General features: G+C 64.4%; 57 protein-coding genes and 1 pseudogene (1 of these 58 running past the window's edge). 26 read left to right on the forward strand and 32 right to left on the reverse strand.

Annotation, left to right across the window (positions count from 1 at the left end; all coding sequences use genetic code 11):
• Nucleotides 1–43 precede the first annotated feature (43 nt).
• From DBR47_RS21660 to DBR47_RS21675, 4 genes are read right to left on the reverse strand one after another with little or no spacing between them, the layout of a single operon-like run.
• Nucleotides 44–472, reverse strand: coding sequence for a biopolymer transporter ExbD (locus DBR47_RS21660; RefSeq protein ID WP_124454025.1), 429 nt, complete (start codon nt 470–472; stop codon nt 44–46).
• A gap of 4 nt (nt 473–476) precedes the next feature.
• A complete protein-coding gene (locus tag DBR47_RS21665; protein WP_124454027.1) occupies nt 477–1,127 on the reverse strand; it encodes a MotA/TolQ/ExbB proton channel family protein in 651 nt (216 codons plus the stop codon).
• Nucleotides 1,124–1,939: a 4-hydroxy-tetrahydrodipicolinate reductase gene (gene dapB, locus DBR47_RS21670; protein WP_255420802.1), complete on the reverse strand. Its 816-nt coding sequence runs from the start codon at nt 1,937–1,939 to the stop codon at nt 1,124–1,126. Before dapB ends, DBR47_RS21665 begins: the two co-directional genes overlap by 4 nt.
• The gene (locus DBR47_RS21675; RefSeq protein ID WP_231512443.1) at nt 1,936–2,424 is read right to left on the reverse strand and encodes an outer membrane protein assembly factor BamE; all 489 of its coding nucleotides are present in this window, start codon (nt 2,422–2,424) and stop codon (nt 1,936–1,938) included. Before DBR47_RS21675 ends, dapB begins: the two co-directional genes overlap by 4 nt.
• A gap of 169 nt (nt 2,425–2,593) precedes the next feature.
• Here DBR47_RS21675 and fur point away from each other — a divergent pair, with 169 nt between their 5' ends.
• On the forward strand, nt 2,594–3,022 hold the full coding sequence (fur, locus tag DBR47_RS21680; RefSeq protein WP_124454031.1) for a ferric iron uptake transcriptional regulator: 429 nt from the start codon (nt 2,594–2,596) through the stop codon (nt 3,020–3,022).
• 54 nt (nt 3,023–3,076) lie between these two features.
• On the opposite strand, the gene hprK is transcribed toward fur, so the two are convergent.
• The 3 genes from hprK to hpf all read right to left on the reverse strand — a co-directional run bounded on the left by hprK (nt 3,077) and on the right by hpf (nt 5,157).
• A complete protein-coding gene (hprK, locus tag DBR47_RS21685; protein WP_124454033.1) occupies nt 3,077–4,039 on the reverse strand; it encodes an HPr(Ser) kinase/phosphatase in 963 nt (320 codons plus the stop codon).
• A 46-nt stretch (nt 4,040–4,085) separates the two neighbouring features.
• A complete protein-coding gene (gene ptsN / locus DBR47_RS21690; protein WP_124454035.1) occupies nt 4,086–4,556 on the reverse strand; it encodes a PTS IIA-like nitrogen regulatory protein PtsN in 471 nt (156 codons plus the stop codon).
• A 259-nt stretch (nt 4,557–4,815) separates the two neighbouring features.
• Complete coding sequence (hpf, locus tag DBR47_RS21695) at nt 4,816–5,157, reverse strand: ribosome hibernation-promoting factor, HPF/YfiA family (RefSeq protein WP_124454037.1); 342 nt, start codon at nt 5,155–5,157, stop codon at nt 4,816–4,818.
• 438 nt (nt 5,158–5,595) lie between these two features.
• On the opposite strand from hpf, the gene corA reads away from it, so the two are divergent.
• Complete coding sequence (gene corA, locus DBR47_RS21700) at nt 5,596–6,570, forward strand: magnesium/cobalt transporter CorA (protein WP_124454039.1); 975 nt, start codon at nt 5,596–5,598, stop codon at nt 6,568–6,570.
• Between the two features lie 10 nt (nt 6,571–6,580).
• On the opposite strand, the gene DBR47_RS21705 is transcribed toward corA, so the two are convergent.
• The 10 genes from DBR47_RS21705 to DBR47_RS21750 form a co-directional block, all read right to left on the reverse strand.
• The gene (locus DBR47_RS21705; protein WP_124454041.1) at nt 6,581–8,080 is read right to left on the reverse strand and encodes a glycosyltransferase family 39 protein; all 1,500 of its coding nucleotides are present in this window, start codon (nt 8,078–8,080) and stop codon (nt 6,581–6,583) included.
• A 58-nt stretch (nt 8,081–8,138) separates the two neighbouring features.
• A complete protein-coding gene (locus tag DBR47_RS21710) occupies nt 8,139–8,585 on the reverse strand; it encodes a nuclear transport factor 2 family protein (RefSeq protein ID WP_124454043.1) in 447 nt (148 codons plus the stop codon).
• Nucleotides 8,582–9,367: an SDR family oxidoreductase gene (locus DBR47_RS21715; RefSeq protein WP_124454045.1), complete on the reverse strand. Its 786-nt coding sequence runs from the start codon at nt 9,365–9,367 to the stop codon at nt 8,582–8,584. The genes DBR47_RS21710 and DBR47_RS21715 overlap by 4 nt, the downstream gene beginning before the upstream one ends.
• Nucleotides 9,364–9,915 carry a DUF3833 domain-containing protein gene (locus tag DBR47_RS21720; RefSeq protein WP_124454047.1) on the reverse strand — a complete coding sequence of 184 codons (552 nt, stop codon included), beginning with the start codon at nt 9,913–9,915 and terminating at the stop codon, nt 9,364–9,366. The genes DBR47_RS21715 and DBR47_RS21720 overlap by 4 nt, the downstream gene beginning before the upstream one ends.
• A gap of 2 nt (nt 9,916–9,917) precedes the next feature.
• Nucleotides 9,918–11,192, reverse strand: a complete 1,275-nt coding sequence (locus DBR47_RS21725; protein WP_124454049.1) for an MFS transporter — start codon at nt 11,190–11,192, stop codon at nt 9,918–9,920.
• The gene (locus DBR47_RS21730; RefSeq protein ID WP_124454051.1) at nt 11,179–11,715 is read right to left on the reverse strand and encodes a chalcone isomerase family protein; all 537 of its coding nucleotides are present in this window, start codon (nt 11,713–11,715) and stop codon (nt 11,179–11,181) included. The genes DBR47_RS21725 and DBR47_RS21730 overlap by 14 nt, the downstream gene beginning before the upstream one ends.
• 7 nt (nt 11,716–11,722) lie before the next feature.
• Nucleotides 11,723–12,946: a cyclopropane-fatty-acyl-phospholipid synthase family protein gene (locus tag DBR47_RS21735; RefSeq protein ID WP_124454053.1), complete on the reverse strand. Its 1,224-nt coding sequence runs from the start codon at nt 12,944–12,946 to the stop codon at nt 11,723–11,725.
• Nucleotides 12,943–13,773 (reverse strand): DUF1365 domain-containing protein, encoded by an 831-nt coding sequence (locus DBR47_RS21740; RefSeq protein WP_124454055.1) that lies wholly within the window; start codon nt 13,771–13,773, stop codon nt 12,943–12,945. The genes DBR47_RS21735 and DBR47_RS21740 overlap by 4 nt, the downstream gene beginning before the upstream one ends.
• Nucleotides 13,770–15,107 (reverse strand): NAD(P)/FAD-dependent oxidoreductase, encoded by a 1,338-nt coding sequence (locus tag DBR47_RS21745; protein WP_231512454.1) that lies wholly within the window; start codon nt 15,105–15,107, stop codon nt 13,770–13,772. Before DBR47_RS21745 ends, DBR47_RS21740 begins: the two co-directional genes overlap by 4 nt.
• A 474-nt stretch (nt 15,108–15,581) precedes the next feature.
• The gene (locus DBR47_RS21750) at nt 15,582–16,196 is read right to left on the reverse strand and encodes a glutathione peroxidase (RefSeq protein ID WP_124454059.1); all 615 of its coding nucleotides are present in this window, start codon (nt 16,194–16,196) and stop codon (nt 15,582–15,584) included.
• A 142-nt stretch (nt 16,197–16,338) separates the two neighbouring features.
• On the opposite strand from DBR47_RS21750, the gene DBR47_RS21755 reads away from it, so the two are divergent.
• The 3 genes from DBR47_RS21755 to DBR47_RS21765 all read left to right on the forward strand — a co-directional run bounded on the left by DBR47_RS21755 (nt 16,339) and on the right by DBR47_RS21765 (nt 18,312).
• The gene (locus tag DBR47_RS21755) at nt 16,339–17,307 is read left to right on the forward strand and encodes a MerR family transcriptional regulator (RefSeq protein WP_124454061.1); all 969 of its coding nucleotides are present in this window, start codon (nt 16,339–16,341) and stop codon (nt 17,305–17,307) included.
• Nucleotides 17,308–17,470: 163 nt separating this feature from the next.
• On the forward strand, nt 17,471–17,971 hold the full coding sequence (locus DBR47_RS21760; RefSeq protein WP_124454063.1) for a hypothetical protein: 501 nt from the start codon (nt 17,471–17,473) through the stop codon (nt 17,969–17,971).
• A gap of 107 nt (nt 17,972–18,078) precedes the next feature.
• The gene (locus DBR47_RS21765; RefSeq protein ID WP_231512444.1) at nt 18,079–18,312 is read left to right on the forward strand and encodes a hypothetical protein; all 234 of its coding nucleotides are present in this window, start codon (nt 18,079–18,081) and stop codon (nt 18,310–18,312) included.
• 29 nt (nt 18,313–18,341) lie between these two features.
• On the opposite strand, the gene DBR47_RS21770 is transcribed toward DBR47_RS21765, so the two are convergent.
• The 6 genes from DBR47_RS21770 to DBR47_RS21795 form a co-directional block, all read right to left on the reverse strand.
• Entirely contained in the window at nt 18,342–19,244 is a 903-nt protein-coding gene (locus DBR47_RS21770; protein WP_124454067.1) for a hypothetical protein, read from the reverse strand.
• Between the two features lie 34 nt (nt 19,245–19,278).
• Nucleotides 19,279–20,187 (reverse strand): ABC transporter ATP-binding protein, encoded by a 909-nt coding sequence (locus DBR47_RS21775; protein WP_197047216.1) that lies wholly within the window; start codon nt 20,185–20,187, stop codon nt 19,279–19,281.
• Entirely contained in the window at nt 20,184–20,537 is a 354-nt protein-coding gene (locus DBR47_RS21780) for a GntR family transcriptional regulator (RefSeq protein ID WP_124454071.1), read from the reverse strand. Before DBR47_RS21780 ends, DBR47_RS21775 begins: the two co-directional genes overlap by 4 nt.
• A 132-nt stretch (nt 20,538–20,669) precedes the next feature.
• Nucleotides 20,670–21,140 carry an SAM-dependent methyltransferase gene (locus DBR47_RS21785; protein WP_124454073.1) on the reverse strand — a complete coding sequence of 157 codons (471 nt, stop codon included), beginning with the start codon at nt 21,138–21,140 and terminating at the stop codon, nt 20,670–20,672.
• Nucleotides 21,141–21,289: 149 nt separating this feature from the next.
• Complete coding sequence (locus DBR47_RS21790; RefSeq protein ID WP_124454075.1) at nt 21,290–22,399, reverse strand: low specificity L-threonine aldolase; 1,110 nt, start codon at nt 22,397–22,399, stop codon at nt 21,290–21,292.
• A gap of 67 nt (nt 22,400–22,466) precedes the next feature.
• A complete protein-coding gene (locus DBR47_RS21795) occupies nt 22,467–23,132 on the reverse strand; it encodes a glutathione S-transferase (RefSeq protein ID WP_124454077.1) in 666 nt (221 codons plus the stop codon).
• Nucleotides 23,133–23,506: 374 nt separating this feature from the next.
• On the opposite strand from DBR47_RS21795, the gene soxC reads away from it, so the two are divergent.
• From soxC to DBR47_RS21855, 12 genes are all read left to right on the forward strand, one after another.
• Nucleotides 23,507–24,886, forward strand: coding sequence for a sulfite dehydrogenase (gene soxC / locus DBR47_RS21800; protein WP_124454079.1), 1,380 nt, complete (start codon nt 23,507–23,509; stop codon nt 24,884–24,886).
• Nucleotides 24,870–25,958 (forward strand): c-type cytochrome, encoded by a 1,089-nt coding sequence (locus DBR47_RS21805; RefSeq protein WP_124454081.1) that lies wholly within the window; start codon nt 24,870–24,872, stop codon nt 25,956–25,958. The genes soxC and DBR47_RS21805 overlap by 17 nt, the downstream gene beginning before the upstream one ends.
• A gap of 68 nt (nt 25,959–26,026) precedes the next feature.
• Complete coding sequence (gene soxY, locus DBR47_RS21810) at nt 26,027–26,485, forward strand: thiosulfate oxidation carrier protein SoxY (RefSeq protein WP_124454083.1); 459 nt, start codon at nt 26,027–26,029, stop codon at nt 26,483–26,485.
• Nucleotides 26,486–26,544: 59 nt separating this feature from the next.
• Nucleotides 26,545–26,856, forward strand: coding sequence for a thiosulfate oxidation carrier complex protein SoxZ (gene soxZ / locus DBR47_RS21815; protein WP_197047217.1), 312 nt, complete (start codon nt 26,545–26,547; stop codon nt 26,854–26,856).
• A gap of 48 nt (nt 26,857–26,904) precedes the next feature.
• Nucleotides 26,905–27,708, forward strand: a complete 804-nt coding sequence (gene soxA / locus DBR47_RS21820; protein ID WP_124454085.1) for a sulfur oxidation c-type cytochrome SoxA — start codon at nt 26,905–26,907, stop codon at nt 27,706–27,708.
• Nucleotides 27,709–27,729: 21 nt separating this feature from the next.
• Entirely contained in the window at nt 27,730–28,380 is a 651-nt protein-coding gene (gene soxX, locus DBR47_RS21825; RefSeq protein ID WP_197047218.1) for a sulfur oxidation c-type cytochrome SoxX, read from the forward strand.
• 27 nt (nt 28,381–28,407) lie between these two features.
• Nucleotides 28,408–30,141: a thiosulfohydrolase SoxB gene (gene soxB / locus DBR47_RS21830; protein WP_124454089.1), complete on the forward strand. Its 1,734-nt coding sequence runs from the start codon at nt 28,408–28,410 to the stop codon at nt 30,139–30,141.
• Nucleotides 30,142–30,161: 20 nt separating this feature from the next.
• Nucleotides 30,162–30,668 (forward strand): heme-binding protein, encoded by a 507-nt coding sequence (locus DBR47_RS21835; RefSeq protein WP_124454091.1) that lies wholly within the window; start codon nt 30,162–30,164, stop codon nt 30,666–30,668.
• Between the two features lie 42 nt (nt 30,669–30,710).
• Nucleotides 30,711–31,124 (forward strand): DsrE family protein, encoded by a 414-nt coding sequence (locus DBR47_RS21840; RefSeq protein ID WP_124454093.1) that lies wholly within the window; start codon nt 30,711–30,713, stop codon nt 31,122–31,124.
• A 38-nt stretch (nt 31,125–31,162) separates the two neighbouring features.
• Nucleotides 31,163–32,275 (forward strand): YeeE/YedE family protein, encoded by a 1,113-nt coding sequence (locus DBR47_RS21845; RefSeq protein ID WP_124454095.1) that lies wholly within the window; start codon nt 31,163–31,165, stop codon nt 32,273–32,275.
• 80 nt (nt 32,276–32,355) lie between these two features.
• Entirely contained in the window at nt 32,356–33,234 is an 879-nt protein-coding gene (locus tag DBR47_RS21850) for an MBL fold metallo-hydrolase (protein ID WP_231512445.1), read from the forward strand.
• Nucleotides 33,231–33,728, forward strand: coding sequence for a TlpA disulfide reductase family protein (locus DBR47_RS21855; RefSeq protein ID WP_124454099.1), 498 nt, complete (start codon nt 33,231–33,233; stop codon nt 33,726–33,728). Before DBR47_RS21850 ends, DBR47_RS21855 begins: the two co-directional genes overlap by 4 nt.
• A 7-nt stretch (nt 33,729–33,735) precedes the next feature.
• On the opposite strand, the gene DBR47_RS21860 is transcribed toward DBR47_RS21855, so the two are convergent.
• Nucleotides 33,736–34,848, reverse strand: a complete 1,113-nt coding sequence (locus DBR47_RS21860) for a YeeE/YedE family protein (protein WP_124454299.1) — start codon at nt 34,846–34,848, stop codon at nt 33,736–33,738.
• 161 nt (nt 34,849–35,009) lie between these two features.
• Between DBR47_RS21860 and DBR47_RS21865 the strand changes: the two genes are divergently transcribed.
• Both DBR47_RS21865 and DBR47_RS21870 read left to right on the forward strand, forming a co-directional pair.
• Entirely contained in the window at nt 35,010–35,357 is a 348-nt protein-coding gene (locus DBR47_RS21865) for a hypothetical protein (RefSeq protein WP_231512446.1), read from the forward strand.
• Between the two features lie 66 nt (nt 35,358–35,423).
• Nucleotides 35,424–35,795 carry an ArsR/SmtB family transcription factor gene (locus DBR47_RS21870; protein ID WP_370454942.1) on the forward strand — a complete coding sequence of 124 codons (372 nt, stop codon included), beginning with the start codon at nt 35,424–35,426 and terminating at the stop codon, nt 35,793–35,795.
• A 121-nt stretch (nt 35,796–35,916) separates the two neighbouring features.
• On the opposite strand, the pseudogene DBR47_RS21875 reads toward DBR47_RS21870, so the two are convergent.
• Both DBR47_RS21875 and DBR47_RS21880 read right to left on the reverse strand, forming a co-directional pair.
• Nucleotides 35,917–36,328: pseudogene (locus DBR47_RS21875) on the reverse strand (glutathione S-transferase); the annotation flags it as partial.
• Between the two features lie 87 nt (nt 36,329–36,415).
• Nucleotides 36,416–37,237: an ABC transporter substrate-binding protein gene (locus DBR47_RS21880; RefSeq protein ID WP_197047219.1), complete on the reverse strand. Its 822-nt coding sequence runs from the start codon at nt 37,235–37,237 to the stop codon at nt 36,416–36,418.
• A gap of 232 nt (nt 37,238–37,469) precedes the next feature.
• Here DBR47_RS21880 and DBR47_RS21885 point away from each other — a divergent pair, with 232 nt between their 5' ends.
• Complete coding sequence (locus tag DBR47_RS21885) at nt 37,470–38,228, forward strand: Crp/Fnr family transcriptional regulator (protein ID WP_124454105.1); 759 nt, start codon at nt 37,470–37,472, stop codon at nt 38,226–38,228.
• 10 nt (nt 38,229–38,238) lie between these two features.
• Here DBR47_RS21885 and DBR47_RS21890 read toward each other — a convergent pair whose 3' ends face one another.
• The 4 genes from DBR47_RS21890 to glnE all read right to left on the reverse strand — a co-directional run bounded on the left by DBR47_RS21890 (nt 38,239) and on the right by glnE (nt 43,888).
• Nucleotides 38,239–39,444 (reverse strand): PEP-CTERM sorting domain-containing protein, encoded by a 1,206-nt coding sequence (locus DBR47_RS21890; protein WP_124454107.1) that lies wholly within the window; start codon nt 39,442–39,444, stop codon nt 38,239–38,241.
• A 150-nt stretch (nt 39,445–39,594) separates the two neighbouring features.
• Nucleotides 39,595–40,500: a DMT family transporter gene (locus DBR47_RS21895; RefSeq protein WP_124454109.1), complete on the reverse strand. Its 906-nt coding sequence runs from the start codon at nt 40,498–40,500 to the stop codon at nt 39,595–39,597.
• Nucleotides 40,497–41,084: a rhombosortase gene (gene rrtA / locus DBR47_RS21900; RefSeq protein WP_124454111.1), complete on the reverse strand. Its 588-nt coding sequence runs from the start codon at nt 41,082–41,084 to the stop codon at nt 40,497–40,499. The genes DBR47_RS21895 and rrtA overlap by 4 nt, the downstream gene beginning before the upstream one ends.
• Nucleotides 41,081–43,888 carry a bifunctional [glutamate--ammonia ligase]-adenylyl-L-tyrosine phosphorylase/[glutamate--ammonia-ligase] adenylyltransferase gene (gene glnE, locus DBR47_RS21905; RefSeq protein WP_124454113.1) on the reverse strand — a complete coding sequence of 936 codons (2,808 nt, stop codon included), beginning with the start codon at nt 43,886–43,888 and terminating at the stop codon, nt 41,081–41,083. The genes rrtA and glnE overlap by 4 nt, the downstream gene beginning before the upstream one ends.
• Nucleotides 43,889–44,141: 253 nt before the next feature.
• Here glnE and DBR47_RS21910 point away from each other — a divergent pair, with 253 nt between their 5' ends.
• The 5 genes from DBR47_RS21910 to DBR47_RS21930 all read left to right on the forward strand — a co-directional run bounded on the left by DBR47_RS21910 (nt 44,142) and on the right by DBR47_RS21930 (nt 51,399).
• The gene (locus DBR47_RS21910) at nt 44,142–48,320 is read left to right on the forward strand and encodes a YhdP family protein (RefSeq protein ID WP_124454115.1); all 4,179 of its coding nucleotides are present in this window, start codon (nt 44,142–44,144) and stop codon (nt 48,318–48,320) included.
• Between the two features lie 37 nt (nt 48,321–48,357).
• Nucleotides 48,358–49,203, forward strand: coding sequence for a carbon-nitrogen hydrolase family protein (locus DBR47_RS21915; RefSeq protein ID WP_124454117.1), 846 nt, complete (start codon nt 48,358–48,360; stop codon nt 49,201–49,203).
• A 34-nt stretch (nt 49,204–49,237) separates the two neighbouring features.
• Nucleotides 49,238–49,822 carry a hypothetical protein gene (locus tag DBR47_RS21920; protein ID WP_124454120.1) on the forward strand — a complete coding sequence of 195 codons (585 nt, stop codon included), beginning with the start codon at nt 49,238–49,240 and terminating at the stop codon, nt 49,820–49,822.
• 77 nt (nt 49,823–49,899) lie between these two features.
• Nucleotides 49,900–50,880, forward strand: coding sequence for a hypothetical protein (locus tag DBR47_RS21925; protein ID WP_124454122.1), 981 nt, complete (start codon nt 49,900–49,902; stop codon nt 50,878–50,880).
• 30 nt (nt 50,881–50,910) lie between these two features.
• The gene (locus DBR47_RS21930) at nt 50,911–51,399 is read left to right on the forward strand and encodes a DUF4124 domain-containing protein (protein WP_124454124.1); all 489 of its coding nucleotides are present in this window, start codon (nt 50,911–50,913) and stop codon (nt 51,397–51,399) included.
• Nucleotides 51,400–51,419: 20 nt separating this feature from the next.
• On the opposite strand, the gene DBR47_RS21935 is transcribed toward DBR47_RS21930, so the two are convergent.
• Nucleotides 51,420–52,706, reverse strand: a complete 1,287-nt coding sequence (locus DBR47_RS21935) for a 2-octaprenyl-6-methoxyphenyl hydroxylase (RefSeq protein ID WP_124454126.1) — start codon at nt 52,704–52,706, stop codon at nt 51,420–51,422.
• Between the two features lie 90 nt (nt 52,707–52,796).
• Nucleotides 52,797–54,308: a hypothetical protein gene (locus tag DBR47_RS21940; RefSeq protein WP_156089057.1), complete on the reverse strand. Its 1,512-nt coding sequence runs from the start codon at nt 54,306–54,308 to the stop codon at nt 52,797–52,799.
• A 291-nt stretch (nt 54,309–54,599) separates the two neighbouring features.
• Between DBR47_RS21940 and DBR47_RS21950 the strand changes: the two genes are divergently transcribed.
• Nucleotides 54,600–54,721 carry the start of an aldo/keto reductase gene (locus tag DBR47_RS21950; protein WP_124454132.1) on the forward strand. Its footprint extends 862 nt past the window's final position, so the window shows 122 of its 984 coding nt (coding positions 1–122); its start codon is at nt 54,600–54,602; its stop codon lies beyond the right edge, outside the window.

The following is a 54,721-nucleotide window of genomic DNA, read 5'->3' on the forward strand; positions in this document are numbered from 1 at the left end:
CGATACAAGCGGCTGGGCTGCCCCCGCTCTCGCGTCCGCCGATTCAGGGGGCCGTGGCGGCTGGGGTCTCGGCCACAAAAGCGATGCGGCTCAAACCCGCGCTCTGGCACCAGCCGATCAGCTCGGCCACCTGGCCGTAGGGCACGCTTTGGTCAGCGCGCAACTGCACTTCCAATTCGGGGTTGGCCTTGCCCAGCTCAAGCAAGCGTTGTTGCAACTGCTGTTTGTTCAGCTTGAGCTCGCCCAGAAACAGGCCACCATCGGGCTGCAGGCCAATGGCGATGAATTTGGGTGCGTCCGAGGGGCGGGCGGCCTCGCTCTTGGGCAGGTCCAGATGCAGGGACGAGGTCATTAGCGGCGCGGCGATCATGAAGATCACCAAGAGCACCAACATGACGTCGATCAGCGGCGTCATATTGATCTCGCCCATGGGCTTGGGGCGTTCGCTGCGTTCGAGGCGACCGAAAGCCATGGTCTCAGGCTTCTTTGGGGTCCAGCATCTCGCGCAGATCGTGGGCAAAGCCTTCCAGCTCGGCCTCACAAGCACCCAAGCGCTTGCCGAAGACGTTATAGGCCAGCACGGCGGGAATGGCCACGGCCAAACCTGCAGCCGTCATGATCAAGGCCTCGCCCACCGGGCCCGCGATCTTCTCGATCGTGATGCTGCCGCCGGCACTCAGATTGACCAGGGCGTGATAGATGCCCCAGACGGTGCCGAACAGGCCCACAAAGGGGGCGATGCTGCCGATGGAGGCCAGCAAGACCTGACCCTGTTGCAGGTATTGCAGGACCTGATGCAAGGCGTCACGCAGGCGGCGGGTCAGGCGCGACTCTTGTCGGCCCGAGGCTTCCAAGGTGTTGGCCGTGGTGCTGGCCGTGGCCGCATCCAGCAGGGGCAGCAAGACCTGCTCCTGGTCGAAGTTTTGCAGGGCAGCGCGGCCCTCGTCCAGATTGGCGGCGGCCCAGAAGGCGGGCAGGGCACGTTGGATGCTGCGGCGGGCGCGGTGCAGCACCCAGCCCTTCCAAAGAATCACCACCCAGGCGCTCACAGACATCAGCAGTAGCAGGCACGCGACGCCGCGTGTGACCACGTCGCCAAGCGCCCATAGCTCTGCGAAGCCTGTCATCGGCTGAGGCCCAGCACGTCGTTCATATCGTAGAGACCTGGCGCGTGGGTGGCCAGGAAGCGGGCGGCGCGCAAGCTGCCTTGGGCGTAGGTGACGCGGCTGCTGGACTTGTGGCTGATCTCGATGCGCTCGCCAATGCCAGCGAATAGCACCGTGTGATCGCCCACGATATCGCCACCGCGCACGGTGGCGAAGCCGATGGTGGAGGGATCGCGCTCACCGGTGACGCCTTCACGGCCATACACCGCGCATTCCTTCAGATCGCGGCCCAAGGCCTGGGCGACGACCTCACCCATCTGCAAGGCCGTGCCGCTGGGGGCGTCGACCTTGTGGCGGTGGTGGGCCTCGACGATCTCGATGTCATAGCCTTCGTTGAGCGCGCGGGCGGCTTGCGCCAGCAGGCCCAGCACGACGTTGACACCGACGCTCATATTGGGCGCCATCATGATGCCGATGTGCTGGGCAAAAGCGCCGATCTGGGCCTTTTGTGCCGCGTCAAAACCGGTGGTGCCGATGACGGCCTTCACTCCCAGCTCCTGGCAGACGGCCAAGTGGGCCAGCGTGCCCTCGGGACGGGTGAAATCGATCAAGACATCGGCGCCGGCCAGGCCTTGGCGCAGATCGGCCGTGATGGCCACGCCACTGGTCTTGCCCAGAAAAGCGGCCGGGTCGGCACCCAGGGCCGGGCTGCCGGGCTGATCCAGGGCGCCGCTGAGTTGGCAATCGGGCGCGTTCAGCACGGCCTCGATCAACATGCGGCCCATGCGGCCGGAGCTGCCGGCGATGGCGATCTTCAAAGCGGCGGTACTCAAGGCTTGCTCTCCAGCGGCGGGTAGCTGCGTTGCACGCCCATGGCCTCCGCGGCCGGCACTTCACGCTTGGGAGGAATCGGCAAGGCCTTGCGCTCAGCCTCGCTCAGCTCTAGCTTGGGCAGATCGCCGCGCTTGGAGCGGGTGTTGATGGAGGCAACAAAGTCGTTTTCTGTCGGCAGATCGTCCGGCACTTCCAGCGACTTCAGGCGCTCGCCCTCGAACCAGGCCACGACCTGGCGTTTTTGCGGCTCGGCGCCTTGGCGGCGGATGGTGAAGACATAGTCCCAACGATCCTCGTGGAAGATGTCGGTCAGCAGGGGCGAGCCCAGAAGGTCGCGCACCTGGGCGCGCGGCATGCCGGGTTTGACTCGGGCCACCAGCTCCTTGGTCAGCACATTGCCCTGCACCACTTCCAGGCGATAGGGGGTGACGATGCCCAGCACCTTGTCACCGCTGACCGACGGCATATAGGAACAAGCGGTCATGGCGCCCGCCAGTGCGAGCAGACTCAACAGACGAGTCGGAGTAGATGAGCAAAGGTTCGGACGCATTGGGGGCTTGTGTGGGCCTGGACGCCAAAAAGCGCCAAGCTGGCTATGATCGGGCCATTCTAGCGGCAGGCCCAGTGTGGCTTGCGCCGACCCGAATGGACACATGAACCGCACCGAAGAGATCAAAAACAGCGGCCTCAAGGCCACGCTGCCCCGCATCAAGATTCTGGAGATTTTCCAGAAGACGGCACAGCGTCATATGACGGCCGAAGACGTGTACAAGGCCTTGCTGACCGAGGACGCCGATATCGGCCTGGCCACGGTCTACCGCGTGCTGACGCAGTTCGAGCAGGCCGGCTTGCTTTCACGCAATCACTTCGAATCCGGCAAATCGGTGTTCGAGCTCAACGAAGGTCATCACCACGACCATCTGGTCTGCTTGACTTGCGGTCGGGTGGAGGAGTTCTTCGATCCCGAGATCGAGGAGCGCCAACACGTCATCGCCCTGCAACGCGGCTTTGAGCTGCAAGAGCATTCCCTGGCCTTGTACGCAAGCTGCGTCAAGAAGGACTGCGAGCACCGCGGCAAGTAAGAACGACGAACGCCCGGCCCCGGGAGGGTGGCGGGCGTAGCTGATCAGCGCTGATCAGTTGTCGTCATGTTGACCGGACTCGATGGCGCGCTGATGGCGCTCCACAAATTCGCGGTAGGTGTCGATGCCGCGCAGCTGTAGCACGGTGTTGCGCACGGCGGCCTCCACCAGCACGGCCAGGTTGCGGCCGGCATCCACCGCGATGATGACCTTGCGCACCGGCATGCCCAGCACTTCCTCGTACAGGGGCTCATAGGGCAGGCGCTCAAAGTCCCGCTCCATGGTTTCCTTGCGCACCAGGTGCACGATGAGCTTGAGGCGCATCTTGCGGCGCACCGCGGTCTCGCCAAAGATGGCCTTGATGTCCAGCAGGCCGATGCCGCGCACTTCCAGCAGATTGAGCAGCAGCTCGGGGCAGCGACCTTCGATGGAAGTTTGCGAGATGCGGAACAGATCGACCGCGTCATCGGCCACCAGGCCATGGCCGCGTGAGATCAGTTCCAGGCCGAGCTCGCTCTTGCCCAGGCCGGACTCACCGGTCAGCAGCACGCCCAGACCCAGGATGTCCATGAAGACGCCGTGGCGGGTGCTGCGGTTGGCAAAGAGATGGGCCAGATGGGCGCGCACCACGTCGATGACGTGGCCGGCCGACTCGGAGGTGACGAAGAGTGGGATCTCCGCCCGGTCGCACATGGCCACCAAACGATCCGGCGGCGTTTGCGCGTCGGCCACGATGATGACCGGCGGCTCCAGCGTGACGATGCGGGCGATGCGGCTGTCCAGCACCTCGCCGGCGGCCTGGCTTAGATAAGCCACCTCGCGGCGCCCGACGATCTGCACCCGGTAGGGGTGGATGTAGTTGAGATAGCCCACCAAGTCCGCGGCCGACTGGGCGTCGCGCACGGCGGCCTCGTCAAAGCGGCGTTCGGGGTGGGCATGCCCGGCGATCCATTCCCATCGCATGGCCTCCCGGTGTTCTTCAAAAAGCCGGTCGGCGCTGATGGAGGTGGGTTTCACGGGCGGGGTGATTCCTGGCTGGAAGGGTTGCTGTGAAGGGCCCGCTTCAGGCGACGGATTTGAGCGGTTCCCAGTCGGCGATCAAGCGATGCAATTCACTCGCTTCGGGCTCGGTCTTGAGGCGTTCGCGCAACTCGCGGTCCGACAGCATCTCGGCGATCTCGGAGAGGATCTCCAGATGGCGCTGAGTCGCGGCTTCCGGCACCAGCAAGAAAATCAGCAAGCTGACCGGTTCATCGTCGGGGGCATCAAAGCCAATCGGCTGCTGCACCCGCAGCACGGCGGCCAGGGGATTCTTCAAGCCCTTGATACGGCCATGCGGGATGGCGACGCCGTGACCCAGACCGGTGGAGCCCAGGCGCTCGCGCGCAAACAGGTTGTCGGCCACCAGCGCTCGGGAAATCGCGTGATTGTTTTCGAACAGCAAACCGGCTTGCTCGAAAACTCGCTTCTTACTGGACGCGTCCACATTCACCAGCACATTGCTGGCGGGGAGGATGGCTGCGAGACGATTCATGGTGTCAAAGCGCTGCGTACGGCGGGGAGGCCTTGCTCAAAGCGCTTGTTCGGTGTTTAAGGGGGCGATTATAGAAACGCCAGCCTGGACTGCCGACGCCCTACGTCGCTGCGAAAGCACAAATACGCAAATGGTGCAGCGCAGCAAGGTCAGTATTGCACAGGCGGCCAAGAGCATCAAACAGGCAAGAAAAAGGCGACCCGATCGGTCGCCTCGTTTGTGCGACAGGCGGATCGCCTGTCGTCACGCGGGTCTCAGCTCACATCGCCGGCGTTTCCAGGCGTTTGGCTGAGGCGTGGTGATGGTCTTGCAGGCGATCCTTGTGGCGGCAGACTTGCCGGTCCAGCTTGTCCATCAGCGAATCAATGGCGGCATACAGATCTTCGGCGGACTGTTCCACGAAGATGTCTCGTCCTTTGACATGCAGGGTCACTTCAGCCTTTTGGCGCCGCTCCTTTTCCTTTTGCTTTTCAACCGTGAGTAGAACGTTCACGTCAACAACTTGATCAAAATGGCGTGTCACTCGATCCAACTTTGTAAGCACATACTCACGCAGAGAGGGCGTAACTTCCAAATGGTGGCCACTGATTGTCAGGTTCATAAAGCCTCCTTTCACAAGGGAGATCTGGAGAAATGAAAAACGAGATTCAAAGAGCGAAGTGAAGCGATTGCTGGGGTTCTAACCTTGGACTGAGAGTGGATCGGTGAAACCAGTTTGCTCTTCTTACAAGCGTGTGACAAGCCCCTTGAAGTCAGCCTTGGGCGATAGGTGATGAGCTTTGTTCGAGCTGTGAATTAAGGCGCGGAATTCGAGCGCCAGCGCTTTTCTTGGCAGCCCTCTCGCGGAGGTGATAATCCGCTCCGTCCCAGCAACGGAGAAATTCTTGGATAGCGATCACCCTCGGTGACCGTCCGCTCCCGCGTCAATGGCGCCGCGCACGAATCCTGACGATTCGCCGCCGTGCCGGTCCGGAGTGAGACGGTTGCCCCAAACAAACCCCACTCCCTGACGGCGCCCCTAGCGCTGGAGATTTTTTGCATGCTGAATGTATTCACGCTGGATAACGGCCGCTTGAAGGGCGGCTTGTTCCAGGAAGAAATTGAAACCGCCGAAGACCTGGCCCAGTCGCGCCCCGTGTGGGTGGATCTGGAGGATCCCAGTGCGCAGGAAAAGGGTTGGATCCGCGACCGCTTTGGTCTGGTGATCCCGGAAGACATCGTCGACGAAGACCTGGAAGAGTCGGCGCGTTTCTACGAAGAAGACAACGGCGAGCTGCATATTCGCTCGGACTTCTTGATTGATGACGACGAAGCGCCTCGCAATGTGCGGGTCGCCTTCATCCTCTACAACAACATCCTGTTCAGCATCCACAAGGAAGACCTGCCGGTCTTCCGCCTGCTGCGCCTGCGCGCGCGCCGCATCCCGGCCTTGATCGAAGACGCCAAGGACGTTCTGCTCAAGCTCTACGACGCCGATGCCGAGTATTCGGCCGATGTGCTGGAAGGCATTTACGACAAGCTGGAGAAGGTCAGCGCGCGGGTCTTGAAGAAGGACGTGAACGACACCGAAGCCGGTGAGGTGCTGTCGGCCATCGCGCGCGAGGAAGACTTGAACGGTCGCATCCGTCGTAACGTCATGGACACGCGGCGCGCGCTCAGCTTCATGATGCGCAGCCGCATGCTCAACGCCGAGCAGTTCGAGGAGTCGCGCCAGATTCTGCGCGATATCGACTCGCTGGACTCGCACACGGCCTTTTTGTTCGACAAGGTCAACTTCTTGATGGACGCCACCGTGGGTTTCATCAATATCAACCAGAACAAGATCATCAAGATCTTCTCGGTGGCCAGCGTCGCCTTGCTGCCGCCCACCTTGATCGCCAGCATCTACGGCATGAACTTCAAGTACATGCCCGAGCTGGAGCAGACCTGGGGCTACCCCTTCGCCCTGGGCTTGATGCTGGCCTCGGTGGCTGCGCCCTTCATTTACTTCCGCCGCAAGGGCTGGCTGCGTTGAGGTCGCGCGCTCAGGGGCAATGCCCCTTGGCGATCCACAGATAGGCTTCCAGGCGCGGGCTGCTGGCCAGCACGGGCAGGCCCACCCGCTCTGGAATCAGCACTTGCTTGGACTGCTTGGGCACGACGATCCAGGTGCGGGGTGCCGCACAGCGCAGGGTTTGCCAAGCTTGCGGTGCCAGCAGAATCTGGCGGCCTTTGATGCCGTCAAACTTGGCGGCTTCGACGATTTCCTTGCGCCAGCTGTCGTATTGCTGCGGGGCAAAGGGCTCGTCGAGAATCACCGGCACGGCCGGCCCGCGCTTGAGCAGCAGGGGCACGTCGAAGGTGAACTGATCTTCGAAGACGAGCGCATCGCCCGGCTGCCACTGGGCTTGGATGCCATCCACCAGGCGTGCATTGCTCTTGGTGTCCACCCAGACGATGCCGATCAACATGCCCACCGTCAGCACCACACCGCCCAGGGCCAGGCCCGTCGGCAGGCGGCGTTGCCAGCCGCTGCTTTGCGCGTGCCAGCGCGCCAGCTGAGGTGCCAGCAGCAAGGCCAGGGCCGGGCCGACCGGCAGGATATAGCCCAGCAGCTTGGACGAGGGCAGGCTGAAGAAGACGGTAATCGCCAGCAACCACACCAGGCCCAGCTGGCCCAAGGGCGTCGTGCGCGTCAGGCGCTGCGCCATCGTCCACAAAATGGCGGGCGACCAGGGCAAGGTCATGATGAGCAAGACGCCGGGGTAGAACCAGGCCGGCATCACATTGTTAAAGCCTTCGGCCGCGAAGCGCTTGAAGTGATGCACGACGAAGAAGTAGTGCATAAAACCGGGGTAGCGCAGCTCCATGGCCACAAACCAGGGCAGGCTGATGGCCAAGAAGATGGCCCAGCCGCGCAGCCACACCAGCTGGAACACCGCCCGCCAGCCCTGCGACCAGAACAGCCAGAGGGACAGCACCAGAATCGGCAGCACCACGCCAATCAAGCCCTTGGCCAACACGCCCAGGGCCATGGCCACAAAGCCCAGGGTGCGCAGGCCGGTGCTGGGGCGCAGGGCGTGGCTGGCCAGGGCGCAGATGGCGATGCTGATGCAGCTGGCCACCAGCATGTCCAGATTGGCGAACTGCGAACCCAGATGCCAGAAAGGCTGGGCCACCATAAAGATCAGCACCCAGGCACAGACGGCGGGGGCCTCGGCCTTGTCCATATGCCGGCGAATCAGCTGGCACAGCACAAAGATGGCGCTGAGCGCCGCAAACCAGGAAACCAGACGGGCGCCGACGGCGGTTTCGCCCGTGAGGCCGAAGCTCAGTCCGGCCAACCAATAGAACAGCGGCGGCTTGTGGAAGTAAGGCAGGCCATTGAGCTGGGGCAGCAGCCAATCGCCGCTATGCCACATCATGGCGGCCACGCCGACATAGCGGCCTTCGTCGGGGAGCGCCACCGGGCGCCAGGGCATTGAGATCAACAGTACCAGCGCGGCCAGCGCCAAACCCCACCATTTATGCTGCAAAACCCTCATGCGTCCCCGTCAGAAGTGAGTGCGCATCCTAAGGCCTTTGCTGCGAGCAAGGCTGGCATCAAGCTGTCACCTGCAGGCGTTTTTTGATCCAACGCAGCAGGCCGCCCAGCACCGGCAGCTTTTCGTAGAGCTCTTCGGCGGCGTCCCAGTAGTCGCGGTGATAGTCCACCCGGCCGTCCGGCGCAAAGCGCAGATGGCTGCTGCCATGGATGCATTGCGGGCTGTTTTTGCCCTTGAGTCGAAAGTGAACGTCCCAGCTCAGAAAGCCTTGATCGCCCTGGGCAAAGGCCTCGCGGACCTCGAACCGGGGTGCTTCCAGGGCCTCAAACATATGCGCGAAGATCGCCCGGATGGCGAGCAAGCCCCTCACCTCGTTGAAGGGGTCCTTGAAAAAAGCCTGCTCGGTGTAGAGCTGGCCCAGCCGGGCCAGGTCGCTGGGCTGCAAAGATTCGTAGAACTGGCGCAGTGCCAGCAGGCGCGGGTCGTCCGCAGCGGTGGGATTCATAGGCCTGTGAAGCGTCGGATCAGGGGGAAGTACAGGCCGTCACTCAGATGGCGCAAGGCCTTGAGTACACGGGTGAAGCGTTTGGGGAAATGGATCTCGAACTGCCCCTGTGCCCAGCCCTCCAGCGTGGCCTGGGCGGCTTGCTCGGGGCTGATCAGGGCGGGCATCTTGAAATCATTCTGCGCCGTCATCGGCGTGGCCACAAAGCCGGGGTGGATGACCGAGACGCCCAGGCCCAGGCCCGAGAGCTCCAGATACAAGGCCTCGGCCAGATGCGTCAGCGCCGCCTTGCACGGCCCATAGGCCAGCGAACGCGGCAGACCCCGGTAGCCCGCCACGCTGGAGATCAGGCTCAGATGCCCGCCCTGACCCTGGGCGGCCTGCTTGCGCAGCTGCGGTAGCAGGGCGGCCAAGAGCTTGAGAGCGCCGCCGTAATTGATGTCCAGATGGCGTTGCGCCTCAAGCAGGGAAAAGTCTTGCCCCGTCATGGGCTTGAAGTAACCGGCACAGTAGACGCATAAATCGATCTGGCCCTGGCGCTGGCCTATGGCCTCGCAAGCCTGGGCCAGCGCCTGCTCGTCCAGTACGTCCAAAGCGATGGCCTGCGCGCCGGGGTGGGCGTCGGTGAAGGCTTGCAGCAGTTCCTGCTGACGGGCACTGACGATCACCTTTGCGCCGGCTTGATGCAGTGCCACGGCCAGGGCCCGGCCGATGCCGCTGGAGGCGCCGATCAGCCAGACGGTCTTGCCCCGCCAGTCGCGCAGCTTGGGATTGAGGCTCATAGCTTTTGGAAGGACAGGGTGACCTCGCCCAGGTTGAAGCCGAACTTGCTCATGCGCGCCTTGTTGAGCAGGGTGCGCTCGTCGACCAGATACATCCAGTCATCGAAGTCCACCTCGTAGACCTTGCCGTCCACCGGCAGCTTGAGGGTGTAGCTCCAGCGCAAGGCATTGCCGGCCGCCTGGCCTTGGGCCTCGCCCAACACATCGGCGGCCGTGCCGCTGTAGCGGCCCGCGCCTAGATGCTGCAGGGTCCAGACGCGGCGCTCTTTTTTGCCGTCGCTGTACTCAAAGTCTTCCTCCAGCACGCCGCGCTCACCCTCCCAGCGGCCCAGCAGGTGCACGATGAAGCGGCGCTGCACCCGGCCGGCGCGGTCGGTGAAGATGCCGTGGGCCAGCAGGCGTCCATCGAAGTATTTGCGCAGGTCCAGCCTTGGCGTTTCGCTGGCGTAGTCGGCCGGGGTGGGGGCGCTGGCGCAGCCGCCCAAGAGCAGGGCGCCGCCGGCCAGCAGCAGGCTGCGGCGCGGAAGAGAAGTCGTGTGGGATGGCATGTTTAGAGCTCCTGCCCCGCGGGGCGACGGATGAAAAAGGTGTAGAGCAGGCCGGCGGCCCCCAGCTTCAAGAGGCAGGGCAGCAGGCAATAAACCAGGCCCAGGGCTTGCAAGCCCTGGGGCTCGCGGCGGCCCGGCGTGTAGCCCAGCAGCTCCAGCAAGGGCAGGGCCAGGCCGGCGGCCAGGGCCAGATTGAGCTTGGAGGCCGCGTTCCACCAACCGAAGAAGGAGCCCTCGGCCCGACCGCTCAAGCCCGCACGCTGGATCACCCGGGTCAGCATGGCGCTGGGGATGGCCAGATCGGCGCCCAGGGCGATGCCGGTGGCGATGCAGACGGCCACAAAGCCCGCCCGCTCACCCGCGCCCAAGCTGGCCGCGCCCACAAAACCCAGCACGGCCAACAGCATGCCCAGGGCCCAGCTGCGCGCCTGGCCCCAGCGTGCCACGGCTCGCAGCCACAGCGGCAGGGACAGAGCAGCGGCAATGAAGTAAGCCGCTAGATACAAGCCCTCGTCCTGCGGGGTTTGCAGGCGGTCGCGCACAAAAAAGAGCAAGAGCGTGGCGGGCACCGCTGCCGCCACCCCGTTGAGCAAGAAGACCGACAACAAGCGCCGAAAGCCCGGCGTGCGCCAGGCCAGCCCAGCCTCGGTCGGCGCGCTGAGCGCATGAAGTTGGGCGGCGGCCCGGGGTGCGCGGCTGAGCAAAAGCAGGCCCAGAGCCAAGGCCAAGCCGAGCGCGATGGCCGTGGCGCTCAGGCCCAGCCAAGCGGGCAGCAGGCTGGCGCTGATCACGCCCAGCAGGGTCAGGCCTTCGCGCCAGGCCACCAGCCGGGTTTGCTGCAAGGCGTCTCCGCCAAGCCGCGCGCCCCAGGCCTGGTGCATGACGGCGAGCAAGCTGTAGGCGAAGTAGCACAGCAGCAAAAAGACGCCGCACCAGGTCAGCAAGCCGACGGGCGTCAGGGCAGCGGGGTGAAAGAGTGCGGAGAAGCTCAGGCCCAGCACCAGGGCGCCCGCAGCCATCAGCGGCAGCACCGCTGCGGGGCTGTGACACAGCAGGCGGTCGCAGAGCCGGCCTATCCAGGGGTCAACCAGGGCGTCGCTGAGCCGGGCCGCCAGCAGCAAGCCGCCCAACCAGGCCAGGGGTAGGCCGAAGTTCTGCGCGTAAAAGGCCGGCAGCGTGACGTAGAGCGGCAGGGCCACAAAGGCCAGTGCAAAGCCCAGGCTGCCGTAGTTCAAACCTGCGAGCGGGTTCGCCTTGCCAAACTCACGGCTTGGCATCGCCGCCACCTGCTTCCAGCAGCCGGCGCCGCAAGTCCGGCTCCGAGGTCTGCGGCGCCAGCCAGATGCCGACGAAGAGCCGTGCGAACTCGGGGTCGGCGATGCGGCGGCACAGCTTGTCGTTGACAAAGAACTGCATGCCTTGGCCGGGCAGAAATTGCCCGCTCAGGCGCTGGCCGGCCGTGACGTCGGGGAAGGCCGCCTCCATCTCGGCCAACCATTGCTTGGCTTTGGCTTCCGGGATCTCGGCTTGACGGCGCATCTCCACCAGGGACCGCTTGGCGATCTCGCGGCCGGAGAGGCTGCGTGCGTACAGCAGCTCCAGGCGCAGCGGCAAGTTCGCCCAGTTTTGTGTATTGACGGCCTGGCGGCTCCAGAGCCGGATGTCGTAGATCAGCAGTCCGAAAAAGCGCATCTGCGCCTGGGCCTGCAGCTTCTCGGGCGACTCCTCTTCGGCGCGCAGCGGGCTCAAGCCCAGCCCCAGGCCCAGCAGCAGGAAGAGACGACGTTGGGCCAGCGGCATGGCTTGCTCAGTCTTTCTGCAGGGTGAACTGCATTACATCGGTGCTGCCGGCCGCAAAAGCCGCTTCGCAGTAAGCCAGGTAGAACTCCCAGAGGCGCAAGAAGCGGGTGTCAAAGCCCTGCTCGCGCACCTGCTGCTCCTGTTTCAGAAAGGCCTCGCGCCAGAGCTGCAGGGTCTGCGCATAGTCCATGCCGAAGGCCAGCTCGTTCACCACCTTCAATCCCGCCCGTTTGGCGTGGGCGCGGAACTGGCTGGGGCTGGGCAGCATGCCGCCGGGGAAGATGTATTGCTGGATGAAGTCGCTGGAGCGGGAGTAACGGTCGAATAAATCGTCGCGTATGGTGATGGTCTGGATGCAGGCACGGCCGCCGGGCTTGAGCTTGGCGTGTACGGTCTTGAAATAACCGTCCCAGTACTCGCGGCCCACGGCCTCGAACATTTCGATGGAGACGATGGCATCGAAGGCTGGGTCTTGGATATCGCGATAGTCCTGCAAGCGCAGATCGGCCTGCGCGGCCAGGCCGGCCTTTTGCAGACGCTCTTGCGCCCAAACCAGCTGCTCGCTGGACAGGGTCACGCCGGTCAGGTGCGCGCCAAAGTCGCGGGTGGCCGTTTCGGCCACGGCACCCCAGCCGCAGCCGATCTCCAACACGCGAGAGTCTTTGCTAATGCCGCATTCGCGCAGGGCGCGCTCCATCTTGGCGGCCTGTGCCTGCGGCAGCGTGCGGCCAGGTTGGCCCTCGAACAAGGCGCTGGAGTAGTTCATGCTCGGGTCTAACCAGAGCTTGTAGAAATCGTTGCCGATGTCGTAATGCGCGTGGATGTTTTTGCGGCTGCCCTTGCGGCTGTTGCGGCGCAAGAGATGGCGGGCGCGGTGCAGCAGCGCGCCCCACCAGCTGCCGAAGATGACCTCGTCCAAGGCCTCGCGATTGCGCACGAACAGTTCGAGCAGGGCGCGCAGATCGGGCGAACTCCAATGCCCGGCCACATAGCTTTCGGCAAAGCCGATATCGCCGGAGCGCAGGGCCGCGGCACAGACCGCCCAGTCACGGATGCGCAGGGCGGCGCGTGGGCCCTCGGCCGTGGCACCGAAATGCGCCGTGGCGCCGTCGGGCAGCTGCACATCCAGGCTGCCGTGCCGCAGCTGGCTCAGCAGGCGGAAGACGCTGCGGGCGGCGGCCGGTGCGTCGTCGGGCAGATTGAGGCGGGTCTTGAGCGTGGTGGAGTTCATGGCGTGCGCGAGACGAAGGGATGAGGGTCGGAAGTTTGGAGTGGCGCCTTGCCGAAAAAGGGCACGCGCTTGAGCAGCAGGCGCAGGGCTTGCCAGTGGATGCGGGCCATCACCATCAGGCTCAGGGCCGGCATGGCGAAGAAGGCGGCGCGGGCGCTGTGGCTGCTGAGCGGAGCCAGCTCGCCGCTGACGCTGGTCTGTAGCAAGACCTGACCCTCGGCGTCCACATGGGTGATGCGTGCGACCGTGCGCTGTTTGCCCTCTTGGCCGCTGTGCATGAAGTTGAAGCGGTAGCTGCCGCTGACCTGGCAAAAAGGCGAGACGTGAAAGCATTTGCTGGCGAGCTGTTCGCGCCCGTAGGCCACGTGCTCGCCGCGCAAGACATAGCAATGCCGCTGGCCAAAGGTGTTGTTGACCTCGACCACGATGGCGGCCAGGCTGCCATCGGCGCGCTCGCAATACCAAAAGCTCACCGGCTTGAAGGCATAGCCCAGCACCCGGGGCAGGCAGTGCAGCCAGACCTCGCCACCGCGGTCGGCGTCGCTATCGCTGATGCCTTCGCGCGCCAGCAAATCGTCCAGCCAGGCCAGGGCATCGGGCCCGCCCGCGCCGTGGTCGGCGTCGTGAAAAGCCAGCCAGCCGCGACTGTTGCGGTTCAGCGCCGCGCAGGGCTGCTTGCGCAAGGCCCGCATGGGCAGCATCAGAAAGTAACTCTGGTAGGCGAAGGCGTGCTCGCGCGGGCGCAGGCGGCGGTGGCGCACCTGGCCTCGGCCGATCAGGGCTTGGCGCGGCCAGGCCTGGCTGCCTAGCTTGGCGGGCCTGCTCATGCGCGCTCCTGCGCCGCCCAGCTCTCAAGCAAGCGCTTGGCCACGCCCAGGCCGGAGAGCAGGCCGTCTTCGTGAAAGCCGTAGCGCGTCCAGGCACCGCAATACCAGAGCCCGCCCTGGCCTTGCAGCTCGGCGATGCGGCTTTGCGCGGCCACGGCGGCGCGGTCGAAGACGGGGTGGGCGTAGTCGTACTCACCCAGCACCGTTTGGCTGCGGGGTTCGCGCACCGGGTTGAGCGAGACGATCACCGGCTGCTGCCAGGGCAGGGGCTGCAGCCGGTTGAGCAGATAGTGCAGGCAGACGGCCTGCTTCTCCTGGCCTTTGACCGCGCCCCCATGCTCGTAGTTCCAGGCCGCCCAGGCCAGCGGGCGCTGGGGCAGGAGTTGGCTGTCGGTATGCAGCACGGCCCGGTTGCGGTGATAGGCGATGGCGCCCAGCACCTGGCGCTCGGCCGGGCTTGGCTGGTCGAGCAGGCGCAGGCTTTGATCGCTGTGGCAGGCCAGGATGACGGCGTCGAACTCTTCGCTGCCCTGGGCGGTTTGCACGCGCGCGCCGCCGCCGGCCAAACGGCTCACGCTCAGCACCGGGCTGTGCAGGCGGGCGTCTTTCAGCTGCGCCAGCATCTTCTGAACATAGTGCTTGGCACCGCCCTGCACTGTGAACCATTGTGGCCGGTCGGCGACCTGCAAGAGGCCGTGGTTATGGCAGAAGCGGATCAGGGTGCTGATGGGGAAGCTCAGCATCTGCGAGGTCGGGCAGGACCAGATGCAGGCGACCATGGGCAGCAAATACCAGTCCCGGAAGGCTTCGCCAAAGCGGTTCTCCTTCAAGAACTCGCCAATCGGCTGGGCCAGGGCCGATTCCATGCCTTGCTCGGCCAGGCGGGTGCAGAGCTTGTTGAAGCGCAGCAGGTCGGCGAGCATGCCCCAGAAGGCGGGGCGCAAGAGATTGCTGCGCTGGGCAAACACGCTGTTCAGATTGCTGCCGCTCCACTCCAGGCCTTGCTGAGGCAGCTGGACAGAAAAGGACATATCGCTGGCGGCCACGGCCACATCCAGACGCTCAAACAGCTCGATCAGCAGCGGGTAGGTGCGTTCGTTGAAGACCAGAAAGCCGGTGTCCACACCGTGGGACTGCCCAGCCAGTTCCACGTCCACCGTGTGGGTGTGGCCGCCGAAATAGTCGCCCGCCTCGAACAGCGTGACCTGGGCTTGCTCACGCAGTGCCCAGGCCGCGGACAGGCCCGAGATGCCCGAGCCGATGACGGCCACGCGGCGCTGGGGCTGGGAGGGCTTGCGATTGGAGGAGCCGGGAGCGCCCGCGCACTGGCGCAGAAAAGGCAGCAGATCGGTGGCGTGAGAGCCCGGCGCTGGCGCGCTGCCGGCCTGTCTTTGGATGGCCGGGCTGGGCTGCAAAGACAAGGGGCCTCCGCGCTTGGCGGAAGCCCCGGGCATAAAAGTAGTCGCAAGATGCCTCGAAGCCAACGAGGGAGGGAGGGAGGAGGAGGAAAACGGCTTGGAGATTGCACCCCCATTGCTGGGGAGACCTTGCGACTGGAACTGGTTTGATGCTAACGGAATCTCTTCCTTTGAGAAACATTTTTGGTGATTTTGCAAACCTTTACAAGTGCCTGCACGATGACGCAGGAATCCGTCGTTATTTTGTTCACAGACAGCGACAGGGGTCAGACATATGTCAGGTTGCGGAATTGCGGGTGCCGGCGCTGGCGCCCCCGTTTTCGGGGCTTGGGACCGGGTGTCGGGCGTTTGGGCCCATGGCATGGGGATGTTGAGGTTCATGGGCTGCGCTCAGGGTTGGGCCAGCAGGCGTTCCAGCGCCTGGATGAAGTCGGGGCTGAGCGGATCGACCTTGGATGCAATGCTTTGCACGGCCTGGCCGTCACGCGAAATCAGGTATTTGTGAAAATTCCATTGCGGCGTTTGGCCGGTTTTTTTACCCAGATCCGCGAACAGCGGATTGCTGTCCGGTCGACCCGGTAGCACGGCCGACTTGGCAAACATCGGGAACTTGACGTTGAAGGTGTTCTGGCAGAACTCGGCGATCTCCTTGTTGCTGCCTGGCTCCTGGCTGCCAAAGTCATTCGAGGGGAAGCCCAGCACGACCAGACCGGCCTTGGCATAGCGGGCCTGCAATTGCTCCAGCGCCTGGTACTGGGAGGTGTAGCCGCAGAAGCTGGCGGTGTTGACGACCAGCAGCACCCGGCCGGCGTACTGGCATAGGGCCTGGGGCTGCTCGTCTTGCAGGCGGGGCAACACGCGCTGCAGCAAGGCCGGGCATTGCGGGGTGGCCGCTTTGTCGGAGTTTTTGTCGACCTTGGCGGGGGCGGTGCTTGTCGAGGCATTGGCGGCAGCGACAACCAGACCCTGGCTCAAGCCCAGCAGCAAGGCGAGGACAATGGGCATTTGCCGAATCTTGATCAATCGAATGTCCATTGTTTGTCTAGGTCAAAATGAATTTGTTTGGCAATATTAGGGCTTCTTTTGATTTCTGTCATATATTTGTCTACGACAAACAGTGGTCTTTGTCTTTGTTCCGAGCGCGCCGATGGCTGATGAATTTGTTCCCGCTGAAGATTTGATGGGCTTGCCCGGCATTGCGTCGGTGGAGCGGGATACCGGTATTGGCAAGGACACCTTGCGGGTCTGGGAGCGCCGCTATGGTTTCCCCTGCCCCTTGCGCGACGCCCAGGGCGAACGGGCTTATCCACTGGAACAGGTGCAGCGACTGCGTCTGCTCAAACGCCTGCTGGACCGGGGCCATAGACCTGGCCGCGTTGTGCCGGCCGGTCTGGAGGAGTTGGAGTCTCTGCTCAAGCAGCCGATGGCCAAGTCGGCCGCACCCTCGCCGCTCATGCCGGGGGCGGATCTGGAGGCCTTTGTCGACCTGCTGCGCGCGCACCGCATCGATGCACTCAAGCACCTGCTCTCCCAGACGCTGCTGCGCTTAGGCCTGGGCGATTTCGTCATGAGCGTGGTGGCGCCGCTGACCACCCGAGTGGGCGATCTGTGGATGCAGGGCGAGTTGCAGGTGTTTGAGGAGCATGTCTACACCGAGGCCTTGCAGCAGGTGATGCGGCAGGCGGTGCAGGCCATCCCGCCGCAGGCCTTGCAGGCGCAGCCCCGGGTCTTGCTGACGACGCTGCCCGGTGAGCCGCATGGCCTGGGTTTGCTGATGGTGGAGGCCTTGCTGGCACTGGAGGGCTGCCCCTGTGTGTCCCTGGGCGTGCAGACGCCGCAGCAAGAGCTGCCGCAAGCGGCCAGAGCCCATGGGGCAGACATCGTGGCGCTGAGCTTTACCGGCCTGCTCTCCACCGGCGTGGTGCAAAAAGCCATGCGTGCCCTGCGCGCCGAACTGCCGCCTGGCATGGTCTTGTGGGCCGGCGGCAGCTCTCCCGTGCTGCGGCGCGGCTCAGGGATGGAGGGGGTGCTCTACATCACCGAGCTGGCCGATCTGGCGCCTCAGTTGCGGCAGTGGCGAAAACAGCATCTTGCCGACGCGCAGGCGGCGCCTTGAATCGACGCTGCCCAGCCTGACGCGGCCTGATTTCGCTTTGCGCGGCGGCCAAGAGGGGCGCCCGATGTGCTTTAAGTGCTGCCTAAGTCTAGGCATCCAGACTTGAAGCGCGTCATGAGCGAAGGACTCGCGTGACGCCGATCTTGGGCGCGGTCGATTCGGTTTGCGCGCCTCCATCTGTCTGAGGAGAGTCGGTATGAGAAGCTTTTCCAAGCAAGCCTGTGTTGGGCTGGTGTTCAGTGCTTTGTTGCTGGCTTGTGGTTTAGCCAGGGCCGCGACGCCGCTTCCGACGCTGCAGCACAGCGCTGGGATTGAATACCTGAGCGGCGGTATTGGTAGCGATGAGGCCAAGGCCATTCAGGCGGCGGCGCCCCATTGGCCGCTCACGCTTGAGTTCGCCATCAAGGGCAAGCCGCGCGATGAATTTGCCGCCCATGTGGGGTTGCAGTTGCGCGATGCAAAGGGCGGCCTGCTGCTGAAGACCTATGCCGAGGGGCCATTCTTCCTGGCACGCCTGCCTGCCGGACGCTATGAAGTAGAGGCCCAATTTGCCGGCCAGACGCTGCGCAAGCGCGTCGATGTGAAGCAGGGCCAAGCCGCACGCGCCTTGTTTCTGTGGCCACAGGGTGCGGGAGAGTCTAGCCCTCAAGGTAGGCACGAATGAGGCAGGCCGATGCTGAGGAGGCAGCGACAGCGTCGCTTGCATCGCCCGCAGTCGGGGCGCTGTCGGCGCACATACTGCCGGCCTCGGCCACCATGGTTGGCGTCTGCATGACCGTGCTGTCTATCGGCCATCTGGCACCGGGAGGGCCTTGGCGCATGGTCCTGGACAAGCTGCTGGCAGTTGATGCCCTGATCTTTTTGGCCAGCGCCGGCACTTCGCTGGCCTCGATGCGCAAGCGCCGCATCGAGGCCTCTTACGAAACCCGGGCCGAGTCCATATTTTTTGCTGGCCTGGTGCTCTTGGCCTTGATCGGTGTCGGATTGGCTTTCGCCATCAACTGATTCGCGGCCTGCCGGGCACAAAGCCTAGCTCAGTGGCTGCGGCTGCGCTTGAGCACCAGCAGGCCGAAGCACAGGGCGGCAATGATCAAGCCGCCGATGAAGTGGGGCGAGGCCAGGTTCTGTATCGCCAACCAGGCATCTTGTGCGGCCAGACCGCTGGCATTGAGCGGCAGGCTGGGGTCTTCGGCCAGCTGGCCCAGGTGGCGGCCCAGGGCTTGATGATCGGCCAGCATGGCCAAGCTGGCGCCTTCAAACTGCCGCTCCAGCAGCTGTTCGACGATGGGCCAGTTGTAAAGCTTGTCCAGCGCCAAGCCGCCAAAGCCCAACACCAGGGCGACGGCCGGCACGCCCCAACGCTTCAGCCAGGCCGAGGCCGCCACCACCAGCAGGATCAGGGGCGCCAGCCACAACGTCATCAACAGCACGCCCAGAATGGCGCGCAGCACGATGGGCACGACCGCCACCAGGGCCGTGCCCCAGGACACCGTGGTCCAGGCTGCAAAACCAGCCTGCTTGATGAAGAGCCCGCTGGCCATCAGGGGGCCGGCAATCGCGCCAACCAGCAGCGCCGCCAGGGGCACCAGCACGGCGTGGGCCAAGAGGGTGGCGCCGATGCTCTCCGTGTGGCTGGCCGGCAGGGAGAGCCAGAACTCGATCGAACGATCCTGCACATCGCGCCGGGCCAGGCCCGGCATCTGGAACATGGCGCTGATCCAGGCGATACCAAACACGCCCGCCGCCGTGGCCAGCATGATGCCCACGGCCATTTGCAAGGGAAAGCGATCAATCGGCATGCCACTGACCTGGCCAAAGGGCAGCAGGACAAAGAACAGGCCCAGGGGCAAAAACAGCGTGATCAGCCAGCCGCGCTTGTGCTGCATCCATTCGCGCAGCAAGAGGGTTGAAAAACGAGAGGATGAATTAGTGCTCATGAGGCGTTCTCCGGAGGGTTCTCAGACGCGAACGTCAGACGTTTTTGGCTTGCAGCGCCGGATTGCGGGTCAGGGCCATGAACAGATCGACCAGGCTGGGTCGGATGCGTTCGCCCAGGGCGGCGATATCGGCCGGCGGTGCGCCGTCGAAGATGGCGGCGCTGCGGCCCCCCTGCTGGCGGTAGCGCAAAAGCGGATGCGCGCTGGCGATGGCCTCGGCCGTGGCCGGGTCGTGGCTGAGGGCGATGAAACGCTTGTCCATATCCTCCAGGCTGATATTGAGCACCAGCTTGCCCTCATCCAACATCATCACGTCGGACAGCAAGGTCTCGACCTCTTCCACCTGGTGGGTGGAGATCAGCACGGTGCGCTCGCCATCGCACCATTCGTCAATCAGCATCTCGTAGAAATTCTTGCGCGAGAGCACGTCCAGGCCCAGCGTGGGCTCGTCCAGAATCATCAGCTTGGCGTCAATGGCCGCGATCAGCGCTAAGTGGACTTGGGTCACCATGCCCTTGGACAAATTCTTGATCTTGTCCTTCTCGCCCACGCTGGTGCGCTTGAGCAGGGTGCGCGCCCGTTCGGCCGAGAAGCGCGGCTGCAAGCCGCTCATCAGCGTCATCAGTTCGTCCACCCGGGCCCAGCGCGGCAGCACGGCCACATCGGGGATGTAGCAAAGCTGCTCCAGCAAGGCGCCGCGCTGCTGGCGGGGCGAGAGGCCCAGCACCTGCAACTGGCCCTCGGCCGGCAGCAAACCCACCAGGGCTTTCATCAGCGAGGTCTTGCCGGCGCCGTTATGGCCTAACAAGCCAATCACCCGGCCCTTGGGAATGGTGAAGCTGGCCCGCTCCAGGGCAGTCTTGCTGCCATAGCGCAGGGTCAGGTCTTGCGCGCTGACCAAAAAATCTTGCATGCTCTTGTTGTCGTTGGTGGTGGTGCTCATTGAGGGCTCTCCCAGTTCAGATCCTTGGCGCTCAGACCCAGGCGTTTCAGTTTGGCTCGCAGGGCGGGCCATTCTTGTTCCAGAAAACGATGGCGTTCGGCCGACAGCAGCTGCTGCCTGGCCCCGGCCATCACATACATGCCCATGCCGCGGCGGCTTTCGATCAGCTGCTGATCGACCAAGGCCTGCAAGGCCCGGCTGACGGTCAGGGGGTTGATCACATACTGGCTGGCCAGTGCGCGAACGGAGGGGAGGGCTTGACCCTCCGGGGGCGAGCCATCCAGCAGTTGCACGGCCAAGCGATCGGCCAACTGCTGGTAGATGGGCGCTGAGTCATTCCAGGTTTGCATATCGAATGGGCTGGGCAGCCGGTGTGTTACTGATGTAGCACACCATAGCAAGCGAGCCGGACCGGCACCAAGGCTGGCGCGACAGTCTGCAGAAACGAGGGGGTGAACGGTCATTCGAAGGACCGCTGCAGCTCAGGGCTTGTACGTCCAATACGCTTGCATCAACTCGCGCGACCAAGCGGGCTGGCGCAGCGCTTGGCGCGGCAGGAATTCCGCCATCACGGGTTTGAGATCGAGCACGGGCGTGCCGTTGATGGCGTCGAGTTCGGCCAGATAGAGCCGCGTGCGTTCTACCCGGACGATGGGGCAGATCGTGCTGCCAATTCGATTGGGGCGGTTCTTGCCGCGCTGGGCGAAGATGCCTACCGAGGGCCAAGCGGGGTTGTTGCGAGGATGCCTGGCACCGCGCTCGATCTTCTCTGGCGGCACCTCGTGGAAGAGGAAGAGCACTTCCACATGGGAGAACTCCGCCAGGCCTTGCAAGGCCTCGGCGCCAAAGCCATCGACCAGGGCGATGCAGGCTTGCTCACCGCCCCAGAAATCGTCTTCTGCCTTGGGGCGAGGAGCTTCAACAAAGCCGATGGCTTCGACTTGGGCTTGCATCGTGAGTCGTCCTTGTCATGCGCCGGAAGTTCTGAGGAGTGAGCACTGCGTGGCCGTGATTATCCGGGGCTTGAGGGGCGAAGGCCGGGCTCAAACTCAGGCGGATGCTGAGCAGTTTAGTTGTTAGCCTGGACGGCTGAATCGGCCCCTCAAGCCCTTGCCAGGGCAAGCGCATGCCGCCAGGCCGCGACGGCTTCGGCGTCGCTCCAGTCGTCGGCCGCGTCGCCGATGACGATCTCGACCATGGCGCCATCCGGCAGGATTTGCGAGGCCGCTGTGCGTGCGCCCAGCCAAAAGCCCTGTGCCTCGGCAAGCGCCAGCATGGCCAGGCGCAAGCGCGCAGGGTCGACGGGCAGATGCAGCTGAAATGAGTTGGTCTGCGGGACGCTGGGCGCCACCAGCCAAGTCGGCTCGCGCAGGAGTTGTAGCGCCAAGGCCTGGGCGCGCTCCCGGTAGCCGGCCATGCGCGGCAGTTGCCGGCGCAGGCCCGCCCAGCTGCTCAGGACCAAGGGATAAAGGGTGTAGACATTGCCGGCCAAGCGCGTCTTCCAGGGCTGGATCTCGGCCATGAAGGACTCGGGCCCCGCCAGCAGGCTGCCTGCAAGCGCGCCCATGCCTTTGTAGAAAGACACATAGACCGAATCCGCCAAGGCGCTGATCTCGGCCAGGCTGTGCCCCAAGCACGGCACCGACTCCCACAGCCTGGCCCCATCGAAATGGAGCTTCACCTGGTTTGCCCGACACCAGGCGCTGATGGCCACCAGCTCTTCCCAGGCCGGCAGGCGAAAGCCAGCGCGCCGCAAGGGCAGCTCGATGACCAGGACGGCGGGCTTCTCCGCCAGGGCCTGCAGATCGGCCAGCGTGATGGGGGTGTCGGGCGCACCGACGAAGAGGCCTCGCAAGCCCAGCAGATGCTCAAAGGCCTCGCACTCATCAATGGCGATATGGCTTTGCGGATGCATGGCGACCGGGCCCTGGGTGGCCTCGCCGCACCAGACCTTGAGTGCGGCCAACTGGCAGGCCATGCCTTTGTGGAAAAAGCTGCCCAGGGGTTTGCCCAGCATGCGGCTGACCTCGGTCTCCAGGGCCTGGATCACCGCGCCTTCCCCGTAAACATCCAGAGGCTGAGCGGACTCGGGGACCTCTAACAAGGCTTGCAAGGATTCGCGCATGGAGCGCCAGGGGCGGTGGCCACTCAGCCAGCGCTCGCAGCGATTGCGGAGTTCAATGTCTGAATGGGCTGAGCTGGCTGCGGGCATGGTGATCTGTCCTGGCTGGCGAGGGTAGTCGCGTCAATTCATGGCGGCTGTGGCCGCCTCCGGCCTTCTAGGCTTTCTGCGCCTTCAGCGCCGCAATCCGCTCCTGATCGGCCTTGCGTTCCGCGGCCACTTTTTGCGCCGTGGGGCGTTCGCCGACGAGTTTGATGTAGCTCTTCCAGTCGACGCCGCCAGCGGCCAGCAGGTCTTCGCCCAGCACCAGCTTGCTGGCTTGCGCCACCAGGGGCAGGCTGGACCAAGCGGCGCAGTCGGCCATGCCGAAGGTCTCGCCGCCCACATAGGGCGCGAACTTGGCCAGGCGCTTGAAGGCGGCAATGTTCTTGGTCAAAAGCTTGCGGGCGCGCTGCTGCGTGCCTTCGCTGACCGTGCCGCCGAAGAAGGCTTGCGGGTAGAGCTCGCGCGCCACCAGTTCCAGATGCAGTTCGACAAAGGTGATCAGCTCGCGCTGCTTGGCCGCGAGATAGGGGTCGGCGGGCAGCAGCGGCACTTGCGGGTAGCTCGCCTCCAGATAGTCCAGGATCACCTGGCTTTCGCACAGCGGGCCTTGCGGCGTGCGGATGAAGGGCACCTTGCCCAGCGGCGTGCAGGCGAGCACGGCTTCCTCGGGCGAGTGGGTCATCACCAGTTCTTCCTGGAAGGGGATGCCTTTTTCCAGCAAGACGAACTTGACCTTGCAGTAATAGTTGGAAAGCGAAAAGCCGCAGAGGGTCAGCATGGTGGAGGTTCTCCTGAGATTGAGCGGGCTAATCTACTTGCAAGCTTCACCGGTAGCTGCCGCGCGGGTGACAGCGATGGTGGCCCTGGTGAGGCTGTGTGTGATTGGGCGCCTAACTTCGGTTCGTCAGGGCCAAGGTTCTCGGCTGAGCTAGCGAACGAGCGCTAGCTTCCTATGCGCCCACGCTCCTCCTAGCTGGAGCCCCGTTCGCCTGGTGAAGGCTGATTCTGGCTAGCAAGGGAATCCACCTAGCCACACAAACATTAGTAAATCCTAATATCCAAATACACAAGGTGCGGTTGGCAAAGATTGCTTGGCTGGCATCTGAAAAGGGGCTTTCGAATTCAGCCTCCAGCCAATGCTGAGGAGACCATGTGAACTCTCAAGACAACGCTGCTAGTGGGCGACTCATCAAGGCGCCCGAGAACTTCATCGACTCGGCCGGCGTTCACCAAGTGTTCAGCGAGGCCAAGTCTGGGCGACGTGACTTTGTCCGCAATGCCTTTGCGGCGGCGGTGGCTGGGGCCAGCGCACCGGCGCTGATGGCCCAAGCCAGCTCAGCGTCGGCTGAGGGTGGCGATGCCAATATCTTGAACCTACCCGAACATAGCAAGGGCTTGGGCCAATCTGTGGCGAGCGATGGCTATGGCAAGCCCTCTAAATATGAGGGCAATGTGCAGCGCCGACCCAGCCCTGGCCTGACGCAAACGGCACAGGCCTCGGTGTCCTTCGCGCCTTTGCAAAGCTTGTTCGGCATCGTCACGCCCAGTGGCTTGCACTTTGAGCGCCATCACCAAGGTTGGTGGGATATTGACCCCTCCAAACATCGGCTGATGATCAATGGCTCCGATGAGACGATGGTGAAGAAGCCTTTGGTCTTCACGGTTGACGAGATCATGCGTCTGCCCTCGGTCAGCCGCTTTCACTTCATTGAATGCGGCGCCAATACCGGCATGGAGTGGGGCAATGTGGCCGTCCCCACCTGCCAGTACACGCATGGCATGCTCAGCTGCAGCGAGTTCACCGGCGTGCCCCTGAAGACCTTGCTGGACATGGCGGGCGCGGACTACAAGCGCTGCCGATATGTGCTGGCCGAAGGGGCGGATGGCTCCTCGATGACTCGCACCGTGCCGATGGACCTGGTGGAAAGCGGCGAGGCTTTCGTCGCCTACGGCCAAAACGGCGAGATGTTGCGGCCTGAGCAAGGCTATCCCTTGCGGCTTGTTGTGCCGGGAGTGCAGGGCGTTAGCTGGGTCAAATACCTGCGCCGCATCGAGGTGGGGGACCAGCCCTACGGCAGCAAAGATGAAGCGATTCACTACGTCGACCTGATGCCATCGGGTCTGCATCGCCAGTACAGCAGCACCCAGGAGTGCAAGAGCGTGGTCACCACACCCTCGGGGGGGCAGGTCTTGCTGGACAAGGGCTTTTATCAAATCAGCGGCCTGGCTTGGTCGGGCCGCGGCAAGGTCAAGCGGGTGGATGTGTCGGTCGACGGTGGCCGGAACTGGAAGCAGGCACGCCTTCAGGAACCCGTCATGAGCAAGTGCTTGACGCGCTTCTCTTTGGACTGGGTCTGGGACGGCAGGCCCACGCTGGTGCAAAGCCGGGCCATGGATGAGACGGGCTATGTGCAGCCCAACTACAAGCAGTTGCGCGAGGTTCGGGGCACACGTTCGATCTATCACAACAACGCGATCCAGTCTTGGCTGGTGCGGGAAAGCGGCGAGGTTGAAAATGTTCAACTCTCCTAAGCTCAGGATGCTGGCGCTGGTATTGAGCGCTGGGGTCACTGCCTCAATGGCCCAGCAACCTTACGCGGGTGTAGGTCGAGCGGCCACGCCCAAGGAGCTTCAGGCTTGGGACATTGATGTCCGTCCCGATTTCAAAGGTTTGCCCAAGGGCTCGGGCTCGGTGACCAAGGGGCAGGAGGTGTGGGAAAGCAAATGCGCCTCGTGTCATGGCGTGTTTGGCGAATCCAACGAGGTGTTCTCTCCGCTTGTTGGTGGCACGACGGCTCAGGACGTCATGACCGGCCGGGTGGCGCGCCTGACCGACGCCAGCTTTCCAGGCCGCACCACCTTGATGAAAGTGCCCACCGTCTCAACGCTTTGGGACTACATCAATCGCGCCATGCCCTGGAATGCGCCCAAGTCCCTGCATGTGGATGAGGTGTTCGGAGTCACCGCCTATCTGCTCAATATGGGCGGCATCGTGCCCGATGACTTTGTGCTCTCCAACGAGACCATGGCGCTGGCGCAAAGCCGTTTGCCTAACCGCAACGGTCATAGCACCGATCATGGGCTGTGGCCAGGCAAATCCCTGGGCAATGGTGGCAAGCCCGATGTGAAGGCGGTGGCCTGCATGAGCGACTGTGCGGCCGAGGCCAAGGTGGCCTCCTTCTTGCCCGCCTTTGCCCGCAATAACAACGGCAATCTGGCCGAGCAGCAACGTCTGGTGGGCCCGCAACGCGGCGCGGACACGACTCAAGCGGCCCCGACCAACTTGGCTGCTGCGAGCGTAACCACTGCCGCAGTGGCCAAGCCGGCGCGCGCCAGCAAGAGTACAGAGGTGTCTGCCTACGCCCTGGCGCAGAAAAGCGGCTGCACCGCCTGCCACGGCCTGGACAACAAGATCGTCGGCCCTGGGCTGCGAGAGATCAGCGCCAAGTACTCAAAACGCGCCGATGCGCAGAGCTACCTCGCGGGCAAGATCAAAACAGGCGGGCAGGGCGTTTGGGGTGCCATTCCCATGCCACCGCAAAGCCTGCCCGAAGCCGAGATCGCCACGCTGGCTCAATGGCTGATCGAAGGCGCAAAACAGTAGTCCATCAACACGCGGCAGTTCGCCGGTCCAAATCACGACGCTCAAGGTAGCAAGAGAAGGAGTTTGAAATGATGCACCGCAGAGAAATGCTCTCGCAATCCGCCAAGCTCGCGGCCTTGCTTGCCTCCGCAGGCTTGCTGCCGCAACTGGCCCACGCCCAATACAACGCGGCCGCTTTTGAGCTTAAGACCATGGCCGAGTTGGTCAAGCTGCTGGGCGCCAGCGCGCCGATGGAGAGCAAGGACGTGACCATCACTGGCCCCGACATCGCGGAGAACGGCGCTGTCGTGCCAGTCGGCGTGTCCACCGGCTTGCCGGGCGTGAAGAAACTGCTGGTCTTGGTGGAAAAGAACCCCAGCCTGGTGTCCGCTATGTTTGATGTGAGCGACGCGGTGGACGCCAATTTTTCGACCCGGGTCAAGATGGGCCAGTCCTCCAATGTGCTGGGCGTTGCACTGATGGCTGACGGCAAGGTCTTGTTTGCCCAGAAAGAGGTCAAGGTCACGCTCGGCGGCTGCGGCGGTTGAGCGCCACCCAACAGTTCGGCAATGAATCAATGACTCCCCAGAGTTTCTAGGAGAACACCATGGCAGATCCGATGCGTATACGTGCCCAGATGGCGGGTGATAAGGCCACCGTCCGCGTTTTGATGAGTCACGAAATGGAAACCGGTCTGCGCAAGGCAGCCGATGGCAAGCTGATCCCTGCTTGGTACATTCAAGACGTAACAGCCAAATTAAACGGTAAGCAAGTGCTGTCTGCGCAATGGGGGCCATCGGTGTCCAAAAACCCATTTCTGCAATTCAGCGTCAAGGGTGCCAAGGCTGGCGACAAGATTGCCGTGACCTGGAAGGACAACAAAGGCGAGAGCCGTACCGACGAAGCCACAGTGTCCTGAGCCCACGTTCCGTCCCTCGGACAGACGCAACAAGAAGAAAGTGCAGCCATGAAGCAAAAAAGCCTGATCGCCGCGACCCTGGCGCTTGCCGCCTCGGTGGGCGCTTTCGCGCAAGCAAAGTCCGCGTCGGACGGCATCGCGGAATACCGCAAGATGCTGGAGGACGGCAATCCTGCTGAACTCTTTGAGGCCAAGGGCGAGGATCTTTGGAAAACGCCGCGTGGGCCCAAAAAGGTCTCGCTGGAGAAGTGCGATCTGGGCCTGGGGCCGGGCGTGGTCAAAGGCGCTTGGGTGCAGCTCCCGCGTTACTTCGCGGACACGCAGCGGGTACAGGATCTGGAGTCACGCCTGCTCAGCTGCATGGAAACCTTGCAAGGCTTTAACGCCACCGAGATTGCCAAGACCGCCTTCGACAAGGGCGAGCAAGCCACGTTGGCGGCCCTGGCGGCCTGGATTTCGGCCGAGTCCAAGGGTTTGAAGATGGCCCTGCCTCAGGGCCATGCGCAGGAGAGGCGTTTTTATGAGCTGGGCAAGCGGGCCTTCTTTTTCCGTGGCGGCCCGATGGACTTCTCCTGCGCCAGCTGCCATGGCGAAAGCGGCAAACGCATACGCCTGCAGGACCTGCCGAATCTGACCGGCAACCCCGGCAATGGCGTCGGTTTCGCGGCATGGCCGGCCTACCGAGTCTCCAGCGGCGAGATGTGGAGCATGCAGCGGCGGCTGAACGACTGCTACCGCCAGCAGCGCTTCCCCTACCCAGGCTTCGCTTCAGACGTCACCATCGCCCTGGGGGTCTATATGGGCGTCAATGCCAAGGGCGCCGAATCCATCGCACCCGCGCTCAAGCGCTGAACCGAAAAAGGCAGCCAAATCATGCAAAAAAAGCACTGCACTCTCCTCGCGATCTTGGGGGCGGCCGCCCAGGTTCTGGGCTGCGCGACGCCGCCGCCTTCGCCTGCCGAGCTGGACCAGCAAGCGATGGCGATGATCAAGGCCTCCTTCCGTGAGCAGGGCATTGCCAAGCTCGACCGGCTCAAGCAGGACCTGGGTCAGCAAGCCTGCTCCAGCGCGGAGGCCCCAGCAGAGGCGATCACCAAGCAGATCGAGGAAGAGGCCATGGCCACGGTGCGCTGGCCGAAAGGCGGCAACTATATTGGCGACTGGCGGGCGGGTGAGAAGCTGGCCCAGAATGGCCGTGGCATGACCTGGACCGATAAGAGCGCGGCACCCAGTGCCAACGGCGCGCAGTGCTACAACTGCCATCAGATCGACAAGAAGGAAATCTCCTTCGGCACCATCGGCCCCAGCTTGTGGAACTACGGCAAGCTGCGCGGCGTGAGCAACCCGGCCGACCCCGCCTCGGCCGCCATCGTGCAATACACCTGGGGCAAGCTGTGGAATAGCAAGGCCTACTCTGCCTGCTCGAATATGCCGCGCTTTGGCCATGCCGGCTTGTTGGATGAGCAGCAGCTGCGCGACGTGATGGCCTTGCTGCTGGACCCCAAGTCGCCGGTCAATCAATAGATAACGACATTCGTAGACGGATGAATCATGAATCTATCTAAGCGCGACTTCCTGCAGGTGATGGCCTCGGCCTCGGTGGCTGGCATGGCCCTGGGTTCTTATGCCGATGCCAGTGCGGAGGTCGCGGAGCAAGGGCTGTACGAGCTGCCGCCTCTTGGCAATGTGTCCTTGCTGCACATGACCGATTGCCACGCGCAGCTCAATCCGATTTACTTCCGCGAACCCAGCGTCAATCTAGGCCTGGGCCAGATGCAGGGTCAGCTGCCCCATCTGGTGGGCGAACATTTACTCAAGGCCATGGGGGTGCGACCCGGCACACCCAGCGCCTATGCCTACACATTTCTGGACTTTGACAAGGCCGCCCGCCGCTACGGCAAGGTCGGCGGCTTCGCTCATCTGGCGACCCTGGTCAAGCGCCTGAAAGCCAGTCGCCCCGGCGCCCTGCTGCTGGACGGCGGCGATACCTGGCAAGGTTCGGCTACCGCCTTGTGGACCGATGCCCAAGACATGGTCGATGCCTGCAAACTCCTTGGCGTGGATGTGATGACTGGCCACTGGGAGTTCACCTATGGCATGGAGCGGGTCAAAGAAATCGTCGAGAAGGACTTCAAGGGCAAGGTCGATTTTGTTGCTCAGAACGTCAAAACCAATGACTTCGGCGACCCGGTTTTCGCGCCCTACACCTTGCGCAATATCAATGGCATTCCGGTGGCCATCATCGGCCAGGCCTTCCCCTACACCCCGATTGCCAACCCGCGATACATGGTGGCCGATTGGGCATTCGGCATCCAAGATGAGAATATGCAGAAGATGGTGGACGAGGTGCGCGGCAAGGGGGCGCAGCTGGTGGTCGTGCTCTCGCACAACGGCATGGACGTGGACCTGAAAATGGCCAGCCGGGTGCGTGGTGTCGACGCCATTTTTGGCGGCCATACCCACGATGGCGTGCCTCAGGCTGTGCCGGTGAAGAACGCCGGTGGCACCACCCTGGTGACCAATGCCGGCAGCAATGGCAAGTTCCTGGGGCTGATGGATTTCGAGGTCAAGGGCGGCAAGCTGGTGGACTTTCGCTACCGCCTGCTGCCCATTTTTGCCAATCAGCTCAAGCCCGACGCAGAGATGCAGGCCCTGATCAACAAGGTGCGAGCGCCCTACGAGAGCAAGCTGGCCGAGAAGCTGGCCGTCACCGACGGACTCTTGTACAGGCGCGGCAATTTCAATGGCAGCTGGGATCAGCTGATTTGCGACGCCATGATGGAGGTGCAGGGCGCTGAGATCGCTTTCTCGCCCGGCTTCCGGTGGGGCACCAGCTTGCTGCCCGGCGACACCATCACCCGTGAGCTGATGATGGATCAACTGGCCATCACCTATCCCTACGCCACGCTGACCGATATGAACGGCGAGAGCATCAAAACGGTGCTGGAAGACGTGGCCGACAACCTCTTCAATCCCGACCCCTACTATCAACAGGGCGGCGATATGGTACGGGTGGGTGGCTTGAGCTATCGCATGAATCCGGCCGAACGCATGGGCTCGCGCATTTCCGATATGCGCCTGGGTGGCAAGCTGATCGATGCCGGCAAAAAGTACAAGGTTGCCGGCTGGGCGCCGGTGGCCGAAGAGGCCAAGACCATGGCCGGTGTGAAGCCGGTGTGGGAGCATGTCGAGTCCTGGCTGAAGGCCCAGGGCGGGCGGGTCAAGCCGCGTCAGATCAATACGCCCTCCCTGATTTTGCCCAAGGGCAATCCGGGCATCACCTAGGGCTGATGAGGATGTTTGCCATGCCTTTCTCTCGCCTTGCGCTTGTTTGCGCCGCACTCTTCGTGCTGCTTGGTGTTCAGGCCAATGCTGGCGAAGAAGCAAGTTATGTTGTCAGGCAGCTCACACCGGAAGCCGCCTTGGCAGCTGCCCAAGCGGCGCTGGCGCAATGCCGTACTGCGGGGCACCAAGTCACTGTGGCGGTGGTGGATAGATCGGGCCTGGTTCAGGTTTTGTTGCGGGATCGCTTTGCCGGCCCCCATACTTTGGAAGTCGCGCCGCAAAAGGCCTGGACGGCCGCCAGTTTCCGGATCCCGACCAGCGCCTTGGGCGCCGAAACACAAGCTGGAAAGCCCATGAGCGGCATCCGCGCTGCTCGCCAGGTGATGGCCGTGGGCGGCGGCCTGGTGATTGAAGCGGGCGGTACGGTGCTGGGCGCCATCGGCGTGTCGGGCGCTCCAGGCGGCGAGGCTGACGATGCCTGTGCACTGGCAGGTATCAAGGCCATCGCCGATGCGATCGAGTTTTGATGGGGGTCGTTTGATTGACCGAAGTCTTGCATGGAGAACCGCATGAGCCTCAAATCTCTGCTTGTCGTTGCGCTTCTGGCGCTTTCTTCTGGCCTGGCCTTGGCGCAGGACAAGGTGGTCTACCACTTTGACAATGCCACCGCGCAAGGGCTCAAGGGCCTGCGAAATATCCGCAATCATTTGGATGCCGACCCAGGCGTGAAGATCACGGCGGTGACGCATGCGGATGGAGTGGACATGTTGATGGAGGGGGCCAAGTCCGCCAACGGCAATGAATACGCGCCGCTCATCGCTGATCTGAAAGCGCGTGGCGTGCGCTTCGAGATTTGTGAGATCACGCTGAAGAATCGGGGCCTGAGCAAGGAGCAGTTCGTTCAGGAGGCGGACTTCACCCACTCTGGTGTGGTGCGGCTTGCCAAGCTGCAGGGGCAGGGTTTTGCTTACATCAAGCCCTGACTTGACCAGCGTTCCAGGTCACGCTCGCGGAGACCATGATGGTGCTTGAAACTTTGGTGGATCGACTGGGCGAAAACAGCAGTTTGGCGCTGGGTGCGCTGCTGATCGGCGTGGTGTTCGGTTTCATGGCGCAGCGCTCGCGCTTTTGCCTGCGCACGGCCGTGGTTGAATTTGCCAACAACCTTGGCGGCGGGCGGCTGACGGTCTGGTTGTTCGCCTTCGCCACGGCCTTGGTCTGCACGCAGGGCCTGGCGTGGTGGGCTTTGTTCGATGCCAGCAATGCGCGCCAGCTGGCCTCGCGCGGCAGCTTGTCGGGCGCCCTGGTGGGCGGCGCTCTATTTGGCATGGGCATGATCCTGGCGCGGGGCTGCTCCAGCCGCTTGTTGATACTCGCAGCACAGGGCAATCTGCGCTCCCTGATGTCGGGCCTGATCTTCGCGGTGACAGCGCAGGCCGCCTTGACCGGCGCGCTCTCGCCCTTGCGTCTGGCCATCTCGGAATGGTGGACCATCGAGGGTGGCAGCCGAGACTTGATCCAGCGCACAGGTTTGGGTCATGGTGCTGCGGTCCTGTTCGGGCTGCTTTGGTTGCTGGCCGCGATTTTTTGGGCCAGGCGGCAGCGGGTACCCTCTTGGGGCTGGGCCGGGGCTATTGGTGTGGGCCTGACCATTGCAGCTGCTTGGTGGTTCACCTACGCCATGTCATTGCTTGCCTTCGACAGTCACCCCATCCAATCGCTGAGCTTTACCGGCCCCTCCTCCGAGGTCTTGAGCCGGGTGCTCTTCGTGACCGACCGTCCTGTCACTTTTGATCTGGGTCTGGTGCCCGGGGTGTTCATCGGGGCATTTTTGGCGGCCGCGCTATTTGGGGAATTAAAGCTGGAGGGTTTTGTGGGCGGAGCCAGCATGCGCCGCTATATCGCCGGCGCGATCTGCATGGGCTTCGGCGGCATGCTGGCGGGTGGCTGCGCGGTGGGGGCGGGCCTGTCGGGCGCAGCTGTCTTCAATATCACCTCCTGGATGACCCTGCTTTCGATCTGGGCCTCCGCCGCGCTGACCGATCGTCTCATCGACCAGCGCCCCGGCAGCGCGGTGGATCCTGTCCCGCCAGCCTTCCCGAGCAGCAAGGCAGAGACCGGCAGCTTTGCATGAAGCTGGGTCGATGGCCTAAGCTCGGCCCCTTGCTGCTTTGGGCGCTAGGCTGCTTGGCCCCAAGCGCTGCCGCTGAAGCTTTGAACCTGCAGAGTGTGGCTCCCAATATCTGGTTTGTGCAGGGCGAGGCGGCCGTGGGCTCAAGCGCCAACCGCAACTTCATCTCCAACGCGGGATTTGTGATCACACCCGAGGGTGTGGTGGTGATCGACGCTCTGGGCTCCCCGGCGCTGGCGCAGGAGCTGATCGATGCAATTCGCCGCCTCACTGCGCAGCCAATCCGTTACGTCATTGTCACCCATTACCACGCTGACCATATCTATGGTCTGCAGGCCTTCAAGGCGCTGGGCGCCACTGTTATTGCTCAACAGGGCGGCAAGCAGTACCTCAATTCCGAAACCGCAAGCCTGCGCTTGAGTGCCAGCCGGGAAGAGCTCTTTCCCTGGATAGACGAAAACACCCGCCTGGTGCCCGCCGACCGCTGGCTGGCGCAAGACGGCAGCTTGGAGCTGGGTGGTGAGCGTTTTCATATCCAACATCTTGGACCCGCACATACGCACGAGGACCTGGTCGTGCAGGTCGAGAAAGCGGGTGTGGTGTTTGCGGGTGATCTGGTGTTTCGTGGACGCATACCTTTTGTCGGCCAGGCCGATAGTGGGCAGTGGATTGCCGCGTTGGAGCGGCTGATTGAGATCAAGCCCCGCGTCCTGGTACCCGGCCATGGCGCTTTGTCCAGCGACCCCCTGGCCGACCTTCAACTCACCCGCGACTACCTCCGCTATCTGCGTCAGACCATGGCCGCAGCGGCGGCCGAATTGGAGCCCTTCGAGCAGGCTTATGCCCGGGTGGATTGGTCGCGCTTTGAGCATCTGCCGCTGTTCCGCGCAGCCAATCGTATGAACGCCTACAACATCTATCTGGCGCTGGAGCAGCAAGCGTCGCAGGGTCTCAAGCCATGAGGCGTCGTGAGCTCTTGCTAGGTGGTGCTTTAGCACCTGTGCTGGGCCATCGCCCGGCTTGGGGCGATGCGCTCAGGTCAGGCTGGGAGTGGCCGCAGATCCAGCTGCTCGACGGTCCTAGGCTCGACCCAGAGTCCTGGCATGGCGTGGCTGCTGTGCTGGTGTTCTGGGCCACCAACTGCCCCTATTGCAAACGGCACAACGCGCATATCGACAAACTGCATCGGGCCACGCGAGGTAGGCCGTTGCGGGTGCTGGGCGCGGCGCTGGACACCGACGCCCGGGCAGTGCGGCAATACATGGCGACGAATGGGTATGCATTCGCGGTGACACTGGACGGCGCAGGTCTGCGTCAAGGCCGGGGGCTCAAACGAGTGATTCCGCTCACTTGTTTGATCGACCCTCAAGGCCGTCTGCTACAGGCCATCCCTGGCGAGATGTTTGAAGAGGATGTGCTGGTGCTGGCCGATGAATTGCTGAGCCCGCGCCGCTGAGCCCGCTTCAGATCGATTCCATGCGCCAGTACTGATAGCGCAAGGCCGCCAGCGCGCCGCTGACAATGCCCAGCAAGGCCAGCATGCTGCCCAGCGACAGGGTCGAAATACCCGACAAACCCTGCCCCACGGTGCAGCCCAAGGCCACCACGCCGCCAAAGCCCATCAAGACTGCCCCGAGTAGATGCTGGGCCAGGTCCTCGGCATTGGCGAATCCTTCCCAGCGAAAGCTGTGGCTGAGTTTGGCTGTGATGAAAGAACCCGCGAGCACTCCTGGCACACTGACCATGCCCATGCTCAGGACTTTGGAGCTATCGCTGAAGTACAGCAGCCAGTCCAGCACATAACCTAGCGGGGCGACGGTGCTCAGCGCCTCCATGCGATGGGAGTTGGTGGCCAAAAAGGTCTCTTCCAGCGTCAGAGGATGTTCCAGCACATGGCCGACTTGCCCCGACAAGTACCACAGCGCCACGATCACGCCGCCGATTCCCAGCCCGCCCAGCCAGACCTCGGCGCGCCGCCCCTCGGCTTGGCGCAAGACCCAGGCCATCAAGCCCAGGCCACTGGCCAGGCCTAGGCAGAGAGCCGTGCTGGGCACTGGCAGTGCCAGCCAGTTAGCCAGCAGGCTGGGCAGGTCCTGGCCGCTGGGCAGCGCCAGCGTAAGGCGATCGACGGTGGCCACGCGCAGCACGGCACCGATGCCGCGCAGGGTAGCCAAGGCGCTTACCCCCAATGCCAGCACCACCACCAAGGACTTCAAGCTGCCAGCGCCTAGCCGAACCAGGTTTTTGCTGCCGCAGCCCGAAGCCAGCACCATGCCGAAGCCAAACAGCGCCCCGCCCAATAGCGAAGACAGCCATAGCAGCTGCGAGCTGGCGTAGATGCTGCGCTGGGCCTGTACCCACCCCAAGCCCACCATGCTGCTAAAGCCGATTTGCGCCACTGCAATGGCCAGCACCCACATGCGCATGCGCGACCAGTCACCCATAGTGACCACATCGGCAATCGCACCCATGGTGCAGAAATGAAAGCGCTGGGCCAGCGCGCCGAAGGCCACCGAGAGTGCAAAAGCACCCAAAAGCAAAAGGTGGGTGAGGGACTGGAGTTCCGTTTCTTGCATACGCACATTGTGAACCGTGGACACAGGCGTCGAGCTCGGCCGGTGCCCGTCCGGACAGGGGATTTCCCCCGGTGTGCCGGCGCTGGCAGCACCTAGGATGGATGCAGCGGCGTTCCGCCGCTTGCTGTCTAAGATTGCCCCAAACTAACAGGTCTCAGCCTATGTCTGCTCTTGCAATCAATCAGCGAAAGCTGGTCGGGCTCCTGGCGCTGGTTGCCTGCTTGGGCGTGGCGAGCGCGAGGGCAGAGACTGCCGCCCAACTGTATGCCGGCGCGGACAAAGTCTTGGGCGAGAAGCTGCTGGCTGAGCATCGCTGTGCGCAGTGCCATGTCCGCAAAGTAGGCGGGGATGGGGCGGCCATCTACCGTCCCAAGGGGCGCATCAACAGCCCTGCGGCCCTGCGGGGCATGGTCGAGCAATGCAATCTGGAGCTCAATCTCATCCTCTTTCCCGAAGAGGTCACATCCATAGCGGCCGTGCTCAATCGTGATCACTACAAGTTCAAGTAGGGGTACAGCGGCATACATTGTCGGTCGCTGATATAGTTGAAGCCTGTTGAGTGGGAGGCTTCCGTGGTGTCTAAGTCGGTCGAGGAAGACCAAGTCTTTGAGACAGCGGCGGAGCTATTTGGCCTGCTGTCGACCCCCGTGCGACTGAAAATCATCAGTGCGGTCTGCAATGAAGAGCGCAATGTCTCCGAACTGCTGGCGATGATAGATACCACCCAGCCCAATATGTCGCAGCACCTCTCAACTCTCTATCGAGCCGGTGTGCTAGGCAAACGTCGCGAAGGCACGCAGGTTTTTTATCGCTTGCAAGACGAAAGAGTCGCTTCGCTTTGCCGTGCCGTGTGTACCCAGGTCGCCATGGATTTGGATGTCGACCCGATACACCCCGGGGGTAAGAAACCGGCAGCTGGCCGTGAGCTTGGTTTGAAACTGGGCTGATCACCACAAGGTGCTCTCGTCCTCAGCAGCGCGTGGTCTTCAGCTTTAGCACGCCCCCTGGCCCTCGCTTTGGCGCACCAGCAAATGGCCTTCGACCGTTGTCCGGGCCTGACTCAGGCCCGAAGGTCTCGCCGCCGACATAGGGCGCGAACTTGGCCATGCGTTTGAAGGCGGGGAGGTTTTTGGCCAGCAACTTGCGTGCCTTCGCTGACCGTGCCGCCGAAGAAGGCCTGCGGGTAGAGCTCGCGCGTCACCAACTTCAGATGCAGTTCGACAAAGGTGATCAGCTCGCGCTGCTTGGCCGTGAGATAGGGGGCGGCGGGCAGTAGCGGCACTTGCGGGTAGCTGGCTTCCAGATAGTCCAGGATCACCTGGCTCTCGCACAGCGGGCCTTGAGGCGTGCAGGCGAGCACGGCCTCTTCGGGCGAGTGGGTCATCACCAGTTCTTCCTGGAAGGGGATGCCTTTTTCCAGCAAGACGAACTTGACCTTGCAGTCGTAGTTAGAGAGTGAAAAGCCGCAGAGCGTGATCATGGTGGGGTCTCCGGTGGGTGTGGCAGGGAGTCTACGCGGCAGAGTTGCTGGCGCTTGGCGCGCGGGTGACAGGGCGGGCGCCGGCCCTCAGAACCCATCCAGGCGCAGCTCGCGGCGGCCGCGGCCCACCTCGATCTGCTCGCCGAAATACTGCGCATGCAGGCGCTCAAACTCACCGTTGGCCTTCAGGGTTTGCAGGCCGCGCAAGAGGCGCTGGGCCAGGGCCCGGCCCTCGGCCGTGGGGGCGGTGTAGAACTGCTGCTTGGCGGGCAGGATCAGCAGCAGGCTGGGCTCCCACTCCAACTCACTCGGTTCGGCCAGATAGGCCTGCACCTGCTGCACATTCAGCACGCCGGTCAGGATGGCGTCGCTGCGACCCAGGGCCAGCATCTTGAACAGACCGGAGAAAGACTCGGTCACCTCCACCTGGTAGCCGAGACTCTGCAAGGCCTTGCGGTCACTCCAACTGCCCAAAACGCCGAAGCGCAGCGTGCGCAATTCCTCGGTCTTGCGCAAGGCTTTCAAGCGGGGCAGCAGGTCTTTGCGGGTCAGCAGGATGCGCTGGCTGTTCAAGCCCTTGTCGATGGCGAAGCGCACCGGCGTCAGCTGTCTATCCAATTCCGGCGTGGCCACGCTGTGAACCACCGAGAGCTTGCCCGCCGCGACCTCCAGGCGCGCACGCGCTTGACTCATGGTCTGGGCCGACCATTGCAGGCGCTCGCTCGGCGAGTTTTGCGTCTTCTGGCTGGCCGGGCGACTGGCCGCCAGGGCGGCCTCCAGCAGGGCGAACTCAAAGCCGTAGCGGCTGCGATCGCCATCGGCCGGTTGGGGGAAGCTCAGCGTGGCGGCGTAGGTGGGAGTGGCCAGGCAGGCGAGCAGGAACAGCGACAGGAACTGAGAGCGGAACATGAGATCGCGGGAGGGCGCGCTGGGCATGCGCGGGGATACGCAGAGACGTATCGGCTCATGCTAACAGTCAGCCTTCACGGCAATATCTGCAAAGCTGCGTTTGAGGGACCCCGGCCTTTGCTCAAGCCCGCCGATTCATGAACCGTAAACAAGACGCGCCCTATCGCGCGCGAAGTAGGAAAATCGAGGCTCAAGTTTGAGTTTCCCGTCGCCGCTCCTTCCTCTCCCCCTTATGCCAACAGAAATCGGTCTCTCAAATGAACTGAGCGAGCAGAACGCTCGGCAGACATGGCGGGCAGCGGCGCGCAAGCACCTTGCCGCCTCCGTGGGCTTTTGTGAGTGTTCGGCCGGCTCTTTGGATGCCCTGGTCGAAGGCGCGAGCTTGCGCAGCCTGAGCAAGGATGAGCACCTGATCCGCAGCGGGGATAGTTTCGATATGTTGGCCCTGGTGCTGGAGGGCTCCCTGGGTTTCAGCCAGACGCGCGCCGATGGGCAGCGCTATTTGCTGGGCCTGCAATGCGTCGGCGACACCATAGGCTATGTGCCCATGGTCAATGGCTCGGCCTACCCTTACGACACGTTCGCGCGGGGCGATGGCGCCCAGGTCTGCCTGATCCCTGGGGACTTGTTCCGTCAGCTGCGCTTGCGCGACCCCAGCGTGGGCCGCGCCATCGAAATGCAGCTGGCCTACCGCATGCAAGCGGCTTACGCCAAGATGAACCGCGACGCGGGCCAGACGATTGAGGTGCGCCTGGCCCACACCCTGGTGCTGTGGGCTCAGCGATATGGCAAAGAAAGCGCTGATGGGGTTTGCATTGAAGAGCGGGTCTCGCAAGAAGACCTGTCAGATGTGCTGGGCGCCAGCCGTCAGCGGGTCAACTTCGCCTTGCGTCGGCTCAAGCTGGCCGGCCTGGTCGAGATGCGCTATTCGCAGATCCGCATCCGCGATGTCGCGCAGCTCTTGCAGTTTGCCAACGACAACACTCTCTAAGCGTCCGGGCTCAGACCCCGGTCTGGCGCCGACGGCGTGCCAGTTGGCCCAAAGCGGCCAGGCCGCCGAGTAGCAGGGCATAGCTGGCGGGCTCGGGCACGGCCGAGGTCAGGACCATGGCATAGCCGTGAGCCGCACCGTTGAAAATGCCGGTGCCTACAAAAGTGCCGTTATCAGCAATACCGGTCGCGGAGGCAAAGGTGCGCAGCACGCCATCGCTGGGCATGAAGTCCCAGCCGCTGCCGGCGGCCAGCTCGGCCACGGAGTAGGTGTTCTGGCCATCAAACAACCAGGGCATGGAGTTGACCCCAAAAGAGCTGCTGCCCACCACCCAGCCGCTGCTATTGACGCTGCGGGCCGCAAACTCGCTCGTGCCCGCCAGTTGATCAATCATGCGGGTGCCGAGGTCGCTGCGCCAAATAAAGGCACCCAGAGGGCCTTGGTTCATGGTCACACTGCCGGTCACATAGCCTGAATTGCTGATGTCGGTGACCAGACCGCCATTGCCACCGCCGCCCAGAGCGATCTCGGTGTTCACCCCCGTCTTCAGGTCATAGACCATGGCCACATTGCGCGCCCCATTGCTCGGGTCAATACCTTGACCGGCGATCAGGCCGGCGTCGTTGATGGCAACCGCCGTGGCCATGTAATTGCCCTCGGCCGTCAGGGGCACGCTGGAGGCGGCGCCAGTTTGGGTGTCCCAAATCTGCGCGCGGCGCAAATTGCCGCCGTTGATGCCGCCCACCGCGATGCCCGATGCATTCAGGTCATAGGCGCTGCCGGTGTTGCCGGCGGCGGCCGTCAGTTGCAGGCGGGTGGCATGGCCCTGGCTGTCCCACACCACCGGCACCGCGCCGCTGAGCCGGCCGTTGGAAAACGAGGCACCCACGGCGACGCCAGAGCTGTTGGCGCTGTAGGCAATGGCGTGGTTGCGGTTCAGGGGGGTCCCGCCGGGCACGGCGATGGTGTTGGACAAGGCCGTTAGGCTGCCGCCCGGTGTCAGGGAAGTGAAGGCGACCGAGGCGCCGGTTTGGCCGTTCAAGGTGCGGCCCACGATGATGCCGCTGGCCGAGATATTGACGCCTTGGGTGGCGTAGGCGGTCTCGGGGTTGATCTGGCCCAGGTCGATGATGGTGTATTTGGGGGCGGCGGCCAGCACCACGCCATTGCCGGCAACCAGCAGCAGGGCGGCCACGAGGGAGGTAGAAGTCTTCATGCGAGTTCCTTTGACGAGTCGAACTTGGCCCTGGCTTTTGCGACCGAGACCCGGCTGGGAGCCTGGGCTTGGGCAGGGTTGCAGCCGCGATTCTGTGAATTTCGCACGCGCAAGAATGTCAAACTTTGGACACACAAGGGTGTATCCCGATCAAGTCCTCCGATTCACCAGTGCCACCCCCGCCGCCAGGGCCAGCAAGGCAATCCCCAGGCGCAGCGTGATGGGCTCGCCCAGCAGCAAGGCGCCGGCCAGCAGGCCGAACAAGGGCGTGGCCAGGGTGAAGGCCGCCAGCCGGGTGGCGGGGTAGTGGCGGATCATCCAGAACCAGAGCAGATAGCTGGCAAAGCTGATGATCACAGTCTGGAAGAACAGCAGGCCCGTGAGGCGCAGGCTCCAGACCTGGGGCAGGCTCTCGCCCATGGCCCAAGCCGCCGCGCATAGGCCCAAGCCTGAGACGCCCAACTGGTAGAGCAGGGTTTTTTCGGCGCTCGCGCTGGCTAGGCGACTGGCGCGTATGGTCAAAGTGGTGCCGGCCCAGAGCACGGCAGCCAGCACGCCCAAGGCGTCACCCAACCATTGCAAGGGCTGGCCGCTGCTCTGGCCAAAACCCTCGGCGAAGGCCCAGGCCACGGCCGCAAACGCTAGCAGCAGGCCGCCGGTCTGGCGCAGATTCAGGCGCTCGGAGCGGGCGATGAAGGGCATGCCCAAGGCCACGACAAAGGGGCTGAGATAGAGAAACACCACCATGCGCGAGGCGCTGGTGTATTGCAGGCCGATGAAGATGCAGGCGAACTCCGCGCCAAAGATCAGACCGGCCAGCAGGCCGCCGCGCAACGTGCCGTCGCGCTGCCAGAGCTTGATGCCGCGCACAGAAGCCCACAGCCACACCAGCAGGGCCGCGCCCAGGGAGCGCAGGCCCGCCTGCCACAGCGGGGTCATCTCCTTCAGCCCCGCTTTGGCCGCCACTTGGTTGAGGCCCCAGAGCAGGCAGCACAGCAAGAGGCAGACGACGGCGAGGCGGTCGAGTTCGGTCTTTCGGGTGGGGCTGGACGTCATCGGGGGCGAGCGGAAGAAAGAAGAAGTAAGAGACCGGCGGTGAACGCGCCGGCCAGGGCCCCGGTCAGATGGGAGAGCGGCGCCACGGCAATGTCCCAGCCGCTGATCACCCGCATGGGCGGGCCCAAGGGCTCCTCACTCCATAGCTTGATGACCAGCCCCAGGCTCACGGCCAGGCCGACGCGGCGCTGGCGCGGCGTGCTCGCGGGGCCGAACACCAACTCGACCAGCACCACGGCCACCCCGGCATGCAAGTAGCCCGACAAGCCGCCAAAGTGCAGCAGCTCGGGTTTGATCAACAAGCCCCACTGCGTCAGCGGCCAGGCCAGGGCGAAGGCCTGGGCGGCGCGCGGCGGCACGCGCGCGGCCCAGCCAAACCAGCTCACGACCGCGCAGGCGCCCAGATTGGCCAGCAGATGCTGCTGGCTCCAGTGCACAAAGACGGCGCTGCAAGCGCGCCAGGGCTCAGCCCAAACCAGTTGCGGCTGCCAGTCCAGCCAGGCGCTGCTGCCTGGGCTGAACCAGGCCAGGACCGAGCCCAGGCCCAGCAGGGCGCCCAGGGCGAGCCAAGGCGATAACTTCAAGAAAACACGGCTCGCCACAGGGCCAGCACGGCGGCGCGCTGCGGCTCCAGGCCAAGGCTGGCGATGGCCTCCAGATCCACCGCCGTGGGCTGCTCGTCCAGGCGGGCGCGGTGCTGGGCGCGGCGCAGTTCGCGGTAGGCATCGGCGGCCTGGTGGCCCACGCCCTCGGGCAAGAGCCCGGCGGCTTCGGCCCGCTGCAGCAAGGCGATGACGCCCAGATTGCCGATCAACTCCGGGTGCGCGCCGGCATGGGCCAGCACCAGGTATTGCAGGGCAAACTCGGCGTCCATCATGCCGCCGGGGCTGTGCTTGATGTCGAATTTGCCGGCCCGCACCGGATGCGCCTGGCGCACCTTGTCGCGCATGGCTTGCACCTCGCTGCGCAAGGCCGCGTGGTCGCGCGGGGCGGTCAGCACGGCGCTGCGCACGGCCTCGAAGCCCGCCGCCAGCTCGGGGTCGCCGGCGCACCAGCGCGCGCGGGTGATGGCTTGGTGCTCCCAGGTCCAGGCGGTGTTGCTGCCGCGACCGGTCTGGTATTTTTCAAACGAGGCCAGCGAGGTCACCAGCAGGCCGGAATTGCCATTCGGCCGCAAGGCGGTGTCGATGTCGAACAGCTCCCCGGCCGAGGTGCGCACCGTCAGCCAGGTGATGAGTTTGCGCACAAATGCGCCGTAGACCTCATGGGCGCGCTCGTCCTCGTCGTCGAAGAGGAAGACCACGTCCAGGTCGCCGCCATAGCCCAGCTCCTTGCCCCCTAACTTGCCATAGGCGATGACCGCAAAACGGGGGCTCTCCCGGTGCGCCTGTTTGAGGCGGGCCCAGGCCCAGTGGATGGTGCATTGCAGAATCGCGTCGGCCAGGGCGGAGAGTTCATCGGCCACCTGCTCGACCGTGATCTTCTGCTCCACATCGCGCACCAGGGTGCGGAACACCTCGGCATGGTGGGCGCGCCGCAAGGTGTCGAGCAGGGCTTCTTCTTGCGCCTCGCCGGAGCGGTCCCAGGCCAGGAAGCGCTCTTGCATGTCCTGCACAAAAGCCTTGCCGTCGAAGCGTTCGTTCAGCAGGCGGTTGTCGGCCAACTCGTCGATCACGCCAGGGTGCAGCATCAAGTAGCGCATGGGCCAGCGCGCCAGGCCCAGCAGGCGCAGCAAACGGCTTTGCACCGAGGGCCGCTCCACCATCAGGGCCAGATAGCTTTCGCGCCGCAGCAAGGGCTCCATCCAATCGACAAAGCGCAGGGCCGCGTCCAGGGTGCAGCCCCCGTCACGCACCGCCAAAGCCGCGCGACCCACCAGTTTGGCCAGGCGCAGGCGCGATTCTTCGCGCAGGTTCTGCACCCGGTCTTGCGAGGCCCAGCGGCGCACGGCCGTGGCCAGCTCGGGCTGCAGCTTGGCTAGGAATTCATCGCTGTCTACCGCCAGGGCCGGGCCGCCGCAGCCGCGGCAGCCGTTCGTGCCCACGGGGGCATGGCCGTCGTGCAGCAAGGCGTCGAACTCGGTGGCGACGATCTCGCGCACCTCGCAGAGCTGATCCAGCAAGGCACAGCTGCCCGGTGTGCCGTCGGGTTTGCAAGTTAAGCCGAGGCTGCGGGCGATCCAGGCCAGGTCTTCATCACCGGCGGGCAGGCAATGGGTTTGCTGGTCGTCCAGAAACTGGATGCGGTGCTCCACCCGGCGCAGGAAGACATAGGCCTGCGCCAGCTTGGCGGCGGTCTCGGCCTTCATCAGGCCGCCGGCGGCCAAGCGCTCCAGGGCCTTGAGGGTGGAGCGGGTGCGGATCTCCGGGAACTGCCCGCCGCGCACCACCTGCAGCAGCTGCACGGTGAACTCAATCTCGCGGATGCCGCCGCGTGAGAGCTTGACGTCATTGGCCCGCTCGGGCCGGCCGGCGGCGCGGCGCTGGGCTTCTTCGCGGATCTTGCGATGCAATTGCCGCAAGCCCTCGAACACCCCGTAATCCAGATAGCGGCGGTAGACGAAGGGTGTGACCAGCGAGCGCAGCACCAGGGCGCGGCCGTTTTGCACGCTGGCACGCGGTGCCACCACCCGGCTCTTGAGCCAGGCAAAGCGCTCCCACTCGCGGCCTTGCACCAGGAAATACTCTTCCAGCATGGCCATGCTCACAGCCGCCGGGCCGGAGTTGCCGTTGGGCCGCAGGGCCAGGTCCACGCGGAAGACCTGGCCGTCGTCCGTCACCTCGCCGATCAGGGCGTAGAGACGTTTGGCGACGCGGGCGAAGTATTCGTGGGCGCTGATGGGCGAGCTTCCGTCCGTTTGGCCTTCGTCTTCGTAGACGTAGATCAGGTCGATGTCAGAGGACACATTGAGTTCTCGGGCGCCCAGCTTGCCCATGCCCAGTACCCAGAACTCGATCACCTCACCCTGTTCGTTGCGCGGCGCGCCGTTGAGGGCGTCTTGCTCGGCGCGGGCGGCGTCCAGGGCCAGGCAGAGCGTCACCTCGGCCAGCACCGTCATCACCTCGGTGATGGCCTCCATCGGCGCCTGCGCTTCCACATCCAGCACGGCCAGGCGTTCCAGCACCAGGTGGCGGGCCACCCGCAGGGCGGCGGCCAAGGGTTTGCCCTGGGTTTGCAAATGGGCGATCAGGGCCTCGATCGCCTCGCGCGTCGGCTGGCCGGGCGGCAGCAGGCCCAGCTCGGCGGCGTAGCGGCGGCGCACGCGCTGCACAAAGCGGCTGTGATCCGCCCGCGCGGGCAGGGGGCTGAAGACGGCGGCTTCGCAGGCCTGGCTGGCGGAAGTGCCCGGGGTGGGGGTTTGAGAAGCGTTGGCGCTGGGGGCTGTCATGGCGTGAATCTCGCCTTTTTGATCTGCAACTTTGTCACACCGTGTTTCGGTGGCGGCTCTGGCGGAGCGGGAGGGGGCTTGGGGCGCTAAAAACAGGGCGGCGCCTGTGCTAGATTCGCTGCGGCTCGCAGCGTTCCAGCAAGACACGTTGCGGCAGCCCCTCGATTCCTTGACGAGAGCGCCGGCCCCGGACAGCGGACTTCACTATTACTACAACAATGGCAATCGGCTCCACGGTGGGCGCTCCCCTTCAATGGCAATTCTTGCAAACCTGAAGCTCAGCGCGGCCAGACGGGCCACGCGCCCCGCCCGCATCGCCCTGCGTTGCCTGCGCTGGCTGATGGCCTTGGTGCTGGCCTTGTGGGGCTTGCTGTTGCTGGCGTGGCTGGTTTTGCACTGGGCGATTCTGCCGCACATCGATGAATGGCGTCCGGCCCTGGAGCGAAGAGCCTCGGCCCAGCTTGGGGTTGATTTGCGCATCGGCAGCATCACCGTCACTTCCGGGGGCTGGATTCCGGCGGTGGAGATGCGCGAGGTGGTCTTGCTGGACCCGCGCGGCCGCGAGGCCTTGCGCCTGCCCAAGGTGGCGGCGGCGCTGTCGGCGCGCTCCCTGCTGTCCTTGCAGCCGCGCTTTGAGCAATTGCTGATCGACGCCCCGCAGATGGAGGTGCGGCGCGACGCCCAGGGCCATATCTTTGTGGCGGGGCTCAATGTGGACGCGGTGCAGCGGCCTGAGACTGCCGATCTGGCCGACGACTGGCTGGACTGGCTGCTGGTGCAGCGCGAGTTCGTCATTTTGAACGGCCGTGTGCGCTGGGTGGACGAGAGCCGCGCCGCGCCGCCGCTGGAGCTGTCCGCCCTGAATCTGGTGCTGCGCAACCGCCTGGGCAAGCACGATGTGCGCCTGGACGCCACGCCGCCGGCCGACTGGGGCCAGCGCTTCAGCCTGCAAGGGCGCTTCAGCCAGGCCCTGCTGAAACGGCCGGGTGAGCTCAAGTTCTGGAGCGGCCAGCTCTTTGCCGATCTGCCCCAGGCCGATCTGCGCCAGCTGCGCCGCCACGTCAACCTGCCTTTTGAGCTGAGCGAGGGCGATGGTGGCCTGCGCGCCTGGGTCGACATCGATAAGGGCCTGCCGCAATCGGTGACGGCCGATGTGGGCCTGCGCCGCGTCAAGCTGCGCCTGAGCCCCGCCGCCGGCATGCTGGATCTGACCCAGATCGAAGGCCGCCTGCAGCTGCAGCGGCAGAAGAATCGCCTCAGCCTAGCCGCCACCCAGCTGGGTTTTGTGGCCGGGGATGGGGTGGTCTGGCCGCGTTCCGACTGGTCCATCGCCCTGGACCTGGCACCCGCCAAGCCGCAGCGCGTGCAGCAGCAGATGTTGCAAGCCAGCCAGCCCGACGAGATCAGCAGCCTGGACCCGGCGCAATACGAGTTGAACGGCGGCGAGCTGAATGCCCAACGCCTGGACTTCGCCCTGATGGCCCAGCTGGCCCAGCGCCTGCCCATGGGCCCGCAGGCCCGCGCCTGGCTGGCCGATGTGGCGCCGCGCGGTGTGCTCAGCGGCCTGAAGCTGCATTGGGAGGGCGCGGTGGACGCGCCCAAACGCTATTCGCTCAAGGGCCGCATCGAGGGCCTGAGCCTCAGCGCCGGCGAGCTGGACCCGCAAGCCGGCGCCCACCCCCTGGGCCGCCCCGGCGTGCGCGGTGCCAGCCTGGAGTTGGAGGCGACGGAGCGTGGCGGCAAGGCTCAGCTGCTGATCGAAGACGGTGTACTGGAGATGCCCGGCCTGTTCGAGTCGGCCCAAACCCCCATCCGCCATCTGAGCACAGCGCTGGACTGGCGCATCGAGCCTCGGCTCGCACCGCAGCCGGCCCATATCGAGATCCGCTTCAACAAGCTCAAGCTGGCCACGCCGGATGCGCAAGGCGAGTTCAAGGGCGTTTGGCAGACGAGCAAGGACGAGGGCAATCGCCTGCCCGGTCATCTGGAGCTGACGGGTTCGGTCGAGCGTATCGCCGCCGCGCGGGTGCGAGCTTATATGCCGCTGGCGGCGGGCGAAGCCACGCGCGGCTATCTGCTGGGCGCGATCCGCGGTGGCGAGGCCCGTAATGTGCAAGTGCGCTTGCGCGGCGCGCTGCAGGACTTCCCTTTTGATGCGGGCCGCTCCGGCGTCTTCCGCATCACCGCCCAGGCCCAGGATGTGGACTTCGCCTATGTGCCGCCCGAGCCGGGTCAGCCGCTGGGCTGGCCGGCCCTGCAACATGCCCAGGCCGAGCTGATCTTTGACCGCGGCGGCATGGCCTTCCGCAGCGGCCGCGCCCAGGTGCTGGGCTATGAGGTCAGCGGCGTCAACGGCAGCATCAAGGACCTGGCCCATGCCCGGGTGCTGGAGCTGGAAGGCCAGGGCCGCGGCCCGGCCGCCGAGCTGCTGCGTTATCTGCACCTCACCCCCATCGAAGGCTGGACGGGCGGGGTGCTGGCGCAGGCCCAGGCCACGGGCCCGGCCAGCTTGAAGCTGGCGCTCAAGCTGCCCTTGCTGGCGCTGGAGAAGGTGGAGGTCAAGGGCCAGGTGGGCTTGAGCGGCAATGATTTGCGAGTGCGGCCCGAGATCCCGCTGCTGGCCAATGCCCGCGGCCGGGTCGAGTTTGATCAAAAGAGCGTGCATGTCGTGGGCGCGCAGGCTCGCGCTCTGGGCGGCGACCTGACGGTGGAGGGCGGCACCTTGCCCGGCGGCGCCATGAGCTTCACGATGCAAGGCCTGGCCACGGCCGAGGGCCTGCGCCGCAGCGAGCTGCCGGCCCTGCAGCGCCTGGCCCAGCTGGCCAGCGGCCAAGCCAATTACCGCCTGCAGCTGGGCGTGCAACAGGGGCATGCCGACATCAAGATCAACAGCACGCTGCAAGGCCTGGCCCTGGATCTGCCCGCGCCCTTGCGCAAGGAGGCCGAGACTGCCTTGCCCCTGCTTTACCAAACCAGCACCCAAGCCAATCGCGAGGAACTGCGCCTGGAACTGGGCAGCACCTTGCAGGCGCTATACCAGCGTGATGTCAGCGGCGAGAGCCCGCGCGTGCTGCGCGGCGCCATCAATCTGCAAGACAGCAAGCCGCAAGCACCCCTGACCCTGGCTGCTTTGCCCAGCAGCGGTGTGCAGATGACGGCCACGGTGGACAAGCTCAATCTGGACGCTTGGCGCGAGCTGGGTAATCGCTTGGAGAGCAGCAAGAACGCGCCCGCCTCGGCCGATGCCGGCTTGGCTTACCAGCCCAACCAGATCGCCCTGCGCGCCCAGCAGCTGCTCTTGAGCGGGCGCACACTGAGCAAGGTGGTGGCCGGCATCAGCCGTTCGCCCGCCGGCGAGCCCGAGAGCTGGCGCGCCACCCTGGACGCCGAGCAGCTCAGTGGCTTTGTGGAGTTACGCCCGCCGCAGGGCGTGCAAGGCGCCAAGGACGTGGGCCGGGTCTATGCCCGCCTGGCGCGCTTGTCCCTGCCCAAGCAGGAGGCCGACTCGGTCACTCAATTGCTGGACAAGGGCGCGCTGGACAAGCAGCCCGGCAGCGTGCCGGCGCTGGACATCGTGGTCGAGCAGTTCGAGCTGCGCGGCAAGCAGCTGGGCCGCTTGGAGGTGCAGGCCCAGGCCAGCGGCCCGCAGCGCGACTGGCGCCTGACCAAGCTGCAGCTCAAGGCCCCCGACGCCGTGCTCAACGCCACCGGCCATTGGCTGAACGAGCCCGGCCAGCCCCTGCGCCGCACCGAGCTGGACTGGCGCCTGGACATTGTGGATGCCGGTGCCACCCTGGAACGCCTGGGCCAGGGCCGAGTCTTGCGCGGCGGCAAAGGCCATATGGAAGGCCAGCTGGGCTGGCAGGGCTCGCCCCTCTCGCCCGACTACGCCAGCATGAACGGCGCGCTCAAGCTGACGCTGGAGTCCGGCCAGTTCCTCAATGCCGAGCCCGGCGTGGGGCGCTTGCTGGGCGTGCTGAGCCTGCAGTCGCTGCCACGGCGTTTTCTGCTGGACTTCCGCGATGTGTTCTCCGAGGGTTTCACCTTCGACGGCGTGACGGGCGATGTGAAGATCGCCCAAGGCCTGGCCAGCAGCAGCAATCTGCGCATGCGCGGCCTGCAAGCCACGGTGGCGCTGGAGGGCGAGGCCGATCTGGCGACCGAGACGCAGAATCTGCGCGTGCTGGTCGTGCCCGAGTTCAGCATGGGCGGCGCCTCGCTGGCCTATGCCGCTATCAATCCGGCGATAGGCCTGGGCGCGTTTCTGGCCCAATTGCTTTTGAGCCGCCCGGTCGAAGCGGCCGGCACGCGCGAGTTCCATATCACGGGGACCTGGGTCGAACCCAAGGTCGAAGAACGCGGGCAGCCGGTGAAGAAACCGGCGCCCGTCGCGGGCCCTGCCTCTGGCCCCGCATCCGGTGCTCAGCCCTGAGCTGCCGCTGAAGCGCTTAGTTTGGAGTGAATAAAGCATGAAAGTCGCCGCCATCCAGATGGTCTCCACGCCCGATGTGGCCGAGAACCTCGCCCGCGCCCGCCACTGGCTGCACGAGGCCGCCGCCCAAGGCGCGCAAGTGGCCGCCTTGCCCGAGTACTTCTGCCTGATGGGCTTGAAGGACAGCGACAAGCTGGCCATTGCCGAGCCCGACCTGAACGCAGCGGGTTCTGCTGCTCCTGCCCAGGCCCCCATGCAAGCCATGCTGAGCGAAACCGCTGCCGCACTCGGCATCACCGTGATCGGCGGCACCCTGCCGATCAAGGCCGCCGTGCCTGAGCGGGTGCGCAATGCCTGCTGCGTCTACGGGCCGGACGGCCAGCGCCTGGCGCGTTACGACAAGATCCACCTCTTCCGCTTCGACAACGGCCGCGAGAGCTATGACGAGGGCCGTGTGCTGGAGGCGGGCGAGCAGCCCGTCACCTTCAAGACCGAGGGTCTCAAAGTGGGCCTGAGCGTCTGCTACGACATGCGCTTCCCCGAGCTCTACCGCGCCATGAGCTTCGCAAGCCCCGATCAGCCCGAGCCCTGCGACCTCTTCGCCGTGCCCGCCGCCTTCACCTACACCACGGGCCAAGCGCATTGGGAGCTGCTCTTGCGCGCACGAGCGGTCGAAAACCAGGCCTTTGTCATCGCACCGGCCCAAGGCGGCAAGCATCAGAATGGCCGCAGAACTTGGGGCCACAGCATGGTCATCGATCCCTGGGGTGAGGTCTTGGCCTGCGTGCCCGAGGGCGAGGGCCTGGCCGTGGCCACCCTGGACCTGGAACGCCTCAAAGCCGTGCGCCAGCAATTGCCGGCGCTGCGGCATCGCCGCCTGTGAGGACAGCACTTTTGTAAGAGGAAGGATCGCCGCGATGAAGACCGCCGCCCGTCGTTGGAGCACCTTGCCGCCGCTCGCTGCGCTGATCAGCCTGCTCGCCTTGAGCGGCTGCGGCACGCCCACCGACTCCCCCGGCATGCGCCTCGATGCCGTCGAAACCCTGCAGCTGCGCAGCTGGGTGCCGCCAGCCTTGAAGGGTCAGGTCTTGCTCGCGTCTGTTAGCGGCGGCCAGCCCACCGGCATGTTCTGGGGTTCCAAAATCAGCAACCCGGCGTTGCAGGAGGCGATTGATGAATCCCTGCGCGGCCTGGGCCTGGTGCCTTACAGCCCAGGCATGCCGGGCACCGGTCGCTACCAGCTGAACGTCAAGTTAGTGGAGCTGGAGCAGCCCATGGTCGGCCTCGACATCAAGGTCGCCGTCACCCTGGAATACAGCCTGCTCGACAAAGAAACCGAGGGCAAGGTCGCCTACCAACGCCGCCTGCGCACCCTGCACACCGCCAACTTCAGCGAAGCCGTGTTTGACCAAAACACCCGCACCCGCATCGCCAGCGAGGCGGCGGTGCGCAAGAACGTCAACACCATGGTGCGGGAGTGGATGGCGATGAGTTGGAATTGAGATGCTGTATTTGTGACGCGTGAATTTGGCGTTATGGTTGAGTCTCGCGCCAGCTGACTCACGGGGTTTTGTCGAGCATGATTGTTCCGGACTTTTGGGCCGAAGCCCGCAAACTGCACCGTTTCGAGGGCCGGCAGATTGCCGTCAGGCGCCTGGGTTGGTCCGAGACCAGCCAGGCCGATGCCGCCGACATGGCCGAGCAAAGAGCCTCACAGGCGCTCGATCGCCTCCTGGCCGGTGAAAAGCTGGAGCGCTTAGAGCGCAAAGTGGCTTACAACGGGGCAGAGGGCGTGCCCATACGCGAGGAGGTGCTGGCTCGGCATGGCGAGGACGTCATCACCCGCAACGCCTACGGCGCGCATTGCCTGAACAGCCCCCACGCCTTGTTTGCCGACATCGACTTCGCGCCGCAACGCAGCCTGCGCTGGGGCTTTGCCAGCTTTGGCGTGCTGATGCTGCTCTCCGCTCTGATTGCCCTGATCTTCCGTCGCCCTGGGGTGTTCGTCTTGCTGCTCCTGCCCGCCATGCTCCTGGCTGCGCCCTTGCGAAATTGGCTGCAAGACGGCTGGACGCGCTTGCGCGGCGGCCCCGAAGGCATTGCTCGTGCACGCATCCGGCGCTTTCTGGTCGGCCAGCCCGACTGGAGTCTGCGGCTCTACCGCACGCCGGCCGGGCTGCGCCTCTTGGCAACGCACAAGACCTTCGAGGCCGACTCAGCCGAGGCGCAAGCCTTCTTCGTCGCCGTGGGCGCCGACCCACTTTATGCACGCATGTGCCGCCGCCAAGGCTGCTTCCGCGCGCGGCTCACAGCCAAGCCTTGGCGCGCCGGTGTTGCCGGGCATATGCGGCCTCGCCCCGGCGTCTGGCCCGTCAGCCCAGAGCGCTTGCCTCTCCGTGCGGCCTGGGTGGCCGGCTATGAACAAGCCGCCGCCAAGTTCGCCGCCTGCCACTACATCGAGACCCTGGGCGGTGGCGGCATAGACCCGCAGGTTTGGGCCACGGTGGGCCTGCACGATAGCGAGGCCAGGGCTTTGAGGACTGAATTGAAGCTGGCTTGAGCGTGCCGGGCAGTGCCAGAAATCCAAAGAATGAACATCAACGCATCCCCCCAAATCCTGAGTTTGCTGCTCCTGCTGAACCTTGCCAGTGCCTCGGCTTGGGCTCAAACAGGCGGCCTACCGCCTGCCAGCCGTACGGCCTACAAATGTGAGAACGGCGGCAAGATCAGTTATTCGGACGCACCTTGCGTGGGTGCAAAGCGCGTCGATCTGGAGCCGACTCGCGGCCTGAATAAATCAAGCGGCACTGAGCGCCTGGGGCGCGACGTCGTTCAGGAACGGCAGAACGAAATGCTCGCCGAGGCGGTCAAGCCCATCACTGGCATGAACCCGGCGCAGTTTGAAGTTGAGAAACGGAGGGTCTATTTGCCGGCGGCGGTGAAGGCGGAATGCAAAGGCTTAGACCGCCGCATGGCCGAAGCTGAGGGCCTGGAGCGCGGGTCGAGTGGCCAGAACAGGGTCAATGTCCAAATCGCTCTTTTCAAGATGCGCGCGCGGTTTCAAGAGCTTCGTTGCTAGCGCGGCCGTGCAAAGTTGACTCAGCGCCGCCCAAACATCATCCCCTTCGCCAGCGCCTTCTTCACCGGCGGCATCGCCTGCAAAGCGGCAAGGGCTAGGCCACGGGCCATGGGCAATCCAGGCCAGCGCCAGGCGAAGGTCTTGGCGAGGAAATCGGTGGCGACTATCGTGCTCCAGCGGTCGGGGGCGCGGCTCCATTCCACGCGCTTGAGCGCGGCTTTGACCAGGGCGGCCTTGTTTTGAATGGCCTCTCCGTTCATGCCGCTTTCGCTGGCGCGGCGCAGTGCGTCCACCAGCGCAAACGCGTCGCGCAGGCCGAGGTTGAGGCCTTGGCCGGCCACCGGGTGCAGGGTCTGCGCGGCGTTGCCAATGCGCACGGTGCAGCCGTCCACCAGGGTGCGCTCGGCGTTCAGGCCCAGGGCAAAGCATTTGAGCGGGCTGATGGCTTGCAGCGGGCCGACCGCTGCGGGCAGCAGTTGTTGGATCACCAGCAGGCGTTGCGCATCCGTCAGGCCGGCTACTTCGTCCTCGGCCTGCGGCACACACCAGACCAGGGCTGCGCGCCGCTGCAGTTTGCCGTTAGCGTCGGCTTGCGGGCGCAGAGGCAGCAGGGCCAGCGGGCCGTTGCGGGTGAAGCGCTCATAGGCCACGCCGGCCGGGCTGTCCTCTGCCAGGGTGAGGGTGCCGACCCAGGCGTTCTGTTGGTAGTCTTGCGTGATGGCCTTGCGGGCTTGGGTCGCGAAGACGCCGCCCTCGGCCACCACGGCGAGGTCATAGCGTTCGGCGATGCCTGCATCCACTTCGACCCCGGCCTCGCCCAGGGGCTTGATGGCCTGCACCGGCGCGCCGAACCGGTTCGTTAGGCGCTGCGGCTCGGCCGCCACGCGGGCGAGCCAGGCGGCTTGCAGCGGAGCGACCAGCTGGCCGTAGCTGAGCACGGCGCCCAGCTGGGGCACGCCTTGCTCGGCCGCGCTGATGCGCACCTCGGGCTCTTGGCTGGCGCCGAAGACCGGGTGCTGCAAGGTGGGCGGGGCCTGGCTGACGCTGACTTGCTGAATCGGCTGGGCCAGGTTGGCGTCCCATAGCCCCAAGCGTTGCAGCAGTTGCACGCTGCCCAGCGAAAGCGCCAGGGTGCGTGGGTCACCCGAAACATCGCGTTCCAGCGGGCGGGCGTCAAACAGGCTGATGCGTGCCTGCGGCAGCAATTGGGCGGCCAGCAGGGCCAGGGCGAGGCCGGCGGGGCCGGCGCCGACGACGGCCAGATTCAGCTCTGAGGCATTGGCGTCGGTGTCGTGCAGGGTGAACATGGGCGAAGGAAGAGGGCGACTGCAAAAAAGTGCAGGCCCGCCGTGGCGGGCTTGCTCGTCCTTCACTATAGCGGCCAAGGCCTTGGGGGCTCAGGGGCTGCAGTTGCCCCAGTTCACGCCGTCCTTCGAGCATTCCTTGATCGTGGTGCCGTCGGTTTGTGTGCGCGTCTTGACCCAGTTGTTGGCAGAGTCTTTTTCGAGGATGACGCGCAGCTGGCTGTCGTCGGTTGAGCGCTTGTACCAGCTGTAGGTGTCGATCTTGACGGGCTCCTCGAAGCGGTAGCCGCTGGCGGCGATGCGTTCCAGCACGGGGCTGAAGTCGAGTTGCCCGCTCTTGCCCTGCAGGTGGTGCCAGTCCTTGAGCCACTGGTGCTCGGCATGCTGCGGCTCAAAGCGCAGATTGCTGGTGTAGGACACCATGCCCACGCGGTAGTTCACGTAGTACTCGCGCGAGGTGGTGCTGCCGGGTTGGGCATGGGTGGCGCCCATGCAGGCCAGGGGGTCGGTCTCGGTCTTGGGGTCGTCGTAGTGAACCACCAGCTCAAAGCTGGCGCCGTCTTTCTCCTGCTCCACCGCCTCGTCCAACACGCAGAGGTAGGGTCGCTCGGCCTCGCCCCAGTTGTAGGCGGTGCGTGTGGTCTTGAGCTTGGCCTTGCCCCAGGCTTGTTCGTCCTGGCTGCGCAGCATCAACACGCGGGCGGTTTTGCTGAGGTCATCCGCCAGGATCACGCGCTCATGGGTGTAGCCCGAGGGCCGCCACACCGAGGAGGATCGATACCAGGTGCCGGGCAGATCGGTTGGGCCGGTGCCTCGGCCACGGTAGACCTCGGAGCGCACAAAGCTGGCGTCGGGGTAGAGGGCATGCAGGGTCTGCTTGTGGGCATAGCCGGCTTTCAGGCCTTTGACGATGTCCTGGGCCACTTGGTAGCTTTGGCTGTCTTTGGCCTGAATGAAGTCGGCGTAGATGCGAGCCTCAGACAAATTGTGTCGCAGCACCAATTCACCCATCACGGTCTTGATTTCATAGACCATGTTCTCGCGCAGGCGCTGATCGGCCTTGAGCTGCTCGCAGCTGTTCATTTGCCCGGAAGCATCGCTCAAACGGCTGCGCACCTGGTCCCAGATGGCGGTGGTCAGCGGCGAGATGTGCAGCACCTGGTCGACGCTGAGGGTCTGCAGCTGTGGCGGGACAGCCATTTGATAGGCCTCTTTGACGGGGCCGCTGTCCTCGTCCACCGCGCCGACGGGAACGTCCACATACAGCGTTGCATAGGGCAGGCAGGCGCGCTGCGCCTCGTTCAATTCAAGCTGGTAGGCGCCGGCGGCTTTGGACAAGGTGGAGGGCTCGTCCGCATCCTTGCGGTGGTTGCCGTTAATGTCCAGCCACACGGTGGCGCCGCTGACATAACCGTCAATGACCTTGCCGTTTTGCACGCTAAGCGGTGCAGGCGATGGCGGCGGAGGCGGTGGCGGTGGGGCCGGAGCAGGGATGGGGGCGGGTGTGGGTGCGGGGCTGGCGCTCGAACTTCCGCCGCCGCCTCCTCCGCAGCCCGTCAGGGCGAGGCTGAGTGCAGCGCTGATCCACAAGGGGGCTGCACGCATTGCCGTGAGTCCGCCCGTTTGCCCGGTGCCCGGGCCCGCTTCGATCGCCTGATTCATTCTTGCCTTCCAGCCTTTCTCTGATGACGAAAGCGCGGGATTCTAGGAAGCGGCCTTGTCTGGACTTCAGGGGTTTGCCCTGAATTCGGCATTGACGCAGCAGTGAAAATTTGCTCGTGCGATGTGCGCACACATTGCCGGGGCGCTGGGAACGGTCTTGTCGCGGCGGCGCCAGCGCAGCGCAGCTCACTCGGTTAGGCTTATGAATTGCCAAGCCACAAGAGGATGCCTCCTATGCAATACCGTCGTTTGGGCCGCAGCGGCCTGCAAGTCTCCGAGCTGTCGCTGGGCTCCTGGATCACGTATCACAACCAGGTGGACACCCGGGCCGCCACCGAGATGCTGGCCCAGGCCTT

It is taken from the genome of Paucibacter sp. KBW04 (assembly GCF_003852425.1).
Taxonomy (GTDB): Bacteria; Pseudomonadota; Gammaproteobacteria; order Burkholderiales; family Burkholderiaceae_C; genus Paucibacter_A.

Coding starts and splice junctions, on each gene's coding strand:
- DBR47_RS21660 (WP_124454025.1), bottom strand. CDS start 472: ATGGCTTTCGGTCGCCTCGAACGCAGCGAACGCCCCAAGCCCATGGGC.
- DBR47_RS21665 (WP_124454027.1), bottom strand. CDS start 1,127: ATGACAGGCTTCGCAGAGCTATGGGCGCTTGGCGACGTGGTCACACGC.
- DBR47_RS21675 (WP_231512443.1), bottom strand. CDS start 2,424: ATGACCGCTTGTTCCTATATGCCGTCGGTCAGCGGTGACAAGGTGCTG.
- fur (WP_124454031.1), top strand. CDS start 2,594: ATGAACCGCACCGAAGAGATCAAAAACAGCGGCCTCAAGGCCACGCTG.
- ptsN (WP_124454035.1), bottom strand. CDS start 4,556: ATGAATCGTCTCGCAGCCATCCTCCCCGCCAGCAATGTGCTGGTGAAT.
- hpf (WP_124454037.1), bottom strand. CDS start 5,157: ATGAACCTGACAATCAGTGGCCACCATTTGGAAGTTACGCCCTCTCTG.
- corA (WP_124454039.1), top strand. CDS start 5,596: ATGCTGAATGTATTCACGCTGGATAACGGCCGCTTGAAGGGCGGCTTG.
- DBR47_RS21705 (WP_124454041.1), bottom strand. CDS start 8,080: ATGAGGGTTTTGCAGCATAAATGGTGGGGTTTGGCGCTGGCCGCGCTG.
- DBR47_RS21710 (WP_124454043.1), bottom strand. CDS start 8,585: ATGAATCCCACCGCTGCGGACGACCCGCGCCTGCTGGCACTGCGCCAG.
- DBR47_RS21715 (WP_124454045.1), bottom strand. CDS start 9,367: ATGAGCCTCAATCCCAAGCTGCGCGACTGGCGGGGCAAGACCGTCTGG.
- DBR47_RS21720 (WP_124454047.1), bottom strand. CDS start 9,915: ATGCCATCCCACACGACTTCTCTTCCGCGCCGCAGCCTGCTGCTGGCC.
- DBR47_RS21725 (WP_124454049.1), bottom strand. CDS start 11,192: ATGCCAAGCCGTGAGTTTGGCAAGGCGAACCCGCTCGCAGGTTTGAAC.
- DBR47_RS21730 (WP_124454051.1), bottom strand. CDS start 11,715: ATGCCGCTGGCCCAACGTCGTCTCTTCCTGCTGCTGGGCCTGGGGCTG.
- DBR47_RS21735 (WP_124454053.1), bottom strand. CDS start 12,946: ATGAACTCCACCACGCTCAAGACCCGCCTCAATCTGCCCGACGACGCA.
- DBR47_RS21740 (WP_124454055.1), bottom strand. CDS start 13,773: ATGAGCAGGCCCGCCAAGCTAGGCAGCCAGGCCTGGCCGCGCCAAGCC.
- DBR47_RS21750 (WP_124454059.1), bottom strand. CDS start 16,196: ATGCCCATTGTCCTCGCCTTGCTGCTGGGCTTGAGCCAGGGTCTGGTT.
- DBR47_RS21755 (WP_124454061.1), top strand. CDS start 16,339: ATGGCTGATGAATTTGTTCCCGCTGAAGATTTGATGGGCTTGCCCGGC.
- DBR47_RS21765 (WP_231512444.1), top strand. CDS start 18,079: ATGACCGTGCTGTCTATCGGCCATCTGGCACCGGGAGGGCCTTGGCGC.
- DBR47_RS21770 (WP_124454067.1), bottom strand. CDS start 19,244: ATGAGCACTAATTCATCCTCTCGTTTTTCAACCCTCTTGCTGCGCGAA.
- DBR47_RS21775 (WP_197047216.1), bottom strand. CDS start 20,187: ATGAGCACCACCACCAACGACAACAAGAGCATGCAAGATTTTTTGGTC.
- DBR47_RS21780 (WP_124454071.1), bottom strand. CDS start 20,537: ATGCAAACCTGGAATGACTCAGCGCCCATCTACCAGCAGTTGGCCGAT.
- DBR47_RS21785 (WP_124454073.1), bottom strand. CDS start 21,140: ATGCAAGCCCAAGTCGAAGCCATCGGCTTTGTTGAAGCTCCTCGCCCC.
- DBR47_RS21790 (WP_124454075.1), bottom strand. CDS start 22,399: ATGCCCGCAGCCAGCTCAGCCCATTCAGACATTGAACTCCGCAATCGC.
- DBR47_RS21795 (WP_124454077.1), bottom strand. CDS start 23,132: ATGCTGACCCTCTGCGGCTTTTCGCTTTCCAACTATTACTGCAAGGTC.
- DBR47_RS21805 (WP_124454081.1), top strand. CDS start 24,870: ATGTTCAACTCTCCTAAGCTCAGGATGCTGGCGCTGGTATTGAGCGCT.
- soxY (WP_124454083.1), top strand. CDS start 26,027: ATGATGCACCGCAGAGAAATGCTCTCGCAATCCGCCAAGCTCGCGGCC.
- soxZ (WP_197047217.1), top strand. CDS start 26,545: ATGGCAGATCCGATGCGTATACGTGCCCAGATGGCGGGTGATAAGGCC.
- soxA (WP_124454085.1), top strand. CDS start 26,905: ATGAAGCAAAAAAGCCTGATCGCCGCGACCCTGGCGCTTGCCGCCTCG.
- soxX (WP_197047218.1), top strand. CDS start 27,730: ATGCAAAAAAAGCACTGCACTCTCCTCGCGATCTTGGGGGCGGCCGCC.
- soxB (WP_124454089.1), top strand. CDS start 28,408: ATGAATCTATCTAAGCGCGACTTCCTGCAGGTGATGGCCTCGGCCTCG.
- DBR47_RS21835 (WP_124454091.1), top strand. CDS start 30,162: ATGCCTTTCTCTCGCCTTGCGCTTGTTTGCGCCGCACTCTTCGTGCTG.
- DBR47_RS21840 (WP_124454093.1), top strand. CDS start 30,711: ATGAGCCTCAAATCTCTGCTTGTCGTTGCGCTTCTGGCGCTTTCTTCT.
- DBR47_RS21845 (WP_124454095.1), top strand. CDS start 31,163: ATGGTGCTTGAAACTTTGGTGGATCGACTGGGCGAAAACAGCAGTTTG.
- DBR47_RS21855 (WP_124454099.1), top strand. CDS start 33,231: ATGAGGCGTCGTGAGCTCTTGCTAGGTGGTGCTTTAGCACCTGTGCTG.
- DBR47_RS21860 (WP_124454299.1), bottom strand. CDS start 34,848: ATGCAAGAAACGGAACTCCAGTCCCTCACCCACCTTTTGCTTTTGGGT.
- DBR47_RS21865 (WP_231512446.1), top strand. CDS start 35,010: ATGTCTGCTCTTGCAATCAATCAGCGAAAGCTGGTCGGGCTCCTGGCG.
- DBR47_RS21880 (WP_197047219.1), bottom strand. CDS start 37,237: ATGTTCCGCTCTCAGTTCCTGTCGCTGTTCCTGCTCGCCTGCCTGGCC.
- DBR47_RS21885 (WP_124454105.1), top strand. CDS start 37,470: ATGCCAACAGAAATCGGTCTCTCAAATGAACTGAGCGAGCAGAACGCT.
- DBR47_RS21890 (WP_124454107.1), bottom strand. CDS start 39,444: ATGAAGACTTCTACCTCCCTCGTGGCCGCCCTGCTGCTGGTTGCCGGC.
- DBR47_RS21895 (WP_124454109.1), bottom strand. CDS start 40,500: ATGACGTCCAGCCCCACCCGAAAGACCGAACTCGACCGCCTCGCCGTC.
- glnE (WP_124454113.1), bottom strand. CDS start 43,888: ATGACAGCCCCCAGCGCCAACGCTTCTCAAACCCCCACCCCGGGCACT.
- DBR47_RS21910 (WP_124454115.1), top strand. CDS start 44,142: ATGGCAATTCTTGCAAACCTGAAGCTCAGCGCGGCCAGACGGGCCACG.
- DBR47_RS21915 (WP_124454117.1), top strand. CDS start 48,358: ATGAAAGTCGCCGCCATCCAGATGGTCTCCACGCCCGATGTGGCCGAG.
- DBR47_RS21920 (WP_124454120.1), top strand. CDS start 49,238: ATGAAGACCGCCGCCCGTCGTTGGAGCACCTTGCCGCCGCTCGCTGCG.
- DBR47_RS21925 (WP_124454122.1), top strand. CDS start 49,900: ATGATTGTTCCGGACTTTTGGGCCGAAGCCCGCAAACTGCACCGTTTC.
- DBR47_RS21930 (WP_124454124.1), top strand. CDS start 50,911: ATGAACATCAACGCATCCCCCCAAATCCTGAGTTTGCTGCTCCTGCTG.
- DBR47_RS21935 (WP_124454126.1), bottom strand. CDS start 52,706: ATGTTCACCCTGCACGACACCGACGCCAATGCCTCAGAGCTGAATCTG.
- DBR47_RS21940 (WP_156089057.1), bottom strand. CDS start 54,308: ATGCGTGCAGCCCCCTTGTGGATCAGCGCTGCACTCAGCCTCGCCCTG.